The organism is Gordonia liuliyuniae (assembly GCF_021738805.1).
GTDB classification, from domain to species: domain Bacteria; phylum Actinomycetota; class Actinomycetes; order Mycobacteriales; family Mycobacteriaceae; genus Gordonia; species Gordonia liuliyuniae.
Window position 1 is genome coordinate 1 of record NZ_JAKKOR010000002.1, and the last position, 57523, is coordinate 57523.

The 57523-nt window shown below is 66.9% G+C and carries 53 protein-coding genes and 1 tRNA gene (1 of these 54 cut by a window edge); 25 read left to right on the top strand and 29 right to left on the bottom strand.

The window, feature by feature from the left end:
* Together L5G33_RS02880 and L5G33_RS02885 are read right to left on the bottom strand one after the other, a co-directional pair.
* Window positions 1-689, bottom strand: a 689-nt coding sequence (locus L5G33_RS02880) for an FMN-dependent NADH-azoreductase (RefSeq protein WP_236996651.1), incomplete at its 3' end; no start/stop codon positions are given.
* Between the two features lie 60 nt (window positions 690-749).
* On the bottom strand, window positions 750-1820 hold the full coding sequence (locus L5G33_RS02885) for a D-alanine--D-alanine ligase family protein (RefSeq protein WP_236996652.1): 1071 nt from the start codon (window positions 1818-1820) through the stop codon (window positions 750-752).
* A 73-nt stretch (window positions 1821-1893) separates the two neighbouring features.
* On the opposite strand from L5G33_RS02885, the gene L5G33_RS02890 reads away from it, so the two are divergent.
* Window positions 1894-3213, top strand: a complete 1320-nt coding sequence (locus tag L5G33_RS02890) for a UDP-N-acetylmuramoyl-tripeptide--D-alanyl-D-alanine ligase (protein ID WP_236996653.1) — start codon at window positions 1894-1896, stop codon at window positions 3211-3213.
* Window positions 3214-3234: 21 nt separating this feature from the next.
* On the opposite strand, the gene L5G33_RS02895 is transcribed toward L5G33_RS02890, so the two are convergent.
* Window positions 3235-3681 carry a hypothetical protein gene (locus tag L5G33_RS02895; RefSeq protein ID WP_236996654.1) on the bottom strand — a complete coding sequence of 149 codons (447 nt, stop codon included), beginning with the start codon at window positions 3679-3681 and terminating at the stop codon, window positions 3235-3237.
* Window positions 3682-3773: 92 nt separating this feature from the next.
* On the opposite strand from L5G33_RS02895, the gene tgt reads away from it, so the two are divergent.
* The 4 genes from tgt to L5G33_RS02915 are packed head-to-tail and all read left to right on the top strand — an operon-like array spanning window position 3774 to window position 6983.
* Window positions 3774-5024: a tRNA guanosine(34) transglycosylase Tgt gene (gene tgt, locus L5G33_RS02900; RefSeq protein ID WP_236996655.1), complete on the top strand. Its 1251-nt coding sequence runs from the start codon at window positions 3774-3776 to the stop codon at window positions 5022-5024.
* 4 nt (window positions 5025-5028) lie between these two features.
* A complete protein-coding gene (locus tag L5G33_RS02905; RefSeq protein WP_236996656.1) occupies window positions 5029-6120 on the top strand; it encodes a D-TA family PLP-dependent enzyme in 1092 nt (363 codons plus the stop codon).
* A 4-nt stretch (window positions 6121-6124) separates the two neighbouring features.
* Entirely contained in the window at window positions 6125-6568 is a 444-nt protein-coding gene (locus L5G33_RS02910) for a helix-turn-helix transcriptional regulator (protein ID WP_236996657.1), read from the top strand.
* Window positions 6569-6578: 10 nt separating this feature from the next.
* Window positions 6579-6983 (top strand): VOC family protein, encoded by a 405-nt coding sequence (locus L5G33_RS02915; RefSeq protein ID WP_236996658.1) that lies wholly within the window; start codon window positions 6579-6581, stop codon window positions 6981-6983.
* Here L5G33_RS02915 and gluQRS read toward each other — a convergent pair.
* Both gluQRS and L5G33_RS02925 read right to left on the bottom strand, forming a co-directional pair.
* On the bottom strand, window positions 6970-7881 hold the full coding sequence (gene gluQRS, locus L5G33_RS02920; RefSeq protein WP_236996659.1) for a tRNA glutamyl-Q(34) synthetase GluQRS: 912 nt from the start codon (window positions 7879-7881) through the stop codon (window positions 6970-6972). The genes L5G33_RS02915 and gluQRS overlap by 14 nt on opposite strands.
* A gap of 77 nt (window positions 7882-7958) precedes the next feature.
* The gene (locus L5G33_RS02925) at window positions 7959-9893 is read right to left on the bottom strand and encodes an alkaline phosphatase family protein (RefSeq protein WP_236996660.1); all 1935 of its coding nucleotides are present in this window, start codon (window positions 9891-9893) and stop codon (window positions 7959-7961) included.
* A gap of 138 nt (window positions 9894-10031) precedes the next feature.
* Between L5G33_RS02925 and L5G33_RS02930 the strand changes: the two genes are divergently transcribed.
* Window positions 10032-11075: an ATP-dependent DNA ligase gene (locus L5G33_RS02930; RefSeq protein WP_236996860.1), complete on the top strand. Its 1044-nt coding sequence runs from the start codon at window positions 10032-10034 to the stop codon at window positions 11073-11075.
* Window positions 11075-12142, top strand: a complete 1068-nt coding sequence (locus L5G33_RS02935; RefSeq protein ID WP_236996661.1) for a DNA polymerase domain-containing protein — start codon at window positions 11075-11077, stop codon at window positions 12140-12142. The genes L5G33_RS02930 and L5G33_RS02935 overlap by 1 nt, the downstream gene beginning before the upstream one ends.
* 43 nt (window positions 12143-12185) lie before the next feature.
* Here L5G33_RS02935 and L5G33_RS02940 read toward each other — a convergent pair whose 3' ends face one another.
* Together L5G33_RS02940 and L5G33_RS02945 are read right to left on the bottom strand one after the other, a co-directional pair.
* Window positions 12186-13043 (bottom strand): helix-turn-helix domain-containing protein, encoded by an 858-nt coding sequence (locus tag L5G33_RS02940; protein ID WP_236996662.1) that lies wholly within the window; start codon window positions 13041-13043, stop codon window positions 12186-12188.
* Window positions 13016-13408 (bottom strand): VOC family protein, encoded by a 393-nt coding sequence (locus tag L5G33_RS02945; RefSeq protein ID WP_236996663.1) that lies wholly within the window; start codon window positions 13406-13408, stop codon window positions 13016-13018. The genes L5G33_RS02940 and L5G33_RS02945 overlap by 28 nt, the downstream gene beginning before the upstream one ends.
* Before the next feature lie 106 nt (window positions 13409-13514).
* Here L5G33_RS02945 and L5G33_RS02950 point away from each other — a divergent pair, with 106 nt between their 5' ends.
* The gene (locus L5G33_RS02950) at window positions 13515-14600 is read left to right on the top strand and encodes an HtaA domain-containing protein (protein WP_236996664.1); all 1086 of its coding nucleotides are present in this window, start codon (window positions 13515-13517) and stop codon (window positions 14598-14600) included.
* A 2-nt stretch (window positions 14601-14602) separates the two neighbouring features.
* On the opposite strand, the gene L5G33_RS02955 is transcribed toward L5G33_RS02950, so the two are convergent.
* Genes L5G33_RS02955 through L5G33_RS02965 form a run of 3 tightly spaced genes read right to left on the bottom strand, consistent with a single transcriptional unit; the run spans window position 14603 to window position 19442 of the window.
* A complete protein-coding gene (locus L5G33_RS02955) occupies window positions 14603-16990 on the bottom strand; it encodes a serine/threonine-protein kinase (RefSeq protein ID WP_236996665.1) in 2388 nt (795 codons plus the stop codon).
* A 5-nt stretch (window positions 16991-16995) separates the two neighbouring features.
* Window positions 16996-17994, bottom strand: a complete 999-nt coding sequence (locus L5G33_RS02960; RefSeq protein WP_236996666.1) for a glutamate ABC transporter substrate-binding protein — start codon at window positions 17992-17994, stop codon at window positions 16996-16998.
* Window positions 17991-19442: a GlnX family signal transduction membrane protein gene (locus tag L5G33_RS02965; protein WP_236996667.1), complete on the bottom strand. Its 1452-nt coding sequence runs from the start codon at window positions 19440-19442 to the stop codon at window positions 17991-17993. The genes L5G33_RS02960 and L5G33_RS02965 overlap by 4 nt, the downstream gene beginning before the upstream one ends.
* 145 nt (window positions 19443-19587) lie before the next feature.
* Between L5G33_RS02965 and L5G33_RS02970 the strand changes: the two genes are divergently transcribed.
* A complete protein-coding gene (locus L5G33_RS02970; protein ID WP_236996861.1) occupies window positions 19588-20049 on the top strand; it encodes an NUDIX hydrolase in 462 nt (153 codons plus the stop codon).
* A 12-nt stretch (window positions 20050-20061) separates the two neighbouring features.
* On the opposite strand, the gene L5G33_RS02975 is transcribed toward L5G33_RS02970, so the two are convergent.
* Complete coding sequence (locus L5G33_RS02975) at window positions 20062-20430, bottom strand: hypothetical protein (protein ID WP_236996668.1); 369 nt, start codon at window positions 20428-20430, stop codon at window positions 20062-20064.
* Between the two features lie 254 nt (window positions 20431-20684).
* On the bottom strand, window positions 20685-21359 hold the full coding sequence (gene thiE, locus L5G33_RS02980; protein WP_236996669.1) for a thiamine phosphate synthase: 675 nt from the start codon (window positions 21357-21359) through the stop codon (window positions 20685-20687).
* A gap of 134 nt (window positions 21360-21493) precedes the next feature.
* Between thiE and L5G33_RS02985 the strand changes: the two genes are divergently transcribed.
* The 3 genes from L5G33_RS02985 to L5G33_RS02995 are packed head-to-tail and all read left to right on the top strand — an operon-like array spanning window position 21494 to window position 23526.
* The gene (locus L5G33_RS02985; RefSeq protein ID WP_236996670.1) at window positions 21494-22564 is read left to right on the top strand and encodes an FAD-dependent oxidoreductase; all 1071 of its coding nucleotides are present in this window, start codon (window positions 21494-21496) and stop codon (window positions 22562-22564) included.
* A 13-nt stretch (window positions 22565-22577) separates the two neighbouring features.
* Window positions 22578-22775, top strand: coding sequence for a sulfur carrier protein ThiS (gene thiS / locus L5G33_RS02990; RefSeq protein ID WP_236996671.1), 198 nt, complete (start codon window positions 22578-22580; stop codon window positions 22773-22775).
* Entirely contained in the window at window positions 22768-23526 is a 759-nt protein-coding gene (locus tag L5G33_RS02995; protein ID WP_236996672.1) for a thiazole synthase, read from the top strand. Before thiS ends, L5G33_RS02995 begins: the two co-directional genes overlap by 8 nt.
* Before the next feature lie 9 nt (window positions 23527-23535).
* On the opposite strand, the gene L5G33_RS03000 is transcribed toward L5G33_RS02995, so the two are convergent.
* Window positions 23536-24492 (bottom strand): DMT family transporter, encoded by a 957-nt coding sequence (locus tag L5G33_RS03000; protein ID WP_236996673.1) that lies wholly within the window; start codon window positions 24490-24492, stop codon window positions 23536-23538.
* 83 nt (window positions 24493-24575) lie between these two features.
* Here L5G33_RS03000 and L5G33_RS03005 point away from each other — a divergent pair, with 83 nt between their 5' ends.
* Window positions 24576-25748 carry an ATP-grasp domain-containing protein gene (locus L5G33_RS03005; protein ID WP_236996674.1) on the top strand — a complete coding sequence of 391 codons (1173 nt, stop codon included), beginning with the start codon at window positions 24576-24578 and terminating at the stop codon, window positions 25746-25748.
* Between the two features lie 44 nt (window positions 25749-25792).
* On the opposite strand, the gene L5G33_RS03010 is transcribed toward L5G33_RS03005, so the two are convergent.
* The 3 genes from L5G33_RS03010 to L5G33_RS03020 all read right to left on the bottom strand — a co-directional run bounded on the left by L5G33_RS03010 (window position 25793) and on the right by L5G33_RS03020 (window position 28960).
* Entirely contained in the window at window positions 25793-26635 is an 843-nt protein-coding gene (locus L5G33_RS03010) for an alpha/beta fold hydrolase (protein ID WP_236996675.1), read from the bottom strand.
* The gene (locus tag L5G33_RS03015; RefSeq protein ID WP_236996676.1) at window positions 26632-28254 is read right to left on the bottom strand and encodes a hypothetical protein; all 1623 of its coding nucleotides are present in this window, start codon (window positions 28252-28254) and stop codon (window positions 26632-26634) included. Before L5G33_RS03015 ends, L5G33_RS03010 begins: the two co-directional genes overlap by 4 nt.
* Window positions 28255-28330: 76 nt before the next feature.
* Entirely contained in the window at window positions 28331-28960 is a 630-nt protein-coding gene (locus tag L5G33_RS03020) for a LysE/ArgO family amino acid transporter (protein ID WP_236996677.1), read from the bottom strand.
* 79 nt (window positions 28961-29039) lie between these two features.
* On the opposite strand from L5G33_RS03020, the gene L5G33_RS03025 reads away from it, so the two are divergent.
* Window positions 29040-30008: an ArgP/LysG family DNA-binding transcriptional regulator gene (locus L5G33_RS03025; RefSeq protein WP_236996678.1), complete on the top strand. Its 969-nt coding sequence runs from the start codon at window positions 29040-29042 to the stop codon at window positions 30006-30008.
* On the opposite strand, the gene L5G33_RS03030 is transcribed toward L5G33_RS03025, so the two are convergent.
* Window positions 30005-31072, bottom strand: a complete 1068-nt coding sequence (locus L5G33_RS03030) for a metallophosphoesterase (RefSeq protein WP_236996679.1) — start codon at window positions 31070-31072, stop codon at window positions 30005-30007. The two genes, L5G33_RS03025 and L5G33_RS03030, sit on opposite strands and share 4 nt — an antisense overlap.
* A gap of 117 nt (window positions 31073-31189) precedes the next feature.
* Between L5G33_RS03030 and L5G33_RS03035 the strand changes: the two genes are divergently transcribed.
* The 3 genes from L5G33_RS03035 to L5G33_RS03045 all read left to right on the top strand — a co-directional run bounded on the left by L5G33_RS03035 (window position 31190) and on the right by L5G33_RS03045 (window position 33975).
* Window positions 31190-32845: an alkaline phosphatase D family protein gene (locus L5G33_RS03035; RefSeq protein ID WP_236996680.1), complete on the top strand. Its 1656-nt coding sequence runs from the start codon at window positions 31190-31192 to the stop codon at window positions 32843-32845.
* 69 nt (window positions 32846-32914) lie between these two features.
* Window positions 32915-33799: an SPFH domain-containing protein gene (locus L5G33_RS03040; RefSeq protein ID WP_236996681.1), complete on the top strand. Its 885-nt coding sequence runs from the start codon at window positions 32915-32917 to the stop codon at window positions 33797-33799.
* Window positions 33796-33975 carry a type II toxin-antitoxin system antitoxin gene (locus tag L5G33_RS03045; protein WP_236996682.1) on the top strand — a complete coding sequence of 60 codons (180 nt, stop codon included), beginning with the start codon at window positions 33796-33798 and terminating at the stop codon, window positions 33973-33975. Before L5G33_RS03040 ends, L5G33_RS03045 begins: the two co-directional genes overlap by 4 nt.
* A 9-nt stretch (window positions 33976-33984) precedes the next feature.
* Here the strand turns inward: L5G33_RS03045 and L5G33_RS03050 are convergent, their stop codons facing one another.
* A complete protein-coding gene (locus L5G33_RS03050; protein WP_236996683.1) occupies window positions 33985-35286 on the bottom strand; it encodes a family 1 glycosylhydrolase in 1302 nt (433 codons plus the stop codon).
* 128 nt (window positions 35287-35414) lie between these two features.
* Here L5G33_RS03050 and L5G33_RS03055 point away from each other — a divergent pair, with 128 nt between their 5' ends.
* A complete protein-coding gene (locus tag L5G33_RS03055) occupies window positions 35415-36050 on the top strand; it encodes a HEAT repeat domain-containing protein (RefSeq protein WP_236996684.1) in 636 nt (211 codons plus the stop codon).
* A gap of 137 nt (window positions 36051-36187) precedes the next feature.
* On the opposite strand, the gene L5G33_RS03060 is transcribed toward L5G33_RS03055, so the two are convergent.
* Window positions 36188-36910 carry an IclR family transcriptional regulator gene (locus L5G33_RS03060; RefSeq protein ID WP_236996685.1) on the bottom strand — a complete coding sequence of 241 codons (723 nt, stop codon included), beginning with the start codon at window positions 36908-36910 and terminating at the stop codon, window positions 36188-36190.
* Between the two features lie 196 nt (window positions 36911-37106).
* Here L5G33_RS03060 and L5G33_RS03065 point away from each other — a divergent pair, with 196 nt between their 5' ends.
* Window positions 37107-38243, top strand: a complete 1137-nt coding sequence (locus tag L5G33_RS03065; protein WP_236996686.1) for an alpha/beta hydrolase — start codon at window positions 37107-37109, stop codon at window positions 38241-38243.
* A 49-nt stretch (window positions 38244-38292) separates the two neighbouring features.
* Complete coding sequence (locus L5G33_RS03070) at window positions 38293-39516, top strand: homogentisate 1,2-dioxygenase (RefSeq protein WP_236996862.1); 1224 nt, start codon at window positions 38293-38295, stop codon at window positions 39514-39516.
* Between the two features lie 7 nt (window positions 39517-39523).
* On the opposite strand, the gene L5G33_RS03075 is transcribed toward L5G33_RS03070, so the two are convergent.
* A complete protein-coding gene (locus tag L5G33_RS03075; protein ID WP_236996687.1) occupies window positions 39524-40120 on the bottom strand; it encodes a TetR/AcrR family transcriptional regulator in 597 nt (198 codons plus the stop codon).
* Between the two features lie 99 nt (window positions 40121-40219).
* Here L5G33_RS03075 and L5G33_RS03080 point away from each other — a divergent pair, with 99 nt between their 5' ends.
* Complete coding sequence (locus L5G33_RS03080; RefSeq protein ID WP_236996688.1) at window positions 40220-41797, top strand: DHA2 family efflux MFS transporter permease subunit; 1578 nt, start codon at window positions 40220-40222, stop codon at window positions 41795-41797.
* 79 nt (window positions 41798-41876) lie between these two features.
* On the opposite strand, the gene L5G33_RS19355 is transcribed toward L5G33_RS03080, so the two are convergent.
* The 3 genes from L5G33_RS19355 to L5G33_RS03095 form a co-directional block, all read right to left on the bottom strand.
* Window positions 41877-43787, bottom strand: a complete 1911-nt coding sequence (locus L5G33_RS19355) for an FUSC family protein (RefSeq protein ID WP_236996689.1) — start codon at window positions 43785-43787, stop codon at window positions 41877-41879.
* Window positions 43784-44275, bottom strand: coding sequence for a hypothetical protein (locus L5G33_RS03090; RefSeq protein ID WP_236996690.1), 492 nt, complete (start codon window positions 44273-44275; stop codon window positions 43784-43786). Before L5G33_RS03090 ends, L5G33_RS19355 begins: the two co-directional genes overlap by 4 nt.
* A gap of 220 nt (window positions 44276-44495) precedes the next feature.
* Window positions 44496-44569: transfer RNA gene (locus L5G33_RS03095), tRNA-Gly, on the bottom strand.
* Between the two features lie 158 nt (window positions 44570-44727).
* On the opposite strand from L5G33_RS03095, the gene dcd reads away from it, so the two are divergent.
* Together dcd and L5G33_RS03105 are read left to right on the top strand one after the other, a co-directional pair.
* On the top strand, window positions 44728-45294 hold the full coding sequence (dcd, locus tag L5G33_RS03100; protein ID WP_236996691.1) for a dCTP deaminase: 567 nt from the start codon (window positions 44728-44730) through the stop codon (window positions 45292-45294).
* A 3-nt stretch (window positions 45295-45297) separates the two neighbouring features.
* A complete protein-coding gene (locus L5G33_RS03105) occupies window positions 45298-46491 on the top strand; it encodes a hypothetical protein (RefSeq protein ID WP_236996692.1) in 1194 nt (397 codons plus the stop codon).
* Window positions 46492-46500: 9 nt separating this feature from the next.
* On the opposite strand, the gene L5G33_RS03110 is transcribed toward L5G33_RS03105, so the two are convergent.
* The 5 genes from L5G33_RS03110 to L5G33_RS03130 all read right to left on the bottom strand — a co-directional run bounded on the left by L5G33_RS03110 (window position 46501) and on the right by L5G33_RS03130 (window position 52495).
* Window positions 46501-47262, bottom strand: coding sequence for a MerR family transcriptional regulator (locus L5G33_RS03110; RefSeq protein ID WP_236996693.1), 762 nt, complete (start codon window positions 47260-47262; stop codon window positions 46501-46503).
* Between the two features lie 56 nt (window positions 47263-47318).
* Window positions 47319-48440, bottom strand: coding sequence for a PDR/VanB family oxidoreductase (locus L5G33_RS03115; RefSeq protein WP_236996694.1), 1122 nt, complete (start codon window positions 48438-48440; stop codon window positions 47319-47321).
* A gap of 5 nt (window positions 48441-48445) precedes the next feature.
* Window positions 48446-49360, bottom strand: a complete 915-nt coding sequence (locus tag L5G33_RS03120; RefSeq protein WP_236996695.1) for a metal-dependent hydrolase — start codon at window positions 49358-49360, stop codon at window positions 48446-48448.
* 10 nt (window positions 49361-49370) lie between these two features.
* The gene (locus L5G33_RS03125) at window positions 49371-51152 is read right to left on the bottom strand and encodes an SDR family oxidoreductase (protein WP_236996696.1); all 1782 of its coding nucleotides are present in this window, start codon (window positions 51150-51152) and stop codon (window positions 49371-49373) included.
* An 89-nt stretch (window positions 51153-51241) separates the two neighbouring features.
* Entirely contained in the window at window positions 51242-52495 is a 1254-nt protein-coding gene (locus L5G33_RS03130) for a pyridoxal phosphate-dependent aminotransferase (protein WP_236996697.1), read from the bottom strand.
* A 58-nt stretch (window positions 52496-52553) separates the two neighbouring features.
* On the opposite strand from L5G33_RS03130, the gene L5G33_RS03135 reads away from it, so the two are divergent.
* The gene (locus L5G33_RS03135; RefSeq protein ID WP_236996698.1) at window positions 52554-53423 is read left to right on the top strand and encodes an exodeoxyribonuclease III; all 870 of its coding nucleotides are present in this window, start codon (window positions 52554-52556) and stop codon (window positions 53421-53423) included.
* A 341-nt stretch (window positions 53424-53764) separates the two neighbouring features.
* Entirely contained in the window at window positions 53765-54292 is a 528-nt protein-coding gene (locus L5G33_RS03140; RefSeq protein WP_236996699.1) for a PDDEXK family nuclease, read from the top strand.
* A 66-nt stretch (window positions 54293-54358) separates the two neighbouring features.
* Here L5G33_RS03140 and L5G33_RS03145 read toward each other — a convergent pair whose 3' ends face one another.
* A protein-coding gene (locus L5G33_RS03145; protein WP_236996700.1) for a (Fe-S)-binding protein crosses the window boundary here: on the bottom strand, window positions 54359-57523 show its 3' portion. Its footprint extends 150 nt past the window's final position; 3165 of the gene's 3315 nt are visible here — the last part of the coding sequence; its start codon lies beyond the right edge, outside the window; it ends in the stop codon at window positions 54359-54361.

The following is a 57523-nucleotide window of genomic DNA, read 5'->3' on the forward strand; positions in this document are numbered from 1 at the left end:
TGGTCTTGATGGCATATTTTAACCTCGGGGGGGGGGGGGGGGGGGCCCCCCCCCCCCCCCCCCCCCAACTCCCGTATGCGCTCGCGGGCCGCAGCCTTCGACGACTCACCGGCGGGGGCGTGTTCGGCGACCGCAGGCAGACGCTCGGCGAGCGTGTAGTCGACGACCACGCTCGTCACGTCCATGCCCATCGATCCGGCCAGAATCTTCTCGATCGCAGGCACCGTGTGGTCGCCCGCCTGGCCCGGATCGGAATCGTCGTACGCCAGACCGCGCGGCGACACTACAACGACGGGAATGCCCTGCAGTTTGCCTGGCTGGTCGTCGCTCGACGTCGTTACACCTAGCACGTGTAGGTGATCGAGCCAAGTCTTGAGCGTCGACGGGATCGACCAGTTGTACATGGGCGCGCCGATCACGACGGCCGCGGCGCCCGCGACCTCGTCGATCAACTCGCGTTGAAGGTCCGCGGCAGCCGGGTCGACGCTCTCGTGCGGTCGACGCAGAACCTCGGCGTAATGCAACCCCGCCGTCGTTAGGTGCGGGACGGGGTTCGCGGCGAGGTCACGCGAGACGACGCTGCGGTCGGGACCGGCCGCACACCACGAGTCGGCGAACTCCGCGACGAGGGGACGTGACACCGAGTCGGGGCCGGAGATGGACGAGTCGACGGCGAGAAGATAAGTCACCCAGACACTCTCGCAGGAACGCGGCTCGTCCGTGAGGGTTCCGGCGAGAGTCGGCGGGTGTCAGTGCTCGGTGGAGAACGAACTCCGACGGCGATGCACCTCGAGCGCCAACGCCACGAGACGGTCGATGAGGTCGGGGTAGGCGATCCCCGAGTTCTCCCACATTTTCGGGTACATCGAGCTCGGGGTGAACCCGGGAATCGTGTTGATCTCGTTGAGCAGCCACCCGCGGCCGCCCTCCTCGTAGAAGAAGTCGACCCGAGCCATCCCTGCGCATCGCAGCGCGGTGAACGCGTCAGCGGCCAACTCCCGGACCTGCGTGACCGCAGCGTCGTCCAGCGGAGCCGGGATCATCAGTTCGGCTGCCCCGGTGACGTACTTGTCCTCGTAGTCGTAGAAGTCGCTGCCTGCCTTGATCTCACCCGGGAACGTCGTGTCCGGGGCGTTGTTGCCGAGGACACCGACCTCGATCTCCCGTGCGGTGACCGCTTCTTCGAGGACGACGACGTCGTCGTACCGGAGTGCGACGTTGATCGCCTTATCGAGTTCGTCGGCCGTGCCCGCACGAGAAACGCCGACCGACGACCCCATGTTGGCGGGCTTCACGAAGATCGGCAGGCCGAGTTCGTTGATCGCGCGGTCGACGATGTTGCGCGCATCGTCGACGCCGTCACGGAACGTGATCCAGTCGCACTGCGGGATGCCTGCGCGGGCGGCGACCTCCTTGGCCATCGCCTTGTCCATGCACAGCGCCGACCCGAGGACGCCGCAGCCGACGTACGGCACCTTGAACAGTTCGAGCATGCCCTGGACGGTTCCGTCCTCACCGTGCGGCCCGTGCAGCAGCGGCAAGACGACGGTCAGCTCACCGTCGCCCCGCACCACGTGGAGCGGATCGACTTCCGGTCCTTCGACGTCGAGACGGTTCGGCAGCGGCTCACCCGCCGCGATCGCGGCAGCCACCGCGTCGTTGCGGTGCCAGACGCCGTTCTTGTCGACGCCGACCGGGACCATCGTGTACTTGTCGCGATCCGCGGCGGCCAGCACATGGGCCGCGCTGACGCGAGACACATCGTGTTCGGCGGACACTCCGCCGTAGAGGACGACCAACCGCAGGAGGGGGGTGCTCATGGATGCCAGGATACGTGTTCGCCTACGTCGGCTCTCGCCTGTGCCGTTCTGCCATTCCTGTACCGTTCGGGTAGTGCACCTTCACGCCAGCCAGATCGCAGCAGCCACCGGCGGAACGCTCCACGGACCCGACATCGAGGTGTCTTCGGCGAGCATCGACTCGCGTTCCATTCGAGCAGGTCAGCTTTTCGTTCCGATCGTCGCGGCACGCGACGGACACGACTTCATCGCGAACGCTGTCGACGCGGGCGCTGGTGTCTATCTGACCGACCGCGCCCCGGAGCCGGGCGTCGCCGCGACGGCCGTACAGGTCGCCGACACCTCCCTGGCGCTCGCCGACCTAGGACGCGCCGTGCGGGCGGGTCTTCCGCCACGCGTCGTCGGCGTCACCGGATCGGTCGGCAAGACGTCCACCAAGGACCTTCTGGCCGGAGTCCTGGCCACCACTTACGCCACGGCGGCCAGCGAGAAGAGCTTCAACAACGAACTCGGACTGCCGCTCACGCTCCTCGGCGCGCCCGACGACACCGAAGCCGTCGTCCTGGAGATGGGCGCGCGCGGTGTCGGGCACATCGCGTTGCTGTGCGACATCGCGTCGCCGACGGTCGGCATCATCACCCGCGTCGAAGCCGTGCACCTGGAGATGTTCGGGACGCTCGCCGACGTCGCGCAGGCCAAGGGCGAGCTCGTCGAGTCGCTGCCTGCGGACGGGATCGCCGTCCTCAACGCTGACGCCCCGATCGTCCGAGGCATGACCGACCGGACCCAGGCCCGCGTGCTGACCTACGGTGTGGCCGACGACGACGCCGACGTGCGAGCGACCGGCATCGTGCTCGACGACCAGTTACGTGCGTCGTTCACGCTGCACAGCCCGTGGGGCTCCACCGCGATCGATCTGCAGGCTCGCGGCGAACACCAGGTGCCGAACGCGCTCGCCGCCGCTGCCGCAGGCTGTGGCCTCGGCGTCCCGATCGATGCGCTCGCTGCCGGACTCAGCGACGCCGCGCTGTCGGGCCTGCGCATGGAGATGAGTACGACGCCGTCCGGCGTCGTAGTCATCAACGACGCGTACAACGCCAACCCGACGTCGATGGCCGCCGGACTCTCCTCACTCGCCCGACTCGCTGCGCGCCGCCGGTTCGCCGTCGTCGGCACGATGGCCGAACTCGGCGCGGACGGGCCGGCCGCCCACCGCGACATCGCCCGGCAGGCCACGGATCTCGGCATCACCGTGATCGCCGTCGACGAACCCGACTACGGCGACGACGCCGTCCACGTGTCGGGCGTCGACGACGCGGTCGCGGCTCTCGGCGACCTGTCCGAGGGCGACGCCGTGCTCGTCAAGGGCAGCCGAGTGGCCGCGTTGGAGCGGGTCGCGACCGCCCTGGGCTGACTGGGCGGCTGGCTGGGGCGTCTACGGGACGAACGCGAAGGCCTGCGAATCCTTGGTGCACCGGGCCAGTTCACCCGCCGTCGTCGACGGACCGCAGTCCCAGCCGTTGACGTCCTGGGGTTGACCGGTTGCGATCAGCGGGCTGTACTCCTTCGCGATCCCCGTCGCTGTCTCACACGAGACGTCGCCTTCGACGACCCGGATCTGCAGTGCACCGTCCGGTCCCTTGGCCGAGCCACACGACTGACCGTCGCCGGTCGCCGTCTCGGGGCTCTCGCTCGTCGGGGGCGTCGACGACCGCGGTTTCGGGCCGGGGACGACGGGCACGCTGCGGTCGCTGGGCGGTGTCGCCACCGTCGTCGAGGATTCGGCGTTCGGAGCTTCCTGTTCGTCGCCGCACGCAGCAGCGGACAGGGCGATCGACAGGCCGAGGACCGCGGTGGCGGCGAGCTTCATCGTGCGGGTCATGGTCCCACGGTAATGCAGACGAGCAGCGAAATCGGGTCATGTAACCGCGGGTCGGCCCATCGGGCCCGACGCAGGTGGGGCACTATTGCCTTGTGACCAGCAGTGAGTTCATCCGGCGCGCCACCCTCGACGGGACGGCAGGCCGTACCGGCACCATCGTCACTCCGCATGGCGAGATCCACACACCCGCTTTCGTTCCGGTCGGCACTAAAGCGACCGTGAAGACTGTGCTGCCCGAGTCGGTCGCGGCGCTCGGCGCGCAAGCGGTCCTCGCCAACGCGTACCACCTGTACCTGCAGCCGGGGCCGGAGATCCTCGACCGGGCGGGCGGTCTCGGCGCGTTCATGAACTGGTCGGGTCCCACGTACACCGACAGCGGCGGCTTCCAGGTGATGTCCCTCGGGGTGGGCTTCAAGAAGGTCATCTCGATGGAGGCGACCGGTCCCCAAGACGATTCGCGGATCGCCGAAGGCAAGGAACGGTTGGCGAACGTCGACGACGACGGGGTCACCTTCAAATCGCATCTCGACGGGTCGATGCACCGGTTCACCCCCGAGGTGTCGATGGGCATCCAACACCAGTTGGGCGCCGACATCATTTTCGCGTTCGACGAACTGACGACGCTGATGAACACCCGCGGATATCAGGAGACGTCGCTCGAACGGACCCGACAGTGGGCGATCCGGTGCCTGGCCGAACACAATCGACTCTCCGCCGAGCGCTCGCACCGGCCGCAGCAGTCGCTGTGGGGCGTCGTCCAGGGGGCGCAGTACGAGGACCTGCGGCGTAAGGCGACGCGCGACCTCGTCGAACTGAGCCGGATCGACCGAGAGAACGGCGGCAAGGGGTTCGGCGGGTACGGGATCGGCGGTGCGTTGGAGAAGGACAATCTCGGGACTATCGTCAGCTGGGTCACCGACGAACTCCCTGACGACGCGCCACGTCACCTGTTGGGCATCAGTGAACCCGACGACATCTTCACCGCGATCGAGAACGGCGCCGACACGTTCGACTGTGTGTCACCGACGCGAGTCGCCCGCAATGGGGCGATCTACTCGTTCGACGGCCGCTACAACGTGACGAACCGCAAGTTCCGAGACGATTTCGGTCCGCTCGACGCCGAACTCGACAACTATTCGACCCAGTACACGCGCGCATACCTCCACCACCTGTTCAAGGCGAAGGAGGGCCTGGCGTCGACGCTCGCCACCCTCCACAACCTGTCGTTCACGATCACCCTCGTCGACCGTGCGCGCAAGGCGATCGAGGACGGGAACTATTACGACTACCGGGACGAGTTCCTGGGCCGCTACTACGCGGGAACCAAGCGAGCAGGGGAGTGAGCCGATGGGTGACATGGTGAGCACGCCGACGGTCATCGTCGACGTCGACATCCTCGACCGGAACATCGCGGCGATGGCAGACGCTGTGCAAGCCAACGGGCTCGCGCTGCGCCCGCACATCAAGACGCACAAGATCGTCGAGATCGCACGCAAGCAGATCGCTGCGGGCGCAACCGGATTGACGGTCGCGACGATCGGTGAGGCTGAAGTGTTCGCCGACCCGAGCGGAGCGGCGGTCGACGACCTGTTCATCGCATATCCGCTGTGGCTTACCCGGTCGAGCGCCGCCCGGCTCGTCGCCGCGTCCGAGCAGGCCCGCATCTCGTTCGGCGTCGACTCGGTGGAAGGCGTACGCAACGCGGGCGCTCGACTCGGGGACGCGGCACGACGCTTCGAGGTGCTGATCGAGGTCGACAGCGGCCACCACCGCAGCGGCGTGCATCCGGACGGCGTCACCGAAATCGCGGCGGCGGCCGACGACGCCGGGCTGCACGTGGCCGGCGTGTTCACGTTCCCGGGGCATAGCTACGGGGTCGGGCAGGCCGACTCCGCAGCACACGACGAGGCGAAGTCGCTGCGGAAAGCGTCCCGGCTCCTCGCCGAGTCGGGCGTCCCGGTGAAAGTCCGCAGCGGCGGGTCGACGCCGACCGCGTTGCTGTCCGACGGCGGAGCGCTCACCGAGTTGCGCCCGGGCGTCTACGTGTTCGGTGACGCGCAGCAGTGGGAGCTGGGCCGGACCGAGCCGGCCGACATCGCGTTGACCGTCCTCGCGACCGTCATCAGCCGGTCCGACGGGCCCGAGCGGCGGATCGTGCTCGACGCGGGCAGCAAGGTCCTCGGTGCGGACCGGCCAGGCTACGCGTCGGGGTTCGGTCGGCTCATCGACTATCCCGACGCACGGGTCACCGGGCTGTCCGAACATCACGCGACTGTCGAATTTCCTGGTGACGCAAAGCTTCCCGTGCGAGGGTCGCGGGTGCGTGTGGTGCCGAACCACGTCTGCACGGTCCTCAATCTGGTCGACGAGGTCGCCGTCGCCAAAGGTGGGCTCATCGTCGATGTGTGGCGCGTGGCCGCTCGCGGACGCAACAATTGAGTTCGTGACCAGCGCAGCCGACCGGGCGGCCCGCACCCAGGCCATCGTCGCGATCCGAAAGGTTCGTGACCGCATAGACCGCGAGTTCCATCAGCCGCTCGACGTGGAGGAGCTCGCGCGCGGAGCCTACATGTCGGCCGGCCACTTGAGTCGAGAGTTCAAACGCATCTACGGCGAGTCGCCGTACTCGTATCTGATGACGCGCCGCGTCGAACGCGCGATGACACTGCTGCGGCGCGGCGACATGTCGGTGACCGAGGTGTGCTTCGCGGTCGGATCGTCGTCGTTGGGGACGTTCAGCACCCGCTTCACCGAGCTCGTCGGCGTCTCCCCGAGTGTGTACCGCCGCGACATGGCCGGCGACCTGGAAGGTGTCCCATCGTGTCTGGCTCGGCAGGCCGCCAGGCCGGTCAGGAATCGAGAAGCGAATCCGCGCGGATCCGCTTAGCGTTGCTCCTATGAACATCGACATCCATTACACGTTCCTTCCGCACGTCGACGCCGATGCGTCGCTCGCCTTCTACCGCGACGCGCTCGGCTTCGAAGTCCGCAACGACGTCGGCTACGGCGGCATGCGCTGGATCACCGTCGGCCCCGTCGGGTCGCCGACGTCGATCGTCCTGCAGCCGCCGGTCGTCGATCCCGGAGTGACCGACACGGAACGCGCGGTGGTGCTCGATCTGATCGCGAAAGGGTCGTATGGTGCGGTTACGCTCGCGACCGACGACCTCGACGCACTCTTCGACAGGCTCGTCGCCGCAGGCGCCGACGTGATCGCCGAACCCGCCGACCAGGACTATGGGGTACGCGACTGCGCCTTCCGTGACCCCGCCGGAAACCTGCTGCGCATCAACCAGAGATAGCCTCAAAGATCCACGGATCGCGGGGGAGGGCCGACGGGGAGAACCGTTCGGTGAGGGCGTCCATCGTGACTGTCTCGCCCTGATCGGCCAACCCGAGCGAGACGGCAATCATGGACAGGACCGACACCGCGTCGACACCGCGCTCGGCGAGATCGGCGAGAGTCACCGCGCCGTCGCGTTTCGCGAGCCGCTTGTGGTCGGCGTTGAGGACCATCGGGACGTGCGCGTACTCGGGCGGCGAATAGCCGAGCCGGGTCGCCAGATACGCCTGCCGAGGCGCGGATGTCAGCAGATCGTCACCGCGCACCACCTGGTCGACGCCGGACGCCGCGTCGTCGACGACCACCGCGAGGTTGTAGGCGGGTGTTCCGTCGTTGCGCTGCAGGACGAAGTCATCGACGTCTCCGGTGAACTCATTGTTCAAGATATCGGTGACCGTAAACGAGGTGACGTCCGCACGAAGACGGATCGCCGCGGGGCGAATGCGTCGCCGTTCGGCGCGCTCGGCCTCGGTCAACTCGCGGCAGGTGCCCGGGTACGCCCCCTGCGGGGCGTGCGGCGCCGTCGGCGCGTCCAAGATCTCGCGGCGAGTGCAGAAGCACTCGAAGGTGTCGCCGTCGGCGACGAGCCCGCCGATGACCGAGGCGTACGCGTCGTACCGTTCGCTCTGCAGGGTCACCGGCTCGTCCCACCCGAGCCCGATCGCGGCGAGGTCGGCGAGTTGCCGTTCCCTCGCTCCGGGACGCACACGGTCGAGGTCTTCCACGCGCATCAGGAAGCGGCGGTTCGACGATCGAGCGAAGAGTTGCGCGAGCACCGCTGTCCGCAGATTCCCGATGTGCAGGTCGCCGGATGGAGAAGGCGCGAACCGGCCTGCGGGAGCGAAGTCGTTGGCCACGCCACCACCGTAAAGCACGGTCTACGGCGGTGTGGAACACAGTCAAGCGCGGGAGCCAGTCAAGCGCGAGAACCCAGTCAGGAGCGGAAGCCAGATGTCCTCGTCGGGCGCCCGTTCTCCAGCCGACCGGTGAAGTACTGGCGTCCCGCCGGACTTGAGACGGTCACCTCGTACCAGCTGTCGGCGACCGCGGTCGCAGTGACGTCGCGTCCGTCGACGCTGACCTGTCGACGCTCGTGGTCGAGGGCGACGTCCGCGGACGACCCGTTCCGTGGAAAACACAGGTCCCGGAGAAAGCGGTCCGGCCCGGTCACCACGACGCGCACGGTGACCGACGCCAATTGCACACGTCGCCTGCCGCGCACCGTGTGATGCTCGACGCGCCCGTCGTAGAAGACTCCGAACACTGCGGCGCGCGATCCGTCGTTCCGCAGGTGCAGGACCCCGTCGACGACGGTGGCCGACAGCCGGTACGGGGTCGGGAGGGCCACAGTCTGGGCGGTCTCCTGCACCGGATAGTCGCCGCCCGGCTCGGCGTCCCACCGCTTCTCGATCGGCGGGACCGGACCGGGACGAGCGGGAAGTCGGAGGCCGTCCGAGCGGGAGAAGTCGAACGCAGACACCAGATCGCCGCACGCTCGGCGACGCCACCGCGAGATGTTCGGGCAGCGCACACCCGTCACCCGCTCCATCAGACGGACCACCGACGTGTGGTCGAAGACCTCAGAGGATACGCGCCCGCCGACCGTCCACGGCGAGACGATCGTCATCGGCACGCGGAACCCGAGGCCCATCGGTTTGCCGTCCCACCACTCGTCGGGTTCGCCCTGCGGCGGCAGGGGCGGAACGACATGGTCGAAGTACCCGTCGAATTCGTCGAACGTCAGCAGCACCGCCGTCTTGTCCCATACCTGCGGGTTCGACGAGAGCGCATCGAGCAACCGGTAGGTGAGCGTGGACGATTGGATCGGGGACGACGCCGACGGGTGCTCGGAGTCGGCCGCCGATGCGACGATCCACGACACGGCCGGAAGCTTGCCCGACTGTACGTCTCTGCGAAACCGGGGGATCAGTGAACCGGGTTCGCCGCGATACAGGGCTCGGCGATAGAGATCGGCGACGACGCCGCGCATGCCTGCCGCGCTGTTGTGCACGCTCTGTGCGCGAGTGCGCTGCTCGTCGCGGTCGGACGTCGCCAGCAGATCCTCGTAGAAGCCGGTCAGGTCGCCGCCGCGTTCACCCGCGAGTTGAACGGCTGCGCGGCCGATGGTGCGGAACGTCGCGAAGAAGTCGAGATTGTTGTCGGTGTAGTTGTCCCACTCCTGGTAGACACGCCAATCCACACCCGCTTCGTGCAGGCTCTCGGCATACGTCTTCCAGGCGTAACCGGGATGCGTCGAGTCGTAGGCGTCGTTGCCGACCGCCCGTGGTCCCCACGGTTCGGAGCCGCTGGTGCCCGAGAACAGGAAGTTGCGGTTCGGGCTCGTCGACGTCGGACACGACGAGAAGTATCCGTCGCACACCGTGAACGTCTCGGCCAACGCGTACTGGAAGGCGATGTCGCGTCGATCGTAGGCAGCCATCGTCGCCCGGCCCTTCGCGCCGACCCACCCGTCGCACCGTCCCCCGTTGAGAGCCTGCTGGCCGTCCGGCCACGAATGTGGAAGGGACGTGAGGTATTCCACCGACAGGTCACCGCGGTTCGCGGCGTCGCGAGCCAGGAACGGGCGTACCCCGTCCTGGTCGAAGACTCCCGGTTTGGCCGAGTTGTCGGCGAAACCGCGCACCCCGCGCAGCGTCCCGAAATAGTGGTCGAACGAGCGGTTCTCCTGCATCAGGACGACGACGTGCTCCACGTCGCGCAGACTGCCCGCGGGTCTGCCCCGTGCCACGGCCTCGAGCAGCGACGGAGGAAGAAGTGTTGTCGCGGCGGCAGTTCCGGCGGCGGTCGCAGTCAATCCGAGGAAGTGTCTGCGCGAATGGGACGAGACCGATTTCGGTGGTGTTGCCATCAAGGCCGACAGTACGAGTGCCCGATGGCCCCGCGGTGTCGGCGCCGTGGCGCGGGGGCGACGAGTCGGCGGCGCAGCGGTGATGTGCGGCGCCCGAAAACCGTTGCTCTTGTCGGTGGCGTCGTGGACGATGAACGAGTGGACCTCCCGATCAATCCGCCTGTCGCGCCGATGCTCGCGAAAGCCGTCGCCGCGGTGCCCGAGCAACCAGACGACGGGCCGGTGTGGTCGTACGAACCGAAGTGGGACGGATTCCGCGCGTTGATTTTTCGTGACGGCGACGAGGTCGTCGTCGTCTCGCGCAGCGGCAAGGACCTCGCCCGCTACTTCCCCGAACTCGTGGACGCCGCCCGCGCCGAACTGCCCGAGCGGGTGGTCGTCGACGGCGAAGTCGGTGTGGTCCGTGAGATCGGCGGCGTTCGCAGGCTCGACTGGGATTCGCTGAGCCAGCGCATCCATCCGGCGGCGTCGCGCATCGACAAGCTCGCCGGCGAGACCCCCGCGACCTTCATCGGATTCGACGCTCTCGCACTCGGCGACGCCGACCTGACCGGCGAACCGTTTCCGAGGCGCCGCGACGCGCTGCGACACGCCATCGCGCCGGGCGGATCGCTACAGGTCAGCCGGGTGACCCAGGATTCGGCCGTCGCGCGGGACTGGTTCAGCGCCTTCGAAGGAGCAGGCCTCGACGGTGTCGTCGCCAAAAGTCTCGACGGGCTCTACGTGCCGAACAAACGCGAGATGGTCAAGATCAAGCACAAGCGGACCGCCGACTGCGTGGTCCTCGGATACCGCGTCCACAAGAGTGGGACCGGACTCGGATCGATGCTCCTCGGACTGTACGGCGACGACGGCGAAGTCCGGATGGTCGGCGGATCGAGTGCGTTCGCCGACAAAAAGCGGATCGAACTGCAGGAGATGTTCGAGCCGATGCGCCTGGACCCCGACAACGTCGCGCAGGGCGAGGTGTCGCGGTGGCGGTCGGCGGGCAACGGGGAGTGGATTCCGATCCGACCCGAACTCGTCGTCGAAGTCGCGTACGACCAGATGGAGAACGGTCGCTTCCGGCACACCGTCAAGTTCCTGCGATGGCGACCCGATCGTGATCCGATCAGTTGCGGATACGAACAACTCGAAGTCCCGCTCACCTACGACGTCCACGACGTCCTGGAAGGTTCGTGATGGCCAGTTCGAAGCCGAAACCGCTCATGCTCGACGTCGACGGAGTCGAGGTGAAACTCAGCAACCCGGACAAGATCTACTTCCCCCAGCTCGGTGAGGACGGCGGGCGCAAAGGCGACCTCGTCGACTACTACCGGACCATGGTGACGACGGGCCCACTGCTGGACGCTGTTGCCGGGCGGCCCACATTTCTGCAGCGGTTTCCCGACGGCGTCGAGGGCGACGAGATCTACCAGAAGCATCTGACGAAGTACCATCCCGGCCACGTCGAGTCCACGAAGATCGTCTTCCCGTCCAAGCGGACCGGGCAGGCGTTCTGTCCGCGGATCCCGGCGGACATCGTGTGGGCGGCCAATCTGGGAACGGTCACCTTCCACACCTGGCCGACCGTCGATCCGGACAACGACCACCCAGATCAACTGCGCATCGACCTTGATCCGACCGACGGCCGCGGCTTCGATGACGTGCGGGCCGCCGCGATCGAGTACGTCCGCCCGCTCCTGGACGAACTCGGATACACGGGTTTTGTGAAGACCTCGGGTAGCCGCGGGATCCACGTGTTCGTGCCGATCCGTGCCGAGTGGGACTTCATCGCGACACGTCGCGCCGTGATCGCGTTCGGGCGGGAGCTGGAGCGTCGTGCACCCGACCTGTTCACCACGTCGTGGTGGAAAGAGGATCGTGGCGACCGGATCTTCATCGACTACAACCAGAACGCCCGCGACCGGTCGATGGCCGCACCCTATTCGGTGCGGAAGTCGCCGATCGCACGGGTGTCGACGCCGTTGACGTGGGACGAGCTCGCCGACATCGACCCCGGCGACCTGACCATCGCGACGGTGCCCGGGCTACTCGAACGACGCGACGACCCGTGGGCAGACATCGCCGACTGTGCGGCCGGGCTGGAACCGCTGCTGGAGATGGTCCAGCGTGACGACGCCGACGGGCTCGGTGACCTGCCGTACCCGCCGTCATACCCGAAGATGCCGGGCGAGCCGCCGCGCGTCCAACCAAGCAAGAAGGTCGCCGAGCACTGGGACTCGGACGGGAACAGAATCGAGAAGTAGCGTTCGGCGCGGAGAACCTACACCTATACGGCGGGACAGTCGTCTATACGGTGATGCTGGTCGGTATAGGTGTAGGTCGTGCGGGTTCGTCGGCGTGATCGGCGACGAGGAAGTCGCTGTCGCGTTCGACCAGGTACTGCGTCGGCGGGAGGCCGGTGAACGCGGTGAACTCGCGTGACATGTGCGCCTGGTCGGCGAAGCCGCAGTCGGCGGCGACGTCGCTCGGGGCGCGGCCTGAGTCGATCGCGTGCCGGGCCGTGTCGAAGCGGACCAGGCGCGCCGCCTGCTTAGGGCCCATCCCGAATTCTGCGGTGAACACGCCGGTCAGACGTCGAGCCGACCAGCCCGACTGCTCGACCAGTTCGGAGACGGTCACACGACCGTTCGACCGCAGGATCCGCTGCCACGTTCGGACGGCATCGGGGTCGGCTCCGGTCGGCGTGCCGGCGGCATCACCCAGCTGCGCACTGAGGAGGTCGGTCGCCACCGCGCTGCGTGCATGGTGGGACACGGAGCCGACCGCATCACGGAGCCGTGAGGCGAACGCGGCGTCGAGATGGTCGAGTTCGAGCATCGACGTCAGCGATCCGACGGGGACGCCGAACAATCGCCGCACCGCGCCTGGGGTGAGGTCGAGCTGCACGCCCACCTGGGCTCCGTCGTGATGGATCGTGAACGATTCGAGGTGCAGTTCGCCGATGCCGCAGCGGAAGCTCGTCGGTCGAGCCAGGCCGGGCCCGGTGAGGAGAAGCCCGTCGCGCAGATCGACGATCAGTGTGACCGTCGGTGACGGAATGCCCAGGTGAGTGCCGGGGCGAGCGCCCCTGATGTCGTACGGCGTGACTAGGACGCCCGCCCGGCACAGCCTGCCGGTCAGCCCGCGTACGTCCCGAAACTCCACAGATTGCCCTCCGGGTCGGCGATGGAGAAGCCCCGCGACCCATAATCCTCTTCCGCCATGTCCCGCACCAGCTTCGCGCCGAGATCGGTGGCGCGCGCGTACACAGCGTCCGGATCGGAGACGACGACGTAGACGCTCGTGCTTCCGACGGGAGTGGCGAACGTCGAATCGGTCTTGCCCGCCGAGCTGACCATGACCCGGCCGCCGGTGGGCCACAGCATCTCCGAATGGAACACCTCACCGGAGCCGTCGCCCTCGACGAGGACGCCGGGTTCGAAGCCGAGACGAGCGAGCCAGTCCCGTTCGGCGAGAGGGTCGTTGCAGGTGACGCTGGGCCAGATGTTCATGTCTTTGCGTGTACTCATGGTTCGATTCTGCTCGCCGAGCCGCTTGAGTCTCTTGAACATTTCGGCACAACATGGGACTAAAGGCCGAATCGGAAACGTGGGACCATAGGTTAGGCTCAGCTTTATGTCTCGTTTACGTGGTCTCGTCGTCATGCTCGTCGTCGCGCTGTGCGCTCTTGCCGGGAGCGCGGTCGGTGTCGGGGCCGCGCATGCGGAACGTTTCACGCCGGCGATCAGCGTCTACCTGGCCGACGGCACGACTCCGGTGGGCGACACCGAGTTGCATCCCGGCGACCAGGTGGTCGTGAAGGGCACCGGGTTCGATCCCGCCGCCAACACGTCCGGTTTGCCGGTCCCCGTCCCGCCGGGCGTCCCGCATGGCACCTTCGTGACCTTCGGCGGCTTCGCGCCGGTGTGGCAGCCCTCCAAGGGAGCGCCGGCGTCGTCGCGTGCCGAGACCCGCAGTAAGACAAAGTGGGCGCTGTCGCCCGCCGCACTCAACAAGGTCCCGGACGTGCCGTTCGATCTGCGTCGCACCGTACGCGAAGGGTGGGTCCCACTCGACGCTAAAGGCCAGTTCACCGCGCGTCTGACACTCGCCACCCCGGAGAAGGCGCCTGCGAATAAGCGGTGGGGCGTCTACACGTACGGTGCCGCGAACGCAGTCAACGCCGCGCAGGAGAAGTACGTCCCGATCAACTACGTGACCACACCGGGCCCGAACACGCCGAAGCCTGCGGAACAGAACCTCGTCTGGGGATACTCGTCGACCTTCGCCGACGCGGTCGAGGCCACCGAAGGCACAGTGTCCGGCAAGGACGGAGCCGACGTCGACGACCGTGGGGACATGACGTTCGAACTCGCCGACAACACGATCAGAAACGGGCGAGGCGAACTCCGGTTCCACGGCACCGCCGTCGTCTATACGCGGTTCCACCTGCTCGAGATCGCTCTCGCCGATCCGGTCATCCGCGTGAACGGGACGCACGCAGTGCTGTCGATGAAGACGTCGTCGACCGACATGAACGGCGACGACCGCCTGCGTCGCATCGACGTTGCGGACTTGCACCTGACGAAGGCACAGGCTTCGCGCCTCGCGAAGAGCACCGACGTCACGGGCGTGCGCGCCACGTTCCGCGACGGGATCACCCCGACATCGCTGGCCGCGTTGTCGCTGTCCGGAGCGGAGCCGGTGTCGATTCGGTTCTAACGCTAGAACAGCGTTGCGGGGCGGACCAGGTTCGCGAGGTCGACGAGGAGGAAGCGGTGGGCGCGGTTGTCGCGAGTGGCCCGCGCCAGCTCTCGCAGTGATCGCTCGGTGCCCGCGCGCAGACCGGGTTCGGTGAACGGGAAGCCGAGGAAGTCTTCGCCCTCACCCTGCTCTGGATGCGCTTCGATCCAGCCGAGCGCGCTGCCGAGAATGATCAACTTCAAACGGCGGCGACGCGGGTCGTCGAACCCGATCTGATCGAATCGGGTCGACGCCTCGAACAGTTCGTCTGTCGTGAACTCGGCGGGTGGGCGGCCGTGCACGAGGGCCAGGATCGCGCTGATCTGCGCGGTGCCGAAGTGTCTGCTCGTGATCGGCACCTCGTCGAGCGGCTCGATCGCCTGCGCGATCTCCCCTTCGGACAGCAGCATCCGTGCATACCCGAACGCGGCCGTGACGATGGCGTGGTCGGTGAGCCACAGGTCGTGGTACGCCTGACGGGCGATGTCGTACCAGCGTTCCACCTGGGCGGCCTGTTCGTTCGTCGACAACCCTTCGGCGGACAGCCAGTAGCCGATCAGTTCGGCGGTGCCCGCCACGGCCAGCTTCGGCGCGACCTCTCCGGGCAGTGCTTCGAGCACTTCGCGGAACCGGTCGTAGGCGAGTTCTGGTTCGGCGTTGAGGAGCGCGCAGATACCGAGGAACCAGTGCAGGCGCCACGAGTCGCCGTGATTGTCGGCGACTTCCCGCAGCAGTTGCAACGCGGTGTCGAGGTTGCCCAACTCCAGATGCGCGCGGGCCTCGGCGAGGTCGATCTCCAACGACGGATGCTCGGCGTTCTGCCTGGGGTACGGCACCTGGTCGGGAGACATCAGTGTCGAGAATCCTTCGGCGCGAGCCGCTTTGATCGTGTCCAGCGTCTGGCGGGGGTACGAGAGCGCAGCCGACGTGAGGACGCTGGCGGCCGGATCCGCCGGGTCGACGAGCGGTATCGGGAGTGCGTGGGCGATGTCGGCCGGGTCGTGGATCGCGGCGTCCTTCGGGTCGAAGAAGCCGTCGACCGGGGCCAGCAGCAGTTCGGTTCCGAACGTCGAACGCTGCGGCGTGAAGACCGTCGACATCGACGGGCGGGGAACGCCGGTGTGGAGGGCGACCGTCTCACGCAGCACATTGAGGACCTGTGTGGTCATCTCCTCCGCGGACTCGAACCGTTCGGCCGGGTCCGTCGACGTGGCACGTTGCAGCAGGAAGTAGAACGACGGGTTCTCGACGAAGGTCGGGGTGGTCTCCGGATCGGGGAGCCCGTCGACGTAGCGGCCGTCCTCCATCGGCATGTCGACGGTCAGCACGGCGAGTGTGCGACCGATCGAGTAGATGTCGGTGACGACCTGCGGTCCGGTCTCGACGATCTCCGGCGCCTGGAATCCGGGTGTGCCGTACAGGCGCCCGTATCCGTTGGCGGCCGAGACGGCGCCGAGGTCGATCAGCTTCACCTCGTCGGAGGTGATCATGATGTTGTCGGGTTTCACGTCGTTGTAGACGAGTCCGACCGAATGCAGGTAGCCGACGGCCGACAGGACTTCGAGGATGTACGCCATCGCCTGTTCGACGGGCATCGGCTTGGTCTTGCCGGTCGGACCGGTGGTCAACTGCTTGAGCGTGTGACCGCCGACGTACTCCATCACGATATAGCCGAACAGTCGGCCGTCGTCGTCGGCCCACTCGACGAAGTTGAAGATCTTCACGATACCGGGATCGTTCACCGAGGCCAAGAACTGGCGCTCCGCGATGGCGACGGCTTGCGCCTGCGAATCCGACGAGTTCAGCAGACCTTTGAGGACGACGGGTCGGTCGGACACGTTGTGGTCGACGGCCAGGTATATCCACCCCATGCCGCCGTGCGCGATGGCTCCCGCGATCTCGTACTGGTCGGCGACCATCGTCCCGCGGGGGAGGCCGGGGACGAACGAGTAGCGCGACCCGCAGTTCGGGCAGGTGCCCTGGGCCGGGCCCTTCCCCGGGCCGGAACTCCGGCCGACCTCGGCGCCACACTTCCAGCAGAACCGTTTGGACTCGACGATCATCGGATCGGCCAGGACCGCGTCCGCCGGGTCGATGTCGGTGACGTCGGGGAGTTGCACCAGGCCGCTACCGAGACGTCGGTCGTGGATATGTGACGGGGCCTTGCGGATCTTGCGGCGTGACGATGTGATGTCTTCGAACAGTCGCCGCACCTGGGTGCCCTGGGTGCCGAGCGCGACGGGCGTCGTGCCAACCGTCGACACGGGGTCCGCAGCCGCGGTCGCCTGGGTGGCGGGGCCGTCGTCGACCGTCTCCGACGGCACCGTGTGGACGGGGTCGGTCTGGGAGTCGCCAGTGCTGTCGTTCATCGTCATCAATCGCGGTAGGTGTACGGAGGGGGTGATCCGGGGCCGAGGACCGACAGCCACTGGTTGTAGGACGACTGCCAACTGCCGTCGGTGCGGCGTTGCGCGAGGACCCCGTTGATGAACCGCACCAGGTCGGGATGCCCTTTGGCGATGCCTACGGCGTAATTCTCGGCGCCGAGGCTCTCTCCGACAACCTTGGCCCACGGGTCCTGGGCGGCGATGCCCGCGAGGATCGGGGTGTCGGATGTGATGGCGTCCACGCGGCCCTGCTGCATCATCACCAGACAGTCGGCCCAACTGGAGGTGGTTGCGAACTTCGCCTTCGGCGCCAGCGCTTTGACGCGGCCGGCCGACGTCGACGCCGACGTCGCGCACACCCGCTTGCCGTTGAGGTCTGCGACGCTCTCGATACCGGAATGACGGTATGCGAGGATCCGTTGGGACGCTTGGAAGTACGGGATCGAGAAATCTATCGACGCCAGCCGTTCGCAGGTGATCGACATCGACTTGACGACGATGTCGACGGATCCGTTGGTCAACGCGTCCACCCGGTCGTCCGTCGACACCATCCGGTAGTCGATCCGGTTCGGGTCGCCGAAGATCGCTTCGGAGATCCAGTGCGCGACGTCGACATCGAATCCCATGACGTCGCCGGTCAACGGGTCACGGAAGCTCAACGGGTTCGATCCGAGGTCGGTGCCGACGACCAGACGTCCACGTTTCTCGATCTCTTCCATGGTCGAGCCTCGGGGCATCTCGCCGGGTGCGGGGAGTGTCTCGTCCGGCCGAAGACTCGACGTGTCGCAGTCGGTCGACTCGGTGGGCTGGGTCGGCCCGTTTGCCGAGTCGTCGAAGGAGACGTCCGGCGGGAGGGGGATCTCGGCTGTCGTGGTCGGCGGATCACCGTTCTCCTGAGCCTGTTGACCGCACGCGGCGACGCCGACCGTCACGGCGACCGCGAGCACAGCCACCGACAGCCAGCGTTGAAATTCCCTGCGACTCATCGGTACTCCCGGATCCGCGGGAACAGGCCGCCGAACACGGCGATAGCTGCTACGCCACACAGTACGGCGATCCCGGTACCGGTGAATCCGAGCACCCGCTGGGCGGTGTTGATGTTGGTGCGGAAGGTCGAGCGCGCCTCAGCGATAGCTTCGACGAGGGCCTCGTTCGCTTCGCTGTAACCGGTGGCGGTGCTGATCGCGCCGTCGCCGACAGTGAGTGAGCGGGCGCTGGTGAAGTCTCCGGCGGTCAGCAGCCTGCCGACTTCGGAGTGTGCCGACCGCCAGCGTCCGACCGCCGACTTCACATCGTCGAGCGGATCGGTGATACCCGCGTCGTCGTCGAGTTCGGCCGACCCCTGGAGGTCGTCGGCCCGGGCGACGATCTGGGCCATCGACGTCTCGAACATGCGGTCCAGCTCTCCGGGGTCGGATCGGCGCACCAACGACAGTGTCTCGGCCGAGCGGGCCTGCTGCGTGAGGATCCGCATGCTGGTCAGCGTGTGCAGCGGGTCGGCCCCGGACTCCTTCGCCGTGTTCGCGGCGGCGACCGACGTCAGGCCGGACACGAGTAGCCAGACGGTGCCGAGCCCGAGTGCCGTCAGCGCGGCGATCAGACCGATGTTGAAGTGGCGACGCGTGCGGCGCGCCAGATAACGTCCGGTCCCGACGAGCATGATGATGATCAGGAGCAGTGCGACGTACACCCCCCACGGCGGGACGGTCAGGGTGCGTTGCGGCTCGGAGATGGCCGCCGACCTCTGCTCGTAGAGCCGCTGTGCCGCAGGAAGAATCGTGTCCTGCATGAGCGTCGACGCGACGGTCAGGTACGCCGACCCAACGGGATAGCCCAGCCGATTGTTGGTCCGCGCGGTCTCGACGAGTCCGGTGTACTCGGGGATCTTGACGGCCAGCGTGTTGAGATCGGCGCGAGCACCCTCTTCGTCGTCGGTGTGCGCAGAGGCGTCGTCGCGGTAGCCGTCGGTCGCCGCGATCAGCGCGGTGGACGCGGTGGCGATGGAGTCGGTGAACGAGGCGCGCAGCTCGGGCGATTCGCGGCCACCGGAGATGAATGCCGAGTTCGCGGACGCGTCGGCCACCGACAGCGAGCTGTACAGCGTTTCAGCGGCTTCTGCCTGAGGTTCGCTCCGGTCGATCAACGACGAGAGTGTCTCGCTGCGGGTGGTCAACGACGCAGACGAGTACCAACCGGTGAGTGTGCAGGCCAGGACCATCGCGAGCAGGATGATGACAAGTTTGCCCGGCGTCGTCGTCGCGTAGAAGCGGAAGGCGACGAGGGGCGAGCTGACTCGTTCGCGAGTCATGGCAGCGAGTTCGCGGCGGTCGGCGATCACCTGGCGAAGGGTGGGGCCGGGGTTGCCCCGATCCGGGATGACCGTGCGACCGGCATGCGTGAGTGCCGAACGCACTCCCGAAACCTGGCCGGTCACGACATTCCCTTCATTTGGGTCGCTTTTCAGCCTAGTCGTCGTGCCTGTGGTCAGTGGGCAACACCCGGTACGGTGAGGGGCGAGTCGTCGGGTTCATGCCGACGACAGCGAGATCATCGACATGCGACCGCAGGGAGACGACAGCGTGCAGGGAGACGGCGACGGCTGGGTCTTCGACGCCGATGGACAGCGGTACTGGGGACGGCACGGCGCCGCCGGACTCCTGCTGACCGCTGCGACCGACGAGGGTGTCGCCGTGCTGCTACAGCACCGCGCGATCTGGTCGCATCAGGGCGGAACCTGGGGGCTGCCGGGCGGTGCCCGCGACTCACACGAGACGGTCGAGCAGGCCGCGGTCCGGGAAGCCTTCGAAGAGGCGGGCATCTCGGTCGACGACCTCGACGTGGTCGACGCGATAGTCACGCATCGAGCGTCCAGCGGGTGGACGTACACGACGGTGCTCGCCGAGGCTGCGTCTCCGATCGCGACCACTCCGAACGGCGAGTCGACCGAGCTGCGCTGGGTGCCGACCGCGAAAGTCGCAGAGCTTCCGCTGCATCCAGGGCTGGCCGCTGCCTGGCCGGGCCTGGTCGATCGGCTCGGCTGAACGCCGAGATCCTCAGCGCTTCGACAGCTGGTTGGCCCCGGAGATCAGCGCGGCGACCGCGGATTCGTCTGCGGTGCCGGCGATCCCGTACGACCAGCAGCGTCGGCCGTCGGCATTGCACCGCAGATAGGTTGTGACCTCGTCATCGTCGACCTGCTGGGAGAGCGCGACGATCTCGACGCCTGCATCGATGTCGTAGAGCATCGAAGTCATTGCGCCGATGACGCCGGACGCCGTCGCGCTCAATCTGATCTTTCGGTGCGCGATCCGGATGTCGGCGGTGCAGTGGATCGTGTCGGCGCGGCCGTGCTCGAACTGGAAGGCCTCCAAGGCGATCGCGCCGGTGGGAGCGTATGTCGTGTCGAAGTGTGCAGTGGTCATGGCGGCCGCCTCCCGGGGGAACCAGGCGGGCATACGGCGGTCGACGCAGGATCGGTCGGAACGGTGGTCGCCGCGCCCGTCACGGGTAAAGGATGTCGGCTGGATTTGAATGGAATGCATCACGTCGGTTCATTTCGGTCGAAGACTAGGTGACCGACGAGAAGAAGGGTGGAAAGCCGACGAACCCGCAGCGGGGGGTCGGTCGAATCAGACCCCGCTGCGGCGGGTTACGAGAAGTTTCCACGTCATAGTGGTCACGACCCTAGCACTGCCGTCCGCAGGGCGGAAGAGACGCTCGTCGGATCGGCGGCGGCGGTGATCGCTCGAACCACCACGATGCGCGACGCGCCCGCGTCGGTCACTTCCCGCACGCGTTCTAGGTTGATGCCGCCGATCGCGAACCACGGTTTGCCGTTCGCATCGGTAGCCGCGGCGCGCACCAGGTCGAGCCCAGTGGCCGGACGACCGGGTTTGGTTGGCGTGGTCCACAGCGGGCCGGTGCAGAAGTAGTCGACGTCGCCGTCGGCGACAGCCGAACGCATCTGGTCGACGTCGTGCGTCGAACTGCCAATCACCATGTCCGGTCCGACGATCGCGCGAGCAGCGGCGGGCGGGAGGTCATCTTGGCCGAGGTGCAGGACGTCTGCCTGCACGGCATGGGCGATGTCGGCACGGTCGTTCACCGACAGCAGGGCGCCGCCGGTATGAACGACCTCTCGTAGCTCCGCCAGAATCGTCAGCTCCGCCGACGTATCCAGTTCACCGAACTGTGCCGCGCCCGGCGACCCCTTGTCGCGGAGTTGGACGATGTCCACGCCGCCCGCCACGGCATCGGCGACGAAATCCAGGAGGTCGCCGCGTTCCCGACGTGCATCGGTGCAGAGGTAGAGGCGAGCGTTCGAGAGCGCGGTGCGGGGGTGGGGAGACATGCCTGCAACGGTAGGCTGACAGGGAACCAAGAAGCACACACGGGAGTCCGGGGCGCTGGGCTGAGAGTGCGACGCGAGCCGTCGCTGACCGTCTGACCTGATCCGGATAATGCCGGCGAAGGGATTTGATCCACGTGGGACGAGAACTCTCCGTCGTCGGCGGCGGCGCGATCGGGTTGGCGTGCGCGCTGGCCGCCGCGGACGCCGGATGGACCACGACCGTGTACGACGCCGGGTCGGCGAGTCGTGCCGCGCACGTGGCAGGCGGAATGCTCGGATGCTTCGGCGAAGGCCATCCCGGCGAACGGCGAATCCTCGACATCTCCGCGCAGTCGGCAGCGTTGTGGCCGGACTTCCTCACCAGACTCGGTGATCCGACCGTCCGTACGGCCACCGACAGCATCCTGCTCGCCGCGTCTGCCACCGATCTGGCCTACCTCGACGACCAGGTCGGCTTCGTTCGTGACCGTATACCCGGTGCGACGTTGGCGCGGTCGACGGGAGCGCAGCTGCGGCGCTGCGAGACCGCGTTGGCGCGCGGACTCGCAGGCGGGTATCTCGCCGAAGGCGAAGGCGCCGTGGACAATCGGCTCCTGGTCGCAGCGCTCGAAGAACGGCTCGGCGAAGCGGGTGGACGGATCGTTCGCGCCGGTGTGGACGACCCGACCGAACTGCCGGGCGATCAGATCCTGATCGCAGCGGGCCTGGGCAGCGCCGCGCTCGCCGCCGTCGCCGGAGCCGACATCTCCGTCCACGGTGAGAAAGGAGAGATCCTCCGGCTGCGCCGAACTCGGTGGTCGGTGCCGCCCCCGAAGCACGTGATCCGCGGACGGCGACACGGCCGCCCCATCTACCTGGTGCCACGCGCCGACGCCGTCGTGGTCGGTGCCACCCAGTACGAGGCGGTTGGTTCCGACGATCGCGTACCGCAAGCCGGTGGCGTCGCCGACCTCCTCGCCGACGCGATCGCCGTCATGCCAGGCCTGAGCACTTACGAGCTCGCCGAGGCGGGCGCCGGGATCCGGCCGTCGTCGCCGGACGGCGTGCCCGTCGTGCAGCGGATCGACGACCGCATCCTCGTCGCGACCGGGCACGGCCGCAACGGGATCGCGTTGTCGCCGTGGACGGCGGCCCGCGTCATGGACGTGCTGGCCGGAGAGCCCCGAGAATCCCGAGAACCCCGAAAACTCCGAGAATCCGAGTAGGAAAGAGGCGAGCATGGAATTGACCATCAATGGCGACCCAGTGCAGATCGACGGGCCGGTCGACGTACCGAAACTCCTCGCGCACATGGGATTCCCCGACCAAGGCGTTGCGGTCGCGATCGACGGCGTGGTGCGGCCGAAGACCCGGTGGAGTGAGGAGATCGGCGACTACTCTGAGATAGACGTCCTCACGGCGGTGCAGGGTGGCTGACGCGTTCACCGTCGCGGGCCGCGAGTACGGCTCCCGTCTGATCACCGGAACCGGCGGCGCCGTCAACCTCGCCGTCCTCGAACGTGCACTCGTCGCGTCCGGCACCGAACTGACGACGGTGGCGATGCGACGCGTGGATCCGGCGTCGGGGACCGGGGTCCTCGACCTGCTGCGCCGACTCGACATCGAAGTGCTGCCGAACACCGCGGGGTGCCACACCACCGCGGAAGCCGTGCTGTGCGCGCAACTCGGGCGCGAAGCGGTTCAGACGAATCTCGTGAAGCTCGAAGTCGTCGCCGACGATCACACACTCCTGCCCGATCCGCTGGAACTCGTCGAAGCCGCCGAGATGCTCGTCGCCGACGGCTTCGACGTCCTGGCTTACACCAACGACGACCCGGTTCTCGCGCGTCGGCTCGAGGACACGGGCGTCGCAGCCGTGATGCCACTCGGGTCACCCATCGGCACCGGCCTCGGCATCGCCAACCCGCACAACATCGAGATGATCGTCGCCCGTGCCGGGATTCCTGTTGTCCTCGACGCCGGGATCGGCACCGCGAGCGATGCCGCCCTTGCCATGGAACTGGGCTGTGACGCAGTGCTTCTCGCCAGTGCGGTGACTCGTGCTAACGATCCTGAGGCGATGGCGTCGGCCATGCGGCACGCCGTCATCGGCGGACGTCTGGCAGCCGGGGCCGGACGCATCCCGAAGCGGTTCTGGGCACATGCGTCGAGCCCGGCCCGGGAGTAGCGAGTTCGGCTAGCTTTCGGAGAGTTTCTCGCGGCCGCGGTGCCAGCCGCCCTTCTCCGGTGGAGCCTCGCCGAAGTGGTCGGGGTCGCCGGTGCTGTACCAGGCGACGAGGACTGCGCCCACCACGGCGCCGATGAATCCGACGAACGCCAGCCACGCTAATCCCGGCCGCGCCGAGTCGTGGAGGAAGAGGACGCCGATCAGGCTCGGGCCTGCCGTTTCGAAGACCACCAGCAGCGCGGTCACCCCGTTCACGGCGCCGACCTGCAGCGCGACGGTCTGAACATAGAAGCCGACGGCTCCTGCGACGGCGATCGACCAGGCGGCCGGGTCGGACAGGATCGTCACGAGATTGAACGGCGACATGCCGTCCAGCACACGCACCGCGATCGCGATGATGCCGAACAACAGCCCGGCCGTGGCTCCGCCGACGATCGCCGCGTACTTCTTGAGCGTGTAGACGCTGATCAGTGCGATCGCGCAGACCAGGATGGTCGCGGCGAGTAGTCCCCAGTGGAACGGTCGCTCGACGGTGTCCACCGCGTGCTGCGCCGACGAGACGCCCAACAGGAACAGCGACAACACCACGAGCCAGATCGCGACCCAGTCGCGTGTGTGCAGCGTGATGTTCAGCAGCAGCGTGCCCAACAGTGCGGTGACCACTAGGTTCGCCGCCACGATCGACTGCGCCAGGAACAACGGGAGGAAGCGAGCGGCGAGGGCTCCACCGCCGAAGCCAACGATCACCATGAGGGTGCCGAGGAGGAACGCGGGGTCGGCGATCGTCGACATCGTCGACGTGATGGACGGCGTCGACGACTCCGCCCCCTCCGAGGCGTGCGGTCCGCTCGCCGGGTTCTCCCGCATCTCAACGGCCACGCGACGAGCGCCGAGAGCGCGCAAAACGGTGGAAACGCCGTACGCTACCGCCGCCATTGCAGCAGCGATGACGCCTATTGCGAACAAAACTGAGTCCTATTCAAGTAGGGAAGAGACACTAGGTGCATCACGCTACACGTCGGCTATAGGTCTGTGTCTAGTCTGTATGCGTGGCATCCACCGAGCGCAGACACGTCCTCATCACCTTCGCGCGGTCGTTCCTGACCCTCAACCTGGCACGCCGGATGGCTGCCGCCGGGCACAAGGTGACCGTCGTCGACAGCATGGCCGTCGGAGTCAGCAGGTACTCGAACGCGGTCTCGGCGTTCCATCGGGTCAGCCCGCCGAAGTACAAGCCTCAGGAGTACTGCCGGGAGTTGGCGGCGATCGTCGAACGCGAGAAGGTCGACATCGTCATCCCGATCCACGAAGAGACCGACATCCTCGCGATGATGGCCGGACTGTTCCCGCCGTCGTGCGACTTGTTCCTCTCCCCGTTCGAGGTCGAGGACACGCTCCACAACAAGCTCAAGTACCAGCAGGCGCTCGTCGACCACGGGATATCCACGCTCGAGTTCCGGGAGATCTCGTCAGCGGAGGATGCGGTCGCGGCGTCGGAGGAGTTCACGACGCCGTTCGCGATCAAACAGGCGTACTCGCGCGGATCTCAGAAGGTGTACAAGGCGTACCCGGGCGACGATCTGAGCTACCTCACCTACGACCCGACCAATCCGTGGATCGCGCAGGAGTGGCTCGAAGGCGACCGGTACTGCACGTACTCGGTGTGCCGTGACGGTGAGATGTATGCGCACGCGACCTATCCGGTCAGTTACGCGATCGGCGGCAGCTCGTGTCTGACGTTCGAGCACGTCGACCACCCCGGCATCGTCGACTGGAGTCGCCGACTGGTGAAGGAGTTCGAGTTCACCGGACACCTGGGCCTCGACTTCATCGACCACCCCGACCGCGGTCTCGTCACGATCGAATGCAACCCGCGCGGCACCAGCGGGATCATGATGTTCACGGACGAGGAGCGCGTCGACCGGGCGTTCTTCGGCGAGAACACCGATCTGATCACGCCGCCCAAGGGGCGTACGACGATGATCGGCGCAGGCATGGCGCTGTACGGCTGGCGGAAGAGTTCGTACCCGGACAACACCTTCCGGAAGTTCTTCGCCGAGATGCGTAAGGCGGACGACGTCATCGCGTCCAAGCGGGATCCGAAGCCCGGCGTCATGATGCCGATCGCGTACGCGGGCATTCTGCGCGACGCCCGGCGCTACCACGTCGGCCTCGACGGCGGCTTCATGCACGACCACGAATGGGACGGCCGACCGATCTGAGTCGGAGCGCTGCCGAACCATTCAGGAAGTGACGACGCTCGGCATTAGAGCTTGCGGCAGAACGCGGTGACCGCGTCGGTGGCGCCTCGCTCCGGATCGAAGATGAGGCCGCCGTGTCCGACACCGTCGACGAGCAGCCACTGCGCGTTCGGGATGTGCGAGGCGGCTTCCTGCGATTGGGTTGCGGGAAAGAACAGGTCGTCGCCGAAACCGACGACCAAGGTCGGGCACGTGATGTCCGCCAACCGTTCGACCGTCGGCTCACCCAAGCGCATCCAGTCGTACGACGCCCGGGTCTGCCCGTGCTGGCCGTCGACCGAAGTCCACACGTTCTCGCTGGAGGCGGTGAGCATGGCGCGCCAGTTCGCGACCTGGGCGTCGTCGCGCAAGATGGCCGCCGACGGAATGGTCATCAGCTGCTCGAACAACGACACCGATCCCGGGACATGACCGAGCTTCTCGAGCAGTTCGAGTTCCATCTCGTTGACGACCAACCCGATCGTCGACGAGCGGAGGCCGCCGACCATCGCGAGACCGCGGACCGTGCCGCCCCACACGTCGAACAGCGCTTGCGAGATGTAACAGCCCATCGAGTAGCCGACGACGATCGCCTCGTTCACCTCGAAGTGGTCGAGGACTTCGGCGGCGTCGGCCGCGATGTCGTGCACCGAGTACGGGGCGGGCGGAGCCGACGACGGGGCGACGCCGCGCGCCGAATACGTGACGACCCGGAATCCGGCCGCGACGAGCGCGTCCGGGAGACCGCTGAACGCCCACGTCTGGGCGGGCATGCCGAGCCCGGCGGACAACAGGACGGTCGGCCCCTCACCGCTGCTCGACGCCCAGATCTGCACGTCGTCGCCGACATCGACGAACTCCCCGCTCATCGGATCACCAGGTCCTTCGACGTGGCGCTCAGCGAGATCGGTGCGATCGACTTCCCCTTCATCCAGTCACGGACGAACGCCCTCACCGTCGGATCGGAACCGCGGCGGGCGTACGTCGCATCATCGAGCGCGACCGCGCCGATCAGGTGGCGCGGCGTCGCAGTCAGACCGGGCCTGCTCGGAGTCATCCGCATCCCGTCGGCAGTGTGCAGGAGGACGTCGATGCGTCGACCGTTCGGCGCGATCACGACGGCGGGCCGGGTGGTGGCCGCCGGGTCGAACGCTTTCACGTACAGGCGATAGCCCGACTTCGGCGCATGCAGACCGATGCGGTCCAGGGCACGTGGGTCGACCACGCTGTAGGGCAGCCCGATGTCGAGCAGCGTCTCCCCGTCGACGGCGGCCTTACGCGACGGGAGCGAGGCCGACAGATTCCACGGGACCGGTGGGGCGAGAGTCTCCGACGAACGGTCCGCTGCCGAATTCTGCAGCGGAGTGCCCGACAGGGCGCCGCCGGTCGGGGAGAACGACCACGTCGACGCGTGCAGATCCTTGTGCCAGAACCCGGCGACCCCGTCGCGTCGCCCCGCGACGCGCAGTTCTCGGCGTTCGACGCCGGGTCCGGTCGCGATGACGGTGATCGTCGAGGTGATCTCGCCCGGGATCTTCGGCTGGCGCCTCCAGTCGGGAGCCGGGAGCTGGATCGCCGCGGTCGACCGGTCCCACGTCTCGGTGTTCAGATCGGTGGCGCTCGGCTTGCCGTCCTGGGAGTCCCAGCTGTAGCGGAAGAACACCGAGTCCGAGCCGGACGAGTCGAAGTCGAACGTGCGGGTGTACATGTCGCCGAAGCGGTTGATCACGAACATCGTCGACGCTGCGGCCGAAAGTGACATCGACGTGAAGCGGCCGCCGAGCGGGCCACCCACCTCGTAACTGTTGTCGTTCGGTAGCCACGGATCGGCATACGTGATGCGGCTGCCGTCACCGGTCAATGCCGGGATCATCGTCATCTTGGCCTGACCGCTGGGGTGCACGCGGCCCGCGATGTCCTGGTACGCGCGGTTGTCCGACGGTGAGGTGACCGACAGTGCCCAACCACCGGTGCGCTGATCGGGAAGGGTGCGCCCGGGAGCGGTCCATAGCATCGCGCCCCACGCCGACGTCCAGTTCCACAGGCGCGGCGACTGATTCACGTTGTCCATCGTGTAGATCCAGCCCCGGCGGTCGACGCCGACGAGTTCGTCGTCGTCGAGCGAGATCGCGACGAGACGATTCTGCAGGCAGCTCGGCAGCGGCACGGCCCGCCACGGCCCGTCCGTCCCTCTCGGCCGCGTGATCAGCCGACGTCCGACTAGGGCGAACTCCCAATGCAGGTTGAACTGGGTGGTCTCAGTCCGCAACTCCACGTGCTTCGGTGCCGACCGCCCGGTGTAGCGCGGGAAGTCCGTCAGACCCGCCCGGCTGCCGGTGGCTGGTGCGCCCGGCGGTAGCTGTGCCGTTCCGACCGGGACGCACGACGCGGGTCCGGCATGTGCGACGCCGTCGCCGATACCGGGCGCGACCAGCAGCGTTGCGGCCGTGGCGACGACAGCCAGAAGGGATGCGCGTGGGATCTTCACGTTCGGAGCATAACGCGAACATGTTTCACTTCTGACCGGAGTCGGACCTGATTCCTCGGGCGGCTGCGGATCTGGGTCAGCTCATAGCGACGAGGCCGACGCCGAGCCCGACCATGACGAGCGCGATCACCGCGTCCAGTATCCGCCACGCGCGGACCGACGCGAACATCGGAGCCACCTTGCGTGCGCCGAGACCGAGAGCGAGGAACCACACGAGGCTCGCCACGCACGCGCCGACCGTGAACGCCCATCGGGCGTCCGAGTGACTGTTCGCGATTGACCCCAGGGTGAGGACGGTGTCGAGGTAGGTGTGCGGGTTCAGCCAGGTGAGGGCGAGCGCGGTGCCGAGCGCCGCCCACATGCCGCGGTTGCGTCCGGCGTCGTCGTTGGTCAACGACGATTCGGTCGGCCGCCACGCACGTCTGGCTGCCGCCAGCCCCAGCACGACGAGGTAGGCGCCGCCGACGACCTTCGCGACGGTGACGATCCCCGGGTGGGCTGCGACGGCGGTGCCCAGCCCGACGGTGCCCGCGGTGATCAACACGATGTCGGAGACGATGCACACCGCGATCACCGGTGCCACGTGCGCGCCGCTGATTCCTTGGCGGAGCACGAACACGTTCTGTGGTCCGATAGCGATGATGAGCCCCGCACCGGTGAACAGTCCGGTGAACGCGGCGAGCAGGAGGGTCGTGGTCACGCTCATCGACGCTACGAACGGAAGGTGGGTAAGTCGAGATAGTGATTCTTCGTAAAGATTAGAATCGCTAATTGTGATTCCTGGCATGGACGTTTCCGCGGAAAGCCTCATGACCTTGACAGCGGTCCTGCGCGAAGGGACCTTCGAAGCCGCGGCCGCATCGTTGCACGTCACCCCGTCCGCGGTGAGTCAGCGCATCAAGGCGCTTGAGCACTCGGTCGGTCGAATCCTGGTTCGACGTGTCAAACCCGTGACCGCGACGCCCGACGGCGAGATCCTCGCGAGGCTCGGCGAACAGTGGTCACTGCTCGTCGCCGAAGCGCAGGGCGAACTGACCGGGATCGCTCACGGGCCAGCCGGTGTCGCACAGGTGACGGACCCGCGGAGGCTGCCGCGTGTGAGCATCCAGATCGCATGCAACGCCGACTCCCTCGCCACCTGGTTCCTGCCGGTGATCGCCGAGTACCACGACGCGCACCCGGTCGACATCGACCTGCACCGCGACGACGAGAGCGTCACGACGGCTCTGCTCCGGGCGGGCGACGTCGTCGGCGCGGTCACCTCTGATCCGGTGGTGGTGCGCGGCTGCGAGACCGTCGAACTCGGTTCGCTCCGCTACTTTCCGGTGGCCAGCTCGGCGTTCATCGAGCGCTGGCTGCCGAACGGGGCGCGCGCCCGCGACCTGCGCTTCGCGCCGATGGTGATGTTCGACCACAACGATCACCTCCAGCTGAAGGCGCTCAACCATCTGGTGCCCGAGCCGGTCTCCCCGCCGATCACCTACATTCCGGCGGCCGCCGAGTACCGTCGCGCGATTCAAGCGGGCATCGGCTGGGGCGCGGTGCCCGAAGTGGAGATCGACGACGTCCATACCGGGGCCGGTCTCGTTCGGCTCTCGCGCAAGCCCGTCGACATCCCGTTGTACTGGCAGTACTGGAAACTCCGGTCGCCGCTCGTCACGGCACTCACCGACATCGTCGTCGCGCATGCGCGCGCCGAGCTGGTCCCCCCGCGGCGAGGCACGCCGCCGGTGCCGGGCATCGCGCGCCGTTAGCGCCGGTACGTGGTCTCAAAGGCCTTCCGTGCGCTGGGTCGACTCGCCGACACCTCGTACGCGGTGAGCCCGACTGTCGACGGCGTGATGTCCAGCGTCATGAAACCGCGGTCCCGCAGGTTCTCGTAGCGGGCACGGAAACGCTTCGACGACGCCTTGTTCACGGTCTTGCCAGCCGCGCCGGACACGATCTGGCGGGTGCCGCGCAGACCCGCGACGTTCTCGAGCACCTGCTGGCTGTGGTCGTGGCCCGACATCAGGAACTGGGCGCGGCCTGCGACGTGCCGTTCGAAGAACGTCTTCGCCGCGCCGCCGCTCAGCGGTGCGGGCAGCCCGTCGTAGTCGCCCGCCGGACCGTGCGGCCCGTTGTTCGCGTACGGGTGGTGGGTGCAGACGAACTTCCACGGGGCCGTCGACGCGGCGAGGGCCTCGTCGAGCCACCGGGCCTGGCGGGTCATATACCGTCCGCCTGGCTCCCACTCCGGCGAGAGGAACGGCGGAATGTAGGCGGCCAACGGGTTCAGATCGAGGACGAAGAAGTCGGCGACCCCGAGCTCGACCGAGTAGTAGCGCGACGGCATATGCCACCTACGCGACCGCGAGTGGTACTTCACCTCGTCGTCGCCGCGGAGCAGCCAACCGCCGTCGCCCGGGAAGATCGCCGTGTTGTCGTGGTTGCCGAGCGTCATCAGCCACGGGAAGTCGAGGCCCGCGTTCGGCTTCTCGAACTTGCTTCGGAACTGTCGGTCGTCTGGGCCGTTCGGTCCGGCCTCGTAGATGTTGTCGCCGAGTCCGACCGCGATGTCGAACGGGTGCGCAGCGTGCAGTCTGCGGGCCGCGTCGGCCACCGCGTACTGCGGCTTCTCGCCGGTGCCTGCATCACCGGTGACGAGCACGCGGAGCTGTCCGGCTTGAAACGGAAGTGGAAAGCGTTGCGCGGCGGCAGAGTTGGACGCCAATGCGCCGGACGCACCGATGGCGGCGGCGGTACCGGCTGCGGTCGCAGCCGCCGCGAGGAACGTACGACGATCTGGGCCGACCGATTCTGGGCTGTTCTCGATCATGCGATCGATACTGGCATGAGCGGGTGAACGATAGGTGACTTCGAGGCCGACGGATCGGCCCCGCATGTTCTCTCGCGCGTTGCCGGCCGGTCGTCGCGGTGTGGAACCGTGAGCGCGATGTCTGAGTCAACAGCCCCGTTCACGTTCACCCGCCGCGGCTTCATCGGAGCGGCGGGAGCCGGCGCGATAGCCGTCGGACTGCCCGTCGCCGCGGGCCCGGCCGACGCCGCCTCCGCCGCCTCCGCCGTGTTCCGTCACGGCGTCGCCTCGGGGGACCCGCTGCCCGACCGGATCATCTTGTGGACTCGCGTCACGCCGAGCACGGACGCGAGCCCGGGGTCGCGGCGAGGTGGTGCGTCGACCATCACCTGGGAGATGTCGGGTAGTCGAGACTTCAACCGGGTCGTCGCCTTTGGATCCGTCACCACTGACACCTCCCGTGACCACACCGTCAAGGTGGACGCGTCGGGTCTGCGTCCGGCGACCGTCTACTGGTACCGCTTCCGTGTGACGGGTGGGTCGGCGGTGGGCGCAGTGTCGCCGATCGGTCGGACCAAGACGGCGCCCGCCGCGGGTGCGGACGTCGCGCGCGTCCGTTTCGGAGTGGTGAGTTGCTCGAATTGGGAAGCAGGCTACTTCAGTTCGTACCGGTTCCTCGCCGACCGGACCGACCTCGACGCGGTCGTTCATCTCGGCGACTACCTGTACGAGTACGGGCCCGGCGGATATGCGGGCAAGGGCGGCGTCGTCCGTCGACACGAGCCGGCCAGGGACATCGTCACCCTCGCCGACTACCGGATCCGCCACGGACAGTACAAGACGGATCCGGACCTGCAGGCCGTTCACCGGCAGCATCCGTTCATCGCCACCTGGGACGACCACGAGTCCGCGAACGACGCGTGGTCGGGCGGCGCCGAGAACCACACGAGATCGCAGGGCGCATGGGGGCAGCGGAAGGCGCACGCCGATCGTGCCTACTTCGAGTGGATGCCGGTACGTCCGCAGGTCTCCGGCGACAACCGCCACATCTACCGGCGTCTCGCGTACGGCGACCTTCTGGAACTGTCGATGCTCGATCTGCGCACGTACCGCGACAGCTCGGCCGATCGCTTCTCCCGCGAGTCCGACGACCCCGAGCGCACCATCATGGGGCGTCGCCAGTTGGAGTGGGTGAAGAACGGCATCGCGACGTCGAACACGAGATGGCAGATCATCGGCAACTCTGTGATGATCTCCCCGCTGCTCATCCCGCCGCTCGACCCGGCACGCACCAAGGCGATCACCGATCTCGTTGGCATTCCGGAGAATGGTGTCCCGTTCAATGGCGACCAATGGGACGGGTACGTCGCCGACCGCCAACGGCTGCTCGACGCCGTCGATGACGCCGGGAAGAAGAACGTCGTCTTCCTTACCGGCGACATCCACATGTCATGGGCCAACGAGATCCCGCGCAAGGCTGCCGACTATCCGGGCGCGGGGACCGTCGCCACCGAATTCGTCGTCACGTCCGTGACGTCGAACAACCTCGACGACATCGTGAAGGCGCCCGTGCACACCGTCGGCGGTGCGGCAGCCGCCGCGATTATGGCGACCAACCACCACACTCGCTGGGTCGACACCGACGAGCACGGATACGGCGTCATGACTGTCACGCCGTCGGCCGCTCGGATGGACTGGTACTTCGTCGACGACCTCACCGACCGTCGCACGGGACAGCGGTACGCGCATTCGTGGACGGTGAAGAACGGCTCGCGCCGTATGACCAAGCCCTGACGAGCCCTGGCCCACCGGAGCCGAGAACCGATACCGTGGTGATATCACTTCGATAGTTAGGGGCGCGGGATGGAACTACGTCAGGCCTGGCGGACGAACGGCTTCTTCGGATTGATCGGCGGGATCGTGGTGATCGCGATCTGCGCGGTCGCCGCCATCGCATCGATCGCGATGCTGTCCGACGGAGGATCGCCCGCCTGGGTTGCTCTCGTCGTCGTCGCGATCATCATCGGGGTCACAGCGCTCCTCACACTGACCGGGCTGACCGTCGTCGGACCGAACGAGGCCAAAGTCGTCCAGTTTTTCGGGCGCTACATCGGATCAGTGAACGAGCCAGGGTTCTCGTTGCTCGTTCCGCTCTCGGACAAGCAGTCGATCTCGTTGCGCGTGCGGAACTTCGAGACGCAGATGCTCAAAGTGAACGACGCCGACGGCAACCCGGTCGAGATCGCCGCCGTTGTCGTCTACCGCGTGGTCGACAGCTTCAAAGCCGCGTTCGCGGTGGACGACTACGAACAGTACGTCGCGACGCAGTCGGAGGCCGCCGTCCGTCACCTGGCGACGATTCACCCGTACGACGCCCACCAGGACGACCGGACCAGCCTCCGCGACGGAGCAACCGTCGCCGAGGAACTGACGGACGAACTGCGCGAGCGTACGGCGACCGCGGGCATCGAGGTCATCGAAGCCCGCATCACGCACCTCGCGTATGCACCCGAGATCGCGCAGGCGATGCTCGTCCGGCAGCAGGCCGCCCAGGTCGTCGCCGCACGCCAGCAGATCGTCGAAGGCGCGGTCGGCATGGTCGGCCTCGCGTTGGATCGTCTCGCCGAACAGGGAGTCGTGGAACTCGACGAGGAGCGTCGGGCCAGCATGGTGTCGAATCTCCTCGTCGTGCTGTGCGGTGACCGAGCTACTCAGCCTGTGGTGAACGCGGGCTCGCTGTACGGATGACCGAAATCGAGCAGTCGGCCAAGCGCGCACCCAAGAAGGTTCTGCTGCGCTTGGATCCGGACGTGCACAGCGCGATCGCCAAGTGGGCCGCCGACGATCTGCGCAGCGTCAACGGGCAACTCGAGTACGCGCTGCGCCTCGCGTTGAAACAGGCCGGTCGGAGCCCGAAGGGATGAGGGTGGCCTTCACCTCGCCGGGCGGGCGCAACTCGCGGGGGCGGCGACGAGCGAACACCAGGTGGCGGGTCTGCTCGGGCGGTACGACGGTCCGACGCCGTTGTGGGTGGTCACGTCTCGGTATGCGGCGACACCGTCGGTGGGGCGGCGGGTCAGTGTCGGGTCGGTCTTCACGTCCACCGTGTACAGGCCGAAACGGGACGCATAGTTACCCCACTCGTAGTTGTCGGTGAGCGTCCAGTAGTTGAAGCCGATGAGCGGCATGCCGTCGGCGCGGGCGCGCTGCATCCAGTAGACGAGGTCGCGCAGATGGTCGGCGCGCTGGTAGCCATCGCGGCGCGGCTTCCCGTTCTCGGTGACCATTCCCGCCTCCACGACGTACAACGGCTTGCCGGGAAAACGTTCGTGCAGGTCGCGTAGCGCGTAGTAGACGCCGTCGGCGGCCATCGACGCGTCCCACATGCGGTCGATCGCCGCATTCGCTGCGGTCAAGTCCGTCGGCGAGACCGAGTAGTAGTAGTAGTAGTCGACGCCGACGAAGTCGAGCTTGTCGACGATCCGGTTCTCGACGGCGGTGTCCACGAGCGGTTCGACGGTCGGCAGATAGGCGATGTTAGACGACACCATCGCATCCGAGTCTCGGTGATGGATGCGGTCGTAGATCGTTCGGTGCACGCGCACCATCCGGTCGATCATCGTCGGTACCGCGTCGAGCGAGATCCCGCCCTTCTGCAGTTCCTTCTGCACGTAGACGGTCGGCTCGTTGATCGTGATCCACAACGGATGATATTTCGCGTAGCGATCGACGATCATCGTGTTGTGCGTCAACCACGCGGCGGGCGTGCCGGACCACGCCCAGCCGCCGCGGTCGGCCACCCAACCGGGATAGACCCAGTGGTCGAGGGTGATCATCGGACGCATTCCGGCGTCGACGATCGCCCTGACCAGATCGTCGTAGTAGGCGAGTTCTCGCCGATCGATCACGCCGGGCCGCGGTTCCACGCGTGCCCACTCGATCCCGACCCGGTACACCTTGACGCCGAGGCCCTTCGCGAGTGCGACGTCCTGCCGGTAACGGTGCCGGAAGTCGACCGAGGAGCCGATCGTATCGTCGGTCTTGCCCTGCCGAATGTACCGCGTCCAATTGCTGTCAGGGGAGTGGCCTTCAGACTGGAAACCGGACGACGCGACACCCCACAGGAAGTCGTCGGGAAGCGCCCCGGCACGCGGACTCGCCGACGCGGCGGGCGCGACGGCCACAGCGACGATGAGCGAGAGGGCGGTCAGTACGGCGACGAGGCGATGTCCCATTGGGTCAGTATGGCCGGTTCTGCTGCGGGGTCGGTGGGGAATCGCGGCTTCGCGCTTCACTGAAGATCCTGAGCGCCTTGACCTTCGACTGTGTCAACCTGTGGAGTGTGAGGAAGGTGGTTGCCCCGATGAACGAGACCCAAGGACTCGTGGCGGCTCTCGGCGCCGAGCGGTCGGAGACGCGGCTGCGTGCCGCGCTTGCCGCGGGCACCGATCCGGAGCCCGAACTGCTCGACGAGTTGGTCGCGCGATGCGGTGTGGAGCCCGACTTTTACGTGCGCGACATGCTGACCTGGGCGATCACCCGGTATCCGGTCGAGCGCACCGTGCCAGCAGTGACGGCTGAGCTCGAATCCTCGTGCGCGCAGGCGCGCAGCCAGGCGTTGCACACTCTCTCGAAGATCGGTGACGGCTCGACGTGGCCAGCGATCACGCGCGAACTGCTCACCGACGACGACGACGAAGTCTCGCGCAGCGCGTGGCGAGCGGCGGTGGTCCTCGTGCCCGACGATGAGCGGGCAGCGCTGGCCGCGATACTGGTGTCGCAGTTCGGGCGAGGAGACGCCGACATGCACCGCAGTCTCAGTCGGGCCCTCGTTGAACTCGGCGACGCAGCAAACCATGCTGTCGCACTCGGGCAGCGGTCGACGGATCCGGTGATTCGCGGCCATGCGGCAGCCACCGAGCAGTTGGCGGCCGACCCCGAGTCGGCGTTCGTGTTCGACATCGACCTTGCGCGCAGGGCGGCGGCTCTCGGAGAGTGAGGCGGACGATGCGGATCGGTGCCGAAGCGCGGTGGCGACCTACACCGCTCAGGCCATGCGGTGGTCTATAGGCAGATGCTCGTGCCGCCCGGTGTAGGTTCACGCGCGTCGCGGGATTGACTCGGCGAAGTCGGCGGTCAGGACGTGACGAGGTCTTGGATGATTCTCACCGACTCGAGCAGATCGTCGACCATGCCGTTGAGCTGTTCGGCCCTGCTCGACGGCGCGACGATGGACACGCTGCCGAGCGGATGTCCGGCGCTGTCCAGGACCGGTGCAGCGATGCCGGCGACGTCGAGGAGGAGTTCGTCGTGTGTCGCGGAGTATCCACGCTCGCGGGTGCGGGCGAGCGCGGCCCGGACCGCGTCGGGATCGTCGGCGTTGCTCAGCGCGGCTTCGACTACGTCGGGAGCCGCATGGGCCAGGATGGCCTGCGCTGCCGCCCCCTGATGCAACGGGATCCGGTGGCCGACTGTGAACTCGACGCGTACGACGTGCGCGCGGGTCTCGACCTGGTCGACCGCGATCGCCTGCGGCCGTCGCCCGGAGAACTCGGGGACGAACAGCAAGGCGGTCTCCGACGTCTTCTCGGACAGTTGCTCGACGACGTGGTGGGCCACCGTGCGGATATCGGGTCCGACGGATTCGGCCATGCGCAGCACGGTGGGGCCGATCGAGTAGACGGCGGCGCCACCCACCCGGGTGACGAAGCCCCGGCCATGCAGCGTCGCGAGCAGTCGGTGAACGGTGGTCCGGTTCATGTCGAGGTCTCGGGCCAGGTCGGCGGGCGTCTGATCGGGCGAATCCGTCAGATGAAGGAGGAGGCGTAGTGCCTGGTCGACCGTCGACGAGATGTGCACATCCCACCGCCTTTCGAAATCGGTCGTCTCCGCTGCGCTGAGACGCGAGTCAGTCTATCCGGGGCGTCGGTGGGTTCGACGAACTCGTTGACGGTCATATGTGACCAGGGATACGGTCGTCAGGTTCGTTATTTAACCTGGACTGGTTCATTTTTAGTGCGTTGATAGCGGGCGCGGACGAGAGAAGGACACCACCGTGACGGAACTGCTCGGCATTCCGATGCAGGCCAGCGACCGTATCGACGTCTACTCCGGGGTATCCCGAATGGCCGGGAAGATCTGGGCGGCATTGCATTCGGCCGAGGCGACGCCGTCGAAGAGCGCGGCACTGCTCGTGCACCCGACGTCGAACTTCATGGGGCATTACCTCCTCGCGCCGTTGGCCGAGCGGGGGATCGACGCCGTCGGCCTCGCGACCCGCTACATCGGCAACGACAGTTCGCTGACCATGGAGAACTGTGTCCTCGACGTCGGCGCGGCCATCCGATTCCTGCGGGAGCGCGGGTACGAGAAGGTCGTCCTCATCGGCAACTCGGGCGGCGGCGGGCTCGCCGCGCTCTACCAGTCGCAGGCCGAGTCGCCGACGATCACGTGCACCCCGGCCGGCGACCCGCCGGACCTGACTCGCGCCGACCTGCCGCCCGCCGACGCGCTGCTGCAGTTGATGGCACACCCGGGTCGGGCACAGGTGCTCACCGACTGGATCGACCCCGCCGTCGTCGACGAAGCCGACCCGTGGACGCGAGACGAAGAGCTCGACATCTTCAGCGGAAGGATCCGCCCGCCGTTCCCACCCGAGTTCATCGAACGGTATCGGGCAGCGCAGTTCGCGCGAAACCGGCGGATCACGGCGTGGGTCCGCGAGCAGCTCGACCGCCTCGCCGCCGCGGACGGCGAACTGCAGGATCTGCCGTTCGTCGTGCACGGCACCACGGCCGACCCCAGATTCGTCGACACTGCCATCGACCCGTCCGACCGCGAACCGGGCACCATGTGGGGTCCGACGGAGGTCGCCAACATGATGCCCGCGTCGCTCGCGCACTACAGCAGCCTGCGGTCGTGGCTCTCGCAGTGGAGCGTCGACGAGTCCAACTGCGACGGCGCGCTCCACATGTCGCGGATCAGCGTGCCTGCGCTCGTCATGTACGGCACCGCCGACCAGGTCTGCTTCCCGAGCTACGCCACGCAGATGTTCGACGCGGTGTCGCACGACGACAAACGGCTGGTCCCGGTGACCGACGGACTGCACTACCTGTCCGGGCAGCCGGAGAAGATCGCATTCGTCGCCGACACCGTCGTCGACTGGCTGCGTGAACACGACCTCGCCCGCTGACCGCAGCATCGCCAGAGGGCACCTCACGACGAGAGAAGGATCGCTGAAGATGGTCTACTACCGCGCAGTGGGAGAGATCCCACGCAAACGCCACATTGCGTTCGAAGCATCCGACGGCGCCCCCTGCTTCGAGGAGTTCATCGGCGAAGAGGGATTCTCGTCGACGGGGTCGCTGCTGTATCACCGCGGCGTGCCCGCCAACCTCGTCGACTCGCGTGACTGGTCGCTCGGCGACGTGTCCACCGAGCCGAACACGCCGCTGGGGCCGCGACACTTCCGGCTGCCGGAGCTCTTCTCGGACACCGCGGCCGGGCGTGATGTGGTGCGCCACCGACGCTTGATCCTGGCAAACGATGACGTCCGGATCAGCTACGTCGTCGCCGACTCGCCGAGCCCGCTGTACAGCAACGGGGTCGGCGACGAAGTCGTCTACATCGAGAGCGGTCGTGGCGTGCTGGAGAGCGTGTTCGGCAGCATCGAGGTGTCGGCAGGCGACAACGTCGTAATCCCGCGCGTCACCATCCACCGCTGGGTCCCCGTCGATGTCGAGAGTTCGGGGCCGCTCAAGGCGTACTGTGTCGACGGCTCCGGACACATCCGCTTCCCGAAGCGCTACCTCAGCGAGTTCGGACAATTTCTGGAGGGCGCGCCGCTCTGTGAGCGGGACCTGCGCGTCGCGTCGGGCCGCGCCGAGGTGACCGGTCCCGAAGCGTCCGCGGACACCGAGGTCTATGTCCGCCATCGGAGCCGTTCGGAACTGGCCGGGTCGATCGTCACGTACGACCACCACCCGTTCGACGTCGTCGGCTGGGACGGCTGCCTGTATCCGTACGCGTTCAATTATCGGGACTTCTCGCCGGTGGTCGGCGAGATCGTCCAACCGCCGCCGACGTATCAGATCCTCGAAGGACGCAACTTCGTGATCTGCAACTTCGTTCCGCGCCCGCTCGAGTTCCATCCGCAGGCGATCAAGGTGCCGTACTACCACTCGAACGTCGACTCAGACGAGGTGATGTTCTATCACGCGGGCGAGACCGCGGCCCGGAAGGGATCGGGGATCGGCAACGCATCGGTGTCGCTGCATCCGGCCGCGTACACGCACGGACCCGGGCGACAGGCCTATCTGGACTCGCCGACGATGACGCAGAGCAACGAGATGGCGTTCATGGTCGACACCTTCAATCCGCTCGAGGTCGGCGAAGGCGGCAGGGCGTGTGATGACCCTGCGTATGCGTGGCACTGGTCCGGACGCGGCCCGCTCACACCATCCTGAAACGGCACTAAGTACCTTCGGCGGGTGCGACCCCCCGCGCAATGAGAGCGATCACGCTCTCGTAGTTCGCGTCCATGTCCGCGCCGGGCGGCATGGGTGACGACAGCTCGAGGCTGGTCGCGCCGTGGACGCACGACCAGATCTGCATCGCCAGGGCGGCGGGGTCGTCGTCGCGGATGATCCCGCCGACCTGGCCGTACTGCACGACTTCGATGAGTGCGAGGAACGCACCGCTCGCGGTTGCGTCGTCTGGGCGGCACATGCCGCCGAACATCAGCGAGTACAACGTCGGGTTGGCCAGGGCGAAGGCGCGGTAGGCGCGACCCGAGGCGAGCAGACGTTCGGTCGGGTCGCTGTCGGCGGCGGCGATGGCGCGCCCGAACTCGGCGAATCCGTCGGTGACCACGGCATCGAGCAGACCGTCCTTGCCGTCGAAATGGTTGTAGACGCCCATGGGGGCGACGCCTGCGGCCGATGCGACGGCGCGGACAGTGAGTCCGGACGGCCCCTTCGTTTCGAGAATCTTACGACCGGCCGTGACCAGGGACGAGCGCACTTGTGATGCCGGTGTGCGGCGGCCAGGGGTGGAATCGACGGGGACCATGGCCCCACCGTACTAGAACATTGTTCTGCAAATACCTTGACTCTGATGTAGTACGGCGTTCTACTAGTGTGGAACGTCGTTCTATTGATGGAGGATTTGATGAGGACCAAATGGCTTGCCCTCGCCGCGCTGTGCTTCGCAGAGTTGCTCGTGATGGTCGACAACACGATCGTCAACGTCGCGCTGCCGACGATGAGCCGCGATCTGAACGCGGGGGTCTCGGGACTGCAGTGGATCGTCGACGCTTACACTCTGGTGTTCGCCGGACTGCTGCTCACTGGCGGCTATCTCGGCGACCGCTTCGAGCACCGGCGGATGCTGCTGACCGGTGTGGTCGGCTTCGTCGTCGTCTCGGTCGGTGCCGCGCTCGCCGGAACGCTTGGTGAGCTGATCGCCGCCCGCGCCGGTCTTGGACTGTTCGCCGCACTGGTGTTCCCGGCGACTCTCGCGCTGATCGTCGGCATCTTCACCGATCCGAAGCAGCGCGCCGCCGCAGTCGGCGTGTGGGCGGCCACGTCGGGCATCGCGATAGCCATCGGTCCGGTGCTCGGCGGATGGCTGCTCGAACACTTCTCGTGGGCGTCCGTCTTCTGGGTCAACGTGCCGTTCGGCATCGCGGCGTTCGCCGCGGTGGCCGTCGTCATCCCGGCCCGAGGGGTCGGCGACGGGACACCACTCCCGCGCATCGACGCCGTCGGCGTGGTCCTGTCGATCGTCGGGCTCGGTCTGCTCACATACTCCGTCATCGAGGGGCCGTCTGCGGGCTGGGGTTCGGTCCGGACCGTCGGTGGTCTGCTCGTCGCTGTCGGGGTCCTCGTCGGCTTCGTCGTGCATCAGCGTCGCGTCGCGCACCCGATCTTCGATGTCCGCCTCTTCGCCAACCGTCGATTCGCGGCGGCCGCGGGCATGGTGGCAGTCGCCTTCTTCGCGCTGTTCGGCTTCATCTTCCTGATCACCCAGTACTTCCAGGCGGTCCAGGGGTACACGCCGCTGCAAGCGGGCATCCGGACCCTTCCGTTCGCGATCGTCGTCGCGGCGCTGTCGCCCGGAGCGATGGCCGCGTCGCACCGATTCGGTCCGCGGCCCGTCGCAGTGACCGGCGCGCTCCTCATGGCGTCGGGTTTCGGGCTGGTGCAGCTCGTCGATCAGCAGTCGACGTACTTCGGGCTGATCATCTGGTCGATGATGCTGATGGCCGCGGGGCTCGCGCTCATCTCCGGCCCGTGCACCCAGGTCATCATGGACGCGCTCACACCCGAGCAGGCCGGGGCGGGGTCTGCGGTCAACGACACCACTCGCGAGATCGGTGGCACGCTCGGCGTGGCCGTCCTCGGATCCGTCCTGACCTCGGTGTACGCCTCGGATGTCGCCGACCGTCTCACGTCGATCGGTGTACCCGGCCCTGTGAAGGAGATCGCCGAGCAGTCGGTGATGGCCGGTGTCGAAGCATCGGCTCGTGCGCCCGGAGGCACCGGAGCCGCGATCCACGACGTCGTCGCATCCGTATTCATCGACGGTCTCGCGCAGGCCACGTGGGTCGCCGTCGGCGTCTCGCTGGTGTCGGCGGTGGTCGGCGGTTGGGCGCTGCGTGAGCCGCGCCGAGGCACCCAGGTCGACGGCAGACTCGAGGCAGGGGTCTCGGTCTCCCTGGTACACGACGGCGGCATGTCGAAATGATTGAGCACTGCCCAAGTCGCTCGGCATCAACTCGGCGCGTCTCACCGGTGACGAGGGTGGCATTGCGCTGCCGCCCTCGTCACACTCGTCGCGGCCGGACCTCCGTAGTTTCCAGGAGCGAGCGAAGACGTCGAGTCTGGTCGGCGATCGGGTCCAACGGAGCGGCTACGAGGCGAACGGGGGTCGGCGGCTCGCCGCGTCCGAGAGTCTCGATCTGGTCGGCAAGCTCTGCGCCCGGCTCGGAGTCGGGCGCTTTTGCTCCGGACCGGCGGGCCACCGCGTACGCCGATACCGTGTCTGCCAGCCGGTCGGCGGCCGCGGCCACCGGCAGCCAGGCCAGGGCCACCGTCGACGCCGGGGGCGGCTCGGACTGTGCCCGGGACATCCGGACCTGCATGTCCGACAATGCACGGTAGGCCCGCCGGCGAGCAGTCACCAGGTCGTCGTGGCGACGTTGCGCAGCAGCCGGGTCGTCGGGGATCGCGCTAGAAGCCAGCCGCAGCTGGTCGGCGATCGCCGTCGTCGCCTCACCGAAGGTCTGCGCCACCCAGGCCCGGCGCGAGTGCGGCCAGATCAGGTAGCCGAAGACGATCACCACGGCGCCGCCGAGGGCTGTCGCGGCGATCCGCTGCCATGAATAGTTCGCAGTGTCTCCGCCCGGCGAGATCTCGTCGACGAGCAGGATCACGACTGGCGCGATGGCCACCGCTTGCAGCGCGTACGACCGCATCATGAACCACGGAACGCAGGCCGAGAGCAGACCGATCGCGATGCCGATGGCCGCGCCTTTCGGGACCAGGGCGATGATCAGGGTGGCCAGGGCCACGCCGACCGTCGTCCCGACCACGCGCAGCACTGCCCGGGAGAAGACGGAGCCGAAGTCGGGCTTCATCACCAGGCAGACGGTCAGCGGCACCCAGAACCAGTGGCTGTACGGGAAGTACTCTTTGGCGCCCACGGCGATCGCGTAGCAGAGCCCGAGTCGGCACGCGGCCCGGACAACCTCGGCTCCGATGGCCGGGTTTACCAGGGGCTCGGTCGTGCTGCCGCGTCCGCCGCTGTCGGCCAGTGCGGTGCGCAGGTCGACGAGAACGCCGTCGAGTGGGTCGGTGCGATCAGGTTCGTTCGACGCAGGTGTTCCGGTGCGCACCGATCCGGCCAACGCCGACAGCTGCTGCTGCGCCCGCGGGAGGACGCCGGGATCGTCGGCCGCCAGAAGGAAAGCCAGCACACGTTCGGCGGCGTTGACGACCCGCCCATCCAGGTTCCAGTCGCCCGCCGACCCCATCCGCCACACCGGTAGTTCGGATACCCGCCCCGCCGCATTCTGATAGGCGGTGGTGGCCGCGGACCTGGCCTGCGTGGTTCGGTCGCCGCCGTCGGCCAGGTCTGCTGCGCGCGCCTGCGCCAGTTCTTCGAGGGACTGCAGGAGCGCGAGGAGCACTAGCCGCTGCGGGCGGCGCGGATCGATCAGCATCTCCACCGCGAGGAGCGTGGCGTAAGCGGCGGCGCCGACGAAGTAGAGCCACAACGGGGTCCACCAGTCGATGTCGGGCACACCGATCGCGATCGCTGAGACGAGCAGGAACTGCATGCCCGCCACCGAGAAGGCGGGACCGAAGCCGGCGATGAGCCCGGCCAGGAAGGCCAGTGCCGCCATCAGTGCGATGAGCGCCGCCAACGGCACGTCGGCGACGAAGCCGAGTAGATAGCCGCTGGCGCCGATCGGAGTGGAGACGGCGATGATCCAGAAGTTCAGCCGGTAGGTGCCTTCGCGCTCACCGGCCGCCAACAGCAGGGTCGCCAGCGCGATCCACATGCCGGTGAGGACGTGGTCGGTGAGCGCGCCGATGACGAACGGCAGGCCCACGGACAGCCCGGAGCGAATCGAGTGGCCCACCGGGATCGCAGCCGGTTTGATGCGGAAGTTCTCGGCGAGCCATGCGGCTGGACGAGCCGTGGATCCGGTGGTTCGGTCGTTGCCGTTCACGGCCCGCCCACCCAGGTGTCGCCGCCGCACATGATCGCCTGGCCGGAGGGATCTTGTGCGACGCGGTCGACCGATGAGTCGCAGGGGTCTCCGATGTCGTGCACGCTGCCGTCGTTCTCGGCGTGGCTGACCCACACGTATCCGCCGCCTGTGCCCATGTAGGTGCAGACGAGATTCTGCCCGTCGGCCGACGTCGCGAATGAGCGGACTTCAGCCTCGAAGCACGGTCCGCCTTGTACGGGTGTGGAGCCGGCGGGTTCAGGTGCGACATATTCGGTTGTCGTCGCCGGGGACTCGGTGGTCGTCGGAGCGGACGGTGGGCTGACGGCGGACGTCACCGTCACCACGGTCTCGGTCACGTCGGCGTCGCCGTCGGTGAAACCGATGCGGTCGCTCACGATGAGTGCGACGACGACGGCGACTGCGACGAGCAGAGCGACCGCGAGAGAAGCGAGAACCCACGTCGTGCGGGTCGATGAGGACTTCATGCCGCTGCTCTTCTCTTGCGTGCCTGAGTCGATCGTATTGGCAGGCGAAGGTATGCGTGAGGCGAATCGATGGACCGCCTTCGCGAGGCTGCGGCCGACCTGTCAGTCGTCGAACTGCCCGGCGTTTTCCACGACTGGAAACAGCGGCCCGTATGCTCCCCCGGTCAGCATTGACGTGAGCTGCTCAATGCACGTCCATTGACTCCGACCTGCAATCCAATGGAGCCGATGACGGGAATCGAACCCGCACTCTCAGCTTGGGAAGCTGATGTTCTACCACTAAACTACATCGGCACTGCGCACCTCGAACGATGCGAGCATCACCATAACAAACCGTCGGGCGGGTCGGTGCCGTCGGTGCGCCTGGATCGTCGTTTCCATCGGGGGTGAGGCTTGCCACCGGTGTGCCGCCGATGCCGAAAACTGTACCTATCTGCAGTAACCTCATCTGCGTGCTGTTATCAGACCGCGACATCCGTGCCGAGATCGAGGGAGGCCGCCTCGGCATCGAGCCGTTCGACTCGGCCCTCGTGCAGCCGTCGAGCGTCGACGTTCGCCTTGACGGGCTCTTCCGCGTATTCAACAACACGAAGTACACGCACATCGACCCTGCGAAGCGGCAAGACGAGCTCACGACCCTCGTCGAGCCCACCGAGGGTGAACCGTTCGTGCTGCACCCGGGGGAGTTCGTCCTCGGATCCACCCTCGAAGTGTGCTCGCTGCCAGACGATCTCGCGGGCCGCCTGGAAGGCAAGTCGTCGCTCGGCCGTCTCGGCCTGCTGACCCACTCGACCGCGGGATTCATCGATCCCGGCTTCTCCGGCCACATCACGCTGGAACTGTCGAACGTCGCGAACCTGCCGATCACGTTGTGGCCCGGAATGAAGATCGGACAGCTCTGCCTGTTCCGCCTCTCGAGTCCGGCCCAGTCCCCGTACGGGAGCGCTGCCGTCGGATCCAAGTACCAAGGGCAGCGTGGTCCGACCCCCTCCAAAGCGTATTTGAACTTTCCGAGCTGACCGATGGCCGATCAGTACGACACACCGCCCTGGCTCGCCGGATTCAACGTCCCCGAAGCCCCGACCGGGGCCGTACTCGCCATCACGTTCGGGCCGTCCGGTATCTGGACCGGCCGCGTCGACGGCCGTAGGCGCATCGTGTCGGCACGGACCGAACGCCGGATCGTGCCGAGCGTCCTCGACATGCGGATCGCCGCAGAATTTGTTGAGAACGGCAAGGTGCCAGAGGCCGCCGATCCCGCGGTGTTCGACGAACTGACCGCGCTCGTCGCGCAAGCCCGCGGCACGATCGGCGACCGCGACAGCATTCTCCTCATGGGCGCCGGATCGCTGCGATTCGTCTCCGTGACACGCGGCGACATCGTCGAAGCGACTGTGCCCGAAGTGAATCGCGTCCACGGCATGATCGTCGAACTCGCCGACACCGCACCCGTCGACGCGATCCTTCTCGGGCCCGGAACCGACCAGTGGCCCGGCCTGTGGGAGGCGCTCACCGAACGAGGCTTCACCACCCTCGCACCCGGCGATCCGTTCCCCACCACATTCGGCGGCGACGACGATCCGACCAACACCCTCGACCGCGTCGCGGTCGCACCCGCGGCACTCGCGTGGGGTGCGGAACCATCCGGTGACGGACCGCTCTCCTTCAGTGCATCCGGCATCGACCCCGCCGACTATGGGCTCGACGAATACGGGAACGTCCAGTACGACACTGACGCGGCGGCCGACGAGAACTCGGACGACGGCCCGTACGACGCAGACGCGGAAGCAGCCGAACAACGACGCGCCGCCGAACAGCGACGACGCTGGCGAATCACCGCAGCTGCGGCGATCGTCGTCGTCCTCGGGCTCGGTGGCGTCGGGACGGCTGTCGCCATGAACATCCACGAACACACCGGCCCCAGCATGGACGAGCTGAGCGACGTGTCCCGAACGCAGACCACCTCAGATGAGAAATCGGTTGCCCCCGAACATATCCCGAACACGGCGGACCCGAAAGAAGTGAAGTCCGCCCGCGCGAAGATGCTCAAGTACACGACACCTCCGCCGCCGCCGAAGCCAACGTCGACGTCGACGAAGAAGCCGCAGCAGACGACGGAAGAACAGCCTGCGCCCGGCCCGAAACCGCAACCGAAGCCACGCAAGCGCACCATCCCGAACCCGATTCCAGGACTGCCTCCGATCGTCGTCGGATAGCGCTGATCGTCAGTCGCGGTGGTGCTTGCGGCCGCGGGCGACGGCGAGATAGTCGTCGAGCTGACGGGACAGCTCCCGGTCCAGGGCGCGGTACAAGGTGTTGTGGGCGGTGACGCGACCGGTGCGCCGCAGCTCGCTGAGGAAGTCAGACGCCCACTCCGACTCTTCGCCGACCTCGGGAATCCAGCCGTCGAACCTGCCCTCGGTGATCGCGCTACGACCCGCCGAGACGAGCGTGTGGGCAGCGCGCTGCATGTCTTCGTCGAGCTTCTCCTGCAGGTCGAGCACATACGACAACGGCATGCCGTTCGCCATCAGCCGCACGTAGCCGTCGATGCTCTCGGTGTCGGTGATCGTGTACTTCTCCGGCAGTGCATCGTCGCCGATCGGCTCGATGAGTCCCGATGCGCGCATTCGCTCCAGAAGTCCCGCGTCATCGGTCCCGAGCAGCTCGTACAGTTCTTCCACCGAGACGGTCTCTGACGGCGTCCGCGACCACGGCGCCGTTACGAGCTCCCGAAGACCGAGGACTTCGGCGAGATCCTCGCCCTGCTCCATACGCTCGAAGAACTCGGCGATGTGCGTCATCGTGAAACCGCGGCCCAGCAGGTCGTTGATGACATGCAGCCGAGACAAGTGCTCGTCACCGTAGATCGCGATCCGCCCGCGGCGCTCCGGCCGCGGAATCAGTCCACGGTCCTGGTAGCCGCGGACGTTCCGCGTCGTCGTGCCGGCAGCTTGCGCAAGATCGTCGATCCGATACTCGGTCATTCACATGATTCTTCCAAACCCCGAGGCTCGAGGCGTGCAGACTCCGGTGAGATGCCCTACACGTCGATCGTCAGCGACTCCGAATTGCAGCGCGAGACGCACGGCAGGAAGTAGCCGGACGCGCGCTCGGTGTCCATCAGACTGCCGTCACGGTGATCGACGGTGCCGTCGGCGACGCGTAGCTTGCACGTCCCGCAGAACCCCTGCTGGCACGAGTACGGCGTGCTGGGACGCAGCCGCCGAAGCGCGGTCAACATCGACTCGTCGGCGGCCACAGTCTCTGTCTCGCCGGTCGACGCGAGCCTGATCGCGAACTCGGTCCCGTTCTCGATAGGCGGTGGTGAGAACCGCTCGTAGTGCAGTTCGACGTCGCCACGGTCGACGAGACGCGTGCGCAAGCCCTCCAACATAGGGGTCGGCCCACAGCAGTACAGCGCGACGCCACCGTCGCCGACCGCCCCGATCAGGTCGTCCATCGTCGGCAGACCGTGCTCGTCGTCGGTGCGGATCTGCACGCGGTCACCGTAGCGGGCGAGCTCCTCGCGGAACGGGATCGAGTCGAGCGTGCGGCCGGTGTAGATCATCGTCCAGTCGAGTCCGAGCCGGTCGGCGATCGCGACCATCGGCAGGATCGGCGTGATGCCGATGCCCGCAGCGACGAAACGGAGCCGGCCGACAGGTGATCCGTACCCCGGCAAGGCGAGCGGGAAAGCATTGCGCGGACCCATGATCGAGACGGTGTCGCCGACATGTAGGTCGTCGTGCACCTCCACCGAGCCACCACCTCCGTCGGGGATCCTACGGACGGCGATGCGGTATGTCGTGCGGTCGCCGGGGTCGCCGCACAACGAGTACTCGCGCATGCGTCCCGATGGCAGCACCAGATCCAGATGGGCTCCCGCGCGCCACTCCGGCAGCACCGCGCGGTCGGCCGCGGCGAACGTCAACGCGATCACGTTCTCATCGTGCGCGACGACCTCCCGTCGGACGATCTCGAGTTGCTGTACACCGTCTCGCTCGGTGACCGCGCGCAATCGGGTGACCGGGGCCCAGGCTGGGAACCACACCCGGCCGAGCCCGGAGAGGAAACGCATGAGGGGATCGCGCTGCCATCGACCCTTGAGATGTGGCGGCTCGACCACCAGACCCGTCTCGTGGAGATGTTTGGAGCCGGTCATCGTCGTCATCCCGCGCGCCGAGCACCCGGTGAAGATGCGAGGTAGGCGACAGCTTGAGCGGTGTCGCCGATGTGGGACGGGTGGAAGCCGGGCTTGAAGTAGGTGACCGTCGACAGGACCAGACGACCGAGCTTCGGAAGCGTGCCCTTCCGGGACTGGACGAAGTAGTCCTTCAAGTACGTCGCTGAACGTTTCGGCAGGCTCATCCGGGTGAACGTCGGGTCTTGGCTGTTGACGAACAAGAAGCTGCGAATAAGCAGGATCAACAGGAACGGCAGCGCGAGCGACATCGCACGAGCACGTCGGATCGGACTGTCGCCGAAATAGGCCGCGGCCTCGTGCGCGACCGAACGATGCTCCACCTCTTCGGCACCGTGCCACATGTACAAGTCCGTCAAGTCGGGATCGGCGCCGACCCGCACCCACGAACTGTTCAAAGCGAAGTCGCCGAGGAGCGCAGTGTAGTGCTCGATCGCGGCGATCAACCAGAGACGCTCGACGAGGTGCTTCTGTGCGGCGGCGGGAGTCTGCCCCTCCCGCGGCCCGAGGACCCGCTGGAACACCCACTCCATCTGCTTCAGGTAGGCGGTGGCGTCGACACCACGGTCCTCCAGCCAGGTGTGGACGGCCTTGTCGTGGGCTTCCGCGTGCATAGCCTCCTGGCCGACGAAGCCGCGGATGTCCTCCGCGAGCTTGGCGTCCTTCACCATCGGCAGCGCTTCGTTGAACGTCGTCACGAACCAACGCTCGCCTTCGGGAAGGAGCAGATTCAACGAGGTGATCAGATTGGACGCGACCGGGCTGGTCGGGATCCAGTGCAGCGGACTGTTCGACAGATCGAATTCGACGTTGCGGGCGTGCAGCTCCACCTCGCCGGGATCGGTGTCGGCGGTGGGACGTGCGGCGTGCGTGCTCGTCATTTCAAGGCTCCTATCCGGTCAGCTTCTGGCGTGCCGCGATGCGCGACGCCCACGGGACGAATCGGTACACGCGGTACCCGAACTTGGCTTCCGGCGTGACCGGCACGACGGCCTTGTTGGAGACCACGGCTGCGACGATCTCGCGGGCCACCTTGTCGGGCGTGTAGTTCCGCTTCTCGTAGAACCCGGTCACCTTGCGGCGCATGGCGTCCTGATCGTCGACGCCCGCATACTCGGTGGCCGACGTGATGTTGGTGTTGACGATGCCCGGGCAGATCGCGCTGACGCCGATCCGATGGGTCGCGAGTTCGGCGCGCAGACTCTCCGAGAACATCAGCACGCCCGCTTTGCTGGCCGAGTAGAGGCCGAGTTCGCGGGACGGGGTGAATGCCGCCGCCGACGCCAGATTCACGATGTGTCCGCCGGTGCCGCGGGCGACCATCTGCTTGGCGAACGCGCGACTGCCGCTGATCACACCCCGCAGGTTGATGTCGATGAGCCGGTCGATCTGATCGTCGGACGCGTCCAGCGCGCTGCCGCCCAATCCGATGCCCGCGTTGTTGACGACGATGTCGGGGACGCCGTGCCTGGTCCGGATGTTCTCGGCGAACTCGTTCACCGCAGCCGTCTTGGAGACGTCCAGCTCGTAGACGTTCGTCAGCACCCCCATGGACTTGCACTCGGTGGCGGTCTCGTCGGCCGCCGCTGTGTCGATGTCGGCGAGGACCACTTCGCAGCCGAGCGCGGCCAACGCGTACGCCGTCTCGCGGCCGATGCCACTGCCCGCGCCGGTGATGACCGCCAGCTTTCCTGTCAATGCGAGCGGCGCTCCCAGTTGGCGTGCGCGGTCGATCGTGTTCGGGGCGCGTGAGGTGCCGTTCTCGATGGAGTCGATGAACTCGATCGCCGTCGTCGCGAGGTAGTCGGGGTTCGTGTAGGGCAGCCAGTGCCCGGTGGTGGACGACTTGCGCCACAGTTTCGCCGCGTGCGTGTAGGTGCGGTCGTAGATCGCGGGTCGCAGGGCGATGTCGCGGTCGTTCACGACTTCGAGAACGGGTACCGACGTCGGCCGCGGCTCCGGGCGGGCGAGCTTGCCGCGGATGTTGGCGCGATACAGCTTGAGCCCGGAGATCATGTCCTCGCGGAGCGTCGGCGCGAACGAGACGTTCTCGCGGGGCGTGCCCTCGATGACGTGCAGGAACTCGGTCCACAGTTTCTCGGTGCCGAGCGTTCGGAAGAACGCGTCCGAAACCCCGGGGATCTGGAAGAACCCGGTGTACGCCGACGACGCGACCTGCGAGAGTGCGCGCGAGATGCTGCGCGGAGTCGGCGACGCGAGTTGGGCGCGGGCCCACTCACCCAAGAAGTCGAGATTCGGCCCCGAGACCGACGTGAACGACGAGATGGATGTCTCGGCGCCCGGCGTCGTGACGGCCTCCCATGTCTGCACCGACCCCCAGTCGTGGGCGACGACGTGCGCGCTGCCGCCATCGGTGACCGACGAGATGACCGCGAACAGGTCTTGCGCGAGCCCTGCGAGACGGTACGACGGGACGTCGTTCGGTCGATCGCTCTCGCCGAATCCGCGAGTGTCGTAGGCGAAGACACGGTAGTGCTCGGCGAGTCGGGGAGCGATGCGATCCCACAGGTGGTGCGTGTCGGGCCAGCCGTGTACGAGAACCACGGCCGGGCGGGCGTCAGCCGCGGTGTCACTGTGCACAGTGTCGCCGTACTGATAGGTCGCCAGGCGAACGTCACCCGCGGTGATGTCCGTACGGTGCCAGTCGGTCATATCGTCTCCGATCGTGCCATTGTTCATTGACACGGTACCACCGGTAACAGATACGCGCTAGACCCCGTCAGCTGGGGTTTCTGTGCAGGTCACTGTCGGTACGACGACAGGAAGTTGCCGATGCGGTCGATCGCCTCCGACAGGTCGCGCGTCCACGGCAACGTGACGATCCGGAAGTGGTTCGTGTCGCGGAGGTTGAACCCTGATCCCTGCACCACGAGGATCTTCTCCTGCAGGAGCAGATCCTGGACGAACTTCTCGTCATCGTGGATCTCGTGCACTTCGGGGTCGAGCTTCGGGAACGCGTACAACGCGCCCATCGGCTTCACACAGCTGACGCCCGGGATGTCGTTGAGCTTCTCCCATGTCACGTTGCGCTGCTCCAATAGGCGGCCGCCGGGCTTCACCAGGGCGTCGATGCTCTGATAACCGCCGAGCGCCACCTGGATCGCATGCTGGGCCGGGACGTTCGCGCACAGACGCGTCGACGCCAGGATGCCCATGCCCTCGATAAAGCCCCTCGCGTGGTCCTTCGGGCCGGTCATGACGACCCATCCCGCACGGTAGCCGCAGACTCGGTACGCCTTCGACAACCCGTTGAACGTGAACGTCAGCAGGTCCGGAGCCAACGACGCAACGTTGATGTGTTCGGCGTCGTCGTAGAGGATCTTGTCGTAGATCTCGTCGGCGAGGATCAGCAGCGAATTCTTGCGGGCCACCTCGACGAGACGCTCAAGCACATCACGCGAGTAGACGGCGCCCGTCGGGTTGTTCGGGTTGATCACGACGATCGCCTTGGTGCGTGCGGTGATCTTCGATTCGATGTCCTCGATGCTCGGATTCCAGCCGTTGCCCTCGTCGCACTCGTAGTGCACCGGGGTGCCGCCCGAGAGGGAGGTCATCGCGGTCCACAGCGGATAGTCGGGCGACGGGATGAGCACTTCGTCGCCATTGTTGAGCAGGGCCTGCATCGTCATCGTGATCAGCTCGGACACGCCGTTGCCCAGCAGCACGTCGTCGACGTCGAAGTACGGGAAATCCGGGATCAGCTCGTAGCGGGTCACCACAGCACGGCGGGCCGACAGGACGCCTGCCGACTCCGAGTAACCCTGCGAGAAGGGCAGCGAGTGGATCATGTCGCGCAGGATGACGTCCGGGGCCTCGAACCCGAACAGGGCGGGATTGCCGATGTTGAGCTTGAGGATGCGGTGGCCCTCAGCCTCGAGTCGCGCCGCCTCCGCGTGTACCGGACCGCGGATCTCGTAGCAGACGTTCTGCAGCTTCTCGGACTGCTCGAGCGTGCGGAGATTGAGGTTCTGGTGCGACACGTGGGGGCGACTCATGGGTACATTCTGTCAGTCGGATGCAACCGAATTGAATTCGCCGGGGACACTGGCAGGCGTGACTTCCACCTCGTTCACCGTCGCCTCGTTCAACGTCAACGGCATACGGGCTTCTCGCCGTCGCGGATTTGACGGCTGGCTCGCCGACAGGTTCCCCGACGTCGTCGGACTCCAAGAGTTGAGGTGTCCGTTGTCAGAGGTCGGCGAGTTCCCGGGTTATGCGGCGTCGATCGACGTCGGCTCGATCCCGGGCCGGAACGGCGTCGGGCTCTTGACGCGGCATCACCCTGCAGCGGTCCGCTCGTGGGCGGTGGCGCCGCCGAGGGCTCGGGGCCTGGGCGCCTATGCGTCTCACGGCCGTTACATCGAGGTGGATCTGTCCGACCGCCCGCTCACAGTCGCGTGCCTCTACCTGCCGAAGGGTGGTCTGCCTGCGGACATGCAGCGGCCTGGCGGCATGCGTGCGGAGGCAGACGGCGGAGCCAAATACGAGCGGAAGATGGCGTTCCTCGCGGGCTTCGCCCGGGAACTCGACCGCAACCGGCTCGCTGCCGCGCGGGACGGTCGCGAGTTCCTACTCGTGGGCGACCTCAACGTCGCACACACCCGGCACGACGTGACCAACTGGCGGCCCGCTCGCAAGATGGAGGGGTTCCTGCCGGAGGAGCGCGAGTGGTTCTCGTCGCTGCTGTCGCCGCGGCGGCTGATCGACGTGGTGCGGACGCTGCACGGCGACGAGCCGGGGCCGCTCACCTGGTGGAGTTGGGCGGGGCAGTCGTTCGTCAAGGACGTCGGCTGGCGGGTGGACCATCAGCTGGCGTCCCCGTCGCTCGCGCGGCGCGCGGAAGCCGTGTGGGTGGACAAGGAGCCGTCGTCGGACGCGCGGCTGTCCGACCATGCGCCGCTGATCGTGCGGTACCGGGAGTGATCTGACACGTTGGCACTCGAACTGTTCCTGGCGAACGGTTCGAGTGCCAACGATGCGGTGAACGGAACCGAACGGTGTGCGCGTGCGTCTAACCGAATGTGGGGGAGAACAACGAGGGCGCCGCACGCGTCTGCGTGAGGGTCGCCGAGCATCTGGCGATCCATGACGGGGTGATCACTGCGGCCCAAGCTTGCGACCTGGGGATGAGCGCAGGCGAAGTGCACGGCAAACTGACTGCAGGCCTGTGGATTCCTCACGCCCTTCCACGATCGGCGCACAGTGCGGCCCAATGCGCAGTGGAGCCGGATTGCAAGCGGCGGAGTCTTCCTGCTGAGGACGTCATGGTCACACGAGGCGTCTCGGTGACCCGCAAGGCGCTGACACTCCTACAACTCGCATCTGTGCTGGCGATCGACGAAGCGATCACGATCATCGACCGCGCGGTGCAGACTGAGCGCATTCGGGTCCGCGAGCTGAGGGCGAGTCTCGGCCGGAACTCCGGCGCTCATGGGATGCGGCAGGCACGCGCCCTCGTCGCTGCGGCCGAGGACGATTCGGAGTCCGAGGCCGAGCGCTTGTTCGTCCGCATGCTCACGAAGCATCGAATCACCGGATGGGTCCAGCAGCAGTGGACCAACGGCGTTCGCATGGACTTCGTTTGGCCCGAACTTGGCATTGTTGTGTCTGTTCACGGGTGGATGTTCCACCGCCGCTACGACCGGTGGGACCGTGACCTGCGGACCGCCGACATGCTCGGACTCGTGGGATTCTTGCCGCTGAGCTTTCCCTGGAAGCGACTCAGGTTCGAGGAAGAGTCGGTCATCCGGGAATTGGCTGCTGCGATCGAGTCACGAGAGTCCTTCGACTAAATGACGTTGGCACTCGAACCGCTCCTGGGGAACAGGTTCGAGTGCCAACGTTGTCAGCGGTGCGGGCTACTTTGCGCCGGGGCGCTTCTTCCCGGCCGCTAGGCCGAAGCCTTTCGCCTTCGCGGTGCCGGTCTCGGTGATCGTCCGGTCATCCGATGCCGGAGCGGCCGATGCTTCGGTCGACTCAGGTTCCGGAGCCTCAGGCTCGGGGGCTTCAGACTCGGCTTGGGCTTCAGGCTCGGGCTCGGCAGGAGTTTCCGGCTCCGGCGCAGCTGCGGCTGGCTTGGGTGCTCCCGGCTTCTTGGCGCCGGGCTTCTTGATCCCGCCCGCCATGCCGAATCCCTTGGCCTTGCCCTCGGTCCCGTCGGTCACCGAGGGCTCTGCCGGAGCCTCCGACGTGGCGGTTGGTGCCTCGACCGGCGCCTCGTTCGAGGCCTCGGCAGGAGCTTCCGGCTCCGGCGCAGCTGCGGCCGGCTTGGGCGCTCCCGGCTTCTTGGCGCCGGGCTTCTTCACGCCGCCTGCCATGCCGAATCCCTTGGCCTTGCCCTCGGTGCCCGCGGTGGTGGCGGACTCCGTCGTCGACGCGGAAGATTCTGTCTCCGGAGCCTGCGCTGGAGCGTCGTCCGCGGGTGCGGCCGCCGCTGCCGGTGCTGGGGCTCCTGGCTTTTTGGCGCCGGGCTTCTTGATCCCGCCTGCCATGCCGAATCCCTTGGCCTTGCCTTCCGAAGCCTCGGTTGCGGCGGGTGCCGCGGTCTCGGCCGCAGGAGCGGCTGGTGCTGCTGCGCCGCCCGGCTTGGGTGCCCCGCCCGGCTTCTTCAAACCGCCGGGCTTCTTGAGTCCGCCGCCCATGGCCAACCCCTTGGCCGGTGCGGCTTCGGTCGCCTCGGCCGGAGGAGCGGCTGGTGCTGCTGCGCCGCCCGGCTTGGGTGCCCCGCCCGGCTTCTTCAAACCGCCGGGCTTCTTGAGTCCGCCGCCCTTGGGTGCAAGACCCACCGCGGGCTTGGCGTCGGTCGGAGCCGCGGCAGCAGGTGCTTCAGCCTTCGCCGCCGCCACCGGTTCGGGCTCGGGAGCCACCACCGGTTCGGACTGGATCGGGCGCAGGAACTTGCCACCGCGTTCGACGGTCTCGCGTCCGCGGAGCACGCCCTCAAGGATCATCTGTGCGACGTCGACGACCTCGACCTTGCCCTCGTCGTCCGTGCCGCTGGTCTGTGCGGTCACACCGTCGGTGAGCATGACGCGGCAGAACGGGCAGCCGGTCGCGATCTTCTTCGTGGCGCCGTCGCCAGCCGGAGCCTGTGTCGCGGAGAGCGTGTCGAGCGCCTCGTCGACGCGGTCGACGTTGATGCGCTTACCGATCTGCTCTTCCATCCACATGCGCGCACCGCCGGCGCCACAGCACATCGAGCGTTCGCCGTGACGCGGCATCTCGGTCAGCTGACCGCCCGCGGCGTCCATCAGTTCACGCGGAGCGTCGTAGACCTTGTTGTGCCGACCCAGGTAGCAGGGGTCGTGGTACGTGATGGCCTGGCCGCCGACCGGGGCGACCGGAACGAGCCGCTTCTCTCGGACGAGGCGGTTCAGCAGCTGCGTGTGGTGAACCACCTCGTACTCGCCGCCGACCTGCGGGTACTCGTTCCCGAGTGCGTTGAAGCAGTGCGCACAGGTCACGACGATCTTCTTGCGCTGGGTCGGTGCGGTCGCGAACAGTTCGTTGAATGTCTCGATGTTCTGCTGCGCCAGCATCTGGAACAGGAACTCGTTGCCCGCGCGGCGAGCGGAGTCGCCGGTGCAGGTCTCACCCTGGCCGAGGACCAGGAAGTCGACGGCAGCGATGTCGAGCAGTTCGGCTACGGCCTTCGTGGTCTTCTTCGCACGGTCCTCGTACGCGCCGGCACAGCCGACCCAAAAGAGGTACTCGTAGCCTTCGAACGATTCGACGTCCTTGCCGTAGACCGGGATGTCGATGTCCATCTCGTCGATCCAAGCGGTCCGCTGCGAGGAGTTCTGCCCCCACGGGTTGCCCTTGTTCTCGAGATTTTTGAACATGCCGGCCAGCTCGGTCGGGAAGTCCGATTCGATCAGGACTTGGTAGCGACGCATGTCGATGAAGTGGTCGACGTGCTCGATGTCGACCGGGCACTGCTCGACACACGCACCACACGTGGTGCACGACCAGAGCGCTTCGGCGTCGATGACAGCGCCGGCGGGGTCTCCGCCGAGCGAGTCGCCGACCAGCTTGCGGTCGGCCTCGGCGAGTGCCGCGGCCGGAACCGCGTCGAGCTTCGCCTGATCGACGTTGCCGTCATTGTCGACGATGCCGATCTCGTCGCCGCCCGTGTCTTTGCTGCCGCCTGCGAACAGGTACGGGGCTTTCGCCTGGCCGTGGTCGCGCAGCGCCATGATCATCAGCTTCGGCGACAGCGGCTTACCGGTGTTCCAGGCCGGACACTGCGACTGGCAACGACCGCACTCGGTGCAGGTGGTGAAGTCCAGCCAGCCCTTCCACGAGAAGTCCTCGACCTTTCCTGCGCCGAAAGCGTCGACGTCGGGGTCGGCGGTCTCCATGTCGAGGACCTTGCCCTGGCTCATCATCGGCTTCGCGGCACCGAGGGCGACACCGCCGTCGGACTCACGCTTGAAGAAGATGTTGGGGAACGCGGCGAAACGGTGCCACGCGACACCCCAGTCGATGTTGAGGCCGACCACGGCCAGCCAGATCATGCCGGACATCAGTTTGATGACCGCGGCTCCGGTCACCCAGTACACAGACCAGCCCTCGAACAGCTGTGCGAAGTAGTGGGTGAAGAACGAGGTCCAGATCGGCGGATCCTCGATGCCCGATGAGATCTTGAAGGTCTTCACGAAGATCATGCCGAGGCCCTCGATGAGGACGACGAGCTCGACGAAGTACGCGGCGCCGAAGCGTGAACCCGAGAAGCGTGAGAGGCGACCGGGGCGACGCGGGTGATTGAGCTGGCGGATGATCATCATCACCGAGATGCCGATCACCGTTCCCAGGCCGAGAACCTCGTCGGCGAAGATGTAGATGTTCCAGGCGCCGATCACCGGCCAGTGGAATTCGGGGTCGAAGATCTGCCCGTAGGCTTCGAACCAGAAGATCGCACCGATCATGAAGCCGAACATCACGAGCCAGTGAGCCCAGCCCACGGTGCGGAATTTGACCATCCGCGTGTGTGCGACGAACTCTTTCAGCATCGTCATCAGGCG

Bases quoted from the DNA above. Each gene is read 5' to 3' on its own strand.
- L5G33_RS02885 (WP_236996652.1), bottom strand. From the start codon at position 1,820: ATGAGCACCCCCCTCCTGCGGTTGGTCGTCCTCTACGGCGGAGTGTCC.
- L5G33_RS02895 (WP_236996654.1), bottom strand. From the start codon at position 3,681: ATGACCCGCACGATGAAGCTCGCCGCCACCGCGGTCCTCGGCCTGTCG.
- L5G33_RS02905 (WP_236996656.1), top strand. From the start codon at position 5,029: ATGGGTGACATGGTGAGCACGCCGACGGTCATCGTCGACGTCGACATC.
- L5G33_RS02915 (WP_236996658.1), top strand. From the start codon at position 6,579: ATGAACATCGACATCCATTACACGTTCCTTCCGCACGTCGACGCCGAT.
- L5G33_RS02925 (WP_236996660.1), bottom strand. From the start codon at position 9,893: ATGGCAACACCACCGAAATCGGTCTCGTCCCATTCGCGCAGACACTTC.
- L5G33_RS02935 (WP_236996661.1), top strand. From the start codon at position 11,075: ATGGCCAGTTCGAAGCCGAAACCGCTCATGCTCGACGTCGACGGAGTC.
- L5G33_RS02945 (WP_236996663.1), bottom strand. From the start codon at position 13,408: ATGAGTACACGCAAAGACATGAACATCTGGCCCAGCGTCACCTGCAAC.
- L5G33_RS02950 (WP_236996664.1), top strand. From the start codon at position 13,515: ATGTCTCGTTTACGTGGTCTCGTCGTCATGCTCGTCGTCGCGCTGTGC.
- L5G33_RS02955 (WP_236996665.1), bottom strand. From the start codon at position 16,990: ATGAACGACAGCACTGGCGACTCCCAGACCGACCCCGTCCACACGGTG.
- L5G33_RS02960 (WP_236996666.1), bottom strand. From the start codon at position 17,994: ATGAGTCGCAGGGAATTTCAACGCTGGCTGTCGGTGGCTGTGCTCGCG.
- L5G33_RS02975 (WP_236996668.1), bottom strand. From the start codon at position 20,430: ATGACCACTGCACACTTCGACACGACATACGCTCCCACCGGCGCGATC.
- thiE (WP_236996669.1), bottom strand. From the start codon at position 21,359: ATGTCTCCCCACCCCCGCACCGCGCTCTCGAACGCTCGCCTCTACCTC.
- thiS (WP_236996671.1), top strand. From the start codon at position 22,578: ATGGAATTGACCATCAATGGCGACCCAGTGCAGATCGACGGGCCGGTC.
- L5G33_RS03010 (WP_236996675.1), bottom strand. From the start codon at position 26,635: ATGAGCGGGGAGTTCGTCGATGTCGGCGACGACGTGCAGATCTGGGCG.
- L5G33_RS03020 (WP_236996677.1), bottom strand. From the start codon at position 28,960: ATGAGCGTGACCACGACCCTCCTGCTCGCCGCGTTCACCGGACTGTTC.
- L5G33_RS03025 (WP_236996678.1), top strand. From the start codon at position 29,040: ATGGACGTTTCCGCGGAAAGCCTCATGACCTTGACAGCGGTCCTGCGC.
- L5G33_RS03030 (WP_236996679.1), bottom strand. From the start codon at position 31,072: ATGATCGAGAACAGCCCAGAATCGGTCGGCCCAGATCGTCGTACGTTC.
- L5G33_RS03035 (WP_236996680.1), top strand. From the start codon at position 31,190: ATGTCTGAGTCAACAGCCCCGTTCACGTTCACCCGCCGCGGCTTCATC.
- L5G33_RS03040 (WP_236996681.1), top strand. From the start codon at position 32,915: ATGGAACTACGTCAGGCCTGGCGGACGAACGGCTTCTTCGGATTGATC.
- L5G33_RS03045 (WP_236996682.1), top strand. From the start codon at position 33,796: ATGACCGAAATCGAGCAGTCGGCCAAGCGCGCACCCAAGAAGGTTCTG.
- L5G33_RS03050 (WP_236996683.1), bottom strand. From the start codon at position 35,286: ATGGGACATCGCCTCGTCGCCGTACTGACCGCCCTCTCGCTCATCGTC.
- L5G33_RS03055 (WP_236996684.1), top strand. From the start codon at position 35,415: ATGAACGAGACCCAAGGACTCGTGGCGGCTCTCGGCGCCGAGCGGTCG.
- L5G33_RS03070 (WP_236996862.1), top strand. From the start codon at position 38,293: ATGGTCTACTACCGCGCAGTGGGAGAGATCCCACGCAAACGCCACATT.
- L5G33_RS03075 (WP_236996687.1), bottom strand. From the start codon at position 40,120: ATGGTCCCCGTCGATTCCACCCCTGGCCGCCGCACACCGGCATCACAA.
- L5G33_RS03080 (WP_236996688.1), top strand. From the start codon at position 40,220: ATGAGGACCAAATGGCTTGCCCTCGCCGCGCTGTGCTTCGCAGAGTTG.
- L5G33_RS03090 (WP_236996690.1), bottom strand. From the start codon at position 44,275: ATGAAGTCCTCATCGACCCGCACGACGTGGGTTCTCGCTTCTCTCGCG.
- L5G33_RS03105 (WP_236996692.1), top strand. From the start codon at position 45,298: ATGGCCGATCAGTACGACACACCGCCCTGGCTCGCCGGATTCAACGTC.
- L5G33_RS03110 (WP_236996693.1), bottom strand. From the start codon at position 47,262: ATGACCGAGTATCGGATCGACGATCTTGCGCAAGCTGCCGGCACGACG.
- L5G33_RS03115 (WP_236996694.1), bottom strand. From the start codon at position 48,440: ATGACCGGCTCCAAACATCTCCACGAGACGGGTCTGGTGGTCGAGCCG.
- L5G33_RS03120 (WP_236996695.1), bottom strand. From the start codon at position 49,360: ATGACGAGCACGCACGCCGCACGTCCCACCGCCGACACCGATCCCGGC.
- L5G33_RS03125 (WP_236996696.1), bottom strand. From the start codon at position 51,152: ATGACCGACTGGCACCGTACGGACATCACCGCGGGTGACGTTCGCCTG.
- L5G33_RS03130 (WP_236996697.1), bottom strand. From the start codon at position 52,495: ATGAGTCGCCCCCACGTGTCGCACCAGAACCTCAATCTCCGCACGCTC.
- L5G33_RS03140 (WP_236996699.1), top strand. From the start codon at position 53,765: ATGGTCACACGAGGCGTCTCGGTGACCCGCAAGGCGCTGACACTCCTA.